This is a genomic window from Nonomuraea sp. bgisy101, assembly GCF_057708945.1.
Genome location: NZ_JBYITD010000013.1, coordinates 113,280 through 169,809, shown reverse-complemented (window position 1 = coordinate 169,809; position 56,530 = coordinate 113,280). Strand labels below are relative to the sequence as shown.

General features: G+C 71.6%; 52 protein-coding genes (2 of these 52 only partly in view). 30 read left to right on the top strand and 22 right to left on the bottom strand.

Annotation, left to right across the window (positions count from 1 at the left end):
• Positions 1 to 65, top strand: the final stretch of a protein-coding gene (locus AC3EO4_RS25120; RefSeq protein ID WP_379569019.1) for an enoyl-CoA hydratase/isomerase family protein. Its footprint begins 745 nt before the window's first position; only the last 65 of its 810 coding nucleotides appear in the window; its start codon lies off the left edge, out of view; its stop codon occupies positions 63 to 65.
• A gap of 41 nt (positions 66 to 106) precedes the next feature.
• A complete protein-coding gene (locus AC3EO4_RS25115) occupies positions 107 to 1,996 on the top strand; it encodes an ABC transporter ATP-binding protein (protein ID WP_379569017.1) in 1,890 nt (629 codons plus the stop codon).
• Positions 1,997 to 2,127: 131 nt separating this feature from the next.
• Here the strand turns inward: AC3EO4_RS25115 and AC3EO4_RS25110 are convergent, their stop codons facing one another.
• Positions 2,128 to 3,006 carry a sulfotransferase gene (locus AC3EO4_RS25110; RefSeq protein WP_379569015.1) on the bottom strand — a complete coding sequence of 293 codons (879 nt, stop codon included), beginning with the start codon at positions 3,004 to 3,006 and terminating at the stop codon, positions 2,128 to 2,130.
• Between the two features lie 30 nt (positions 3,007 to 3,036).
• Between AC3EO4_RS25110 and AC3EO4_RS25105 the strand changes: the two genes are divergently transcribed.
• Both AC3EO4_RS25105 and AC3EO4_RS25100 read left to right on the top strand, forming a co-directional pair.
• Positions 3,037 to 4,002 (top strand): S66 peptidase family protein, encoded by a 966-nt coding sequence (locus tag AC3EO4_RS25105; RefSeq protein WP_431898136.1) that lies wholly within the window; start codon positions 3,037 to 3,039, stop codon positions 4,000 to 4,002.
• 44 nt (positions 4,003 to 4,046) lie between these two features.
• On the top strand, positions 4,047 to 4,916 hold the full coding sequence (locus tag AC3EO4_RS25100; protein ID WP_379569011.1) for a hypothetical protein: 870 nt from the start codon (positions 4,047 to 4,049) through the stop codon (positions 4,914 to 4,916).
• A 6-nt stretch (positions 4,917 to 4,922) separates the two neighbouring features.
• On the opposite strand, the gene AC3EO4_RS25095 is transcribed toward AC3EO4_RS25100, so the two are convergent.
• From AC3EO4_RS25095 to AC3EO4_RS25075, 5 genes are read right to left on the bottom strand one after another with little or no spacing between them, the layout of a single operon-like run.
• A complete protein-coding gene (locus AC3EO4_RS25095) occupies positions 4,923 to 5,420 on the bottom strand; it encodes a hypothetical protein (protein WP_379569009.1) in 498 nt (165 codons plus the stop codon).
• The gene (locus AC3EO4_RS25090) at positions 5,417 to 6,421 is read right to left on the bottom strand and encodes a hypothetical protein (RefSeq protein ID WP_431898134.1); all 1,005 of its coding nucleotides are present in this window, start codon (positions 6,419 to 6,421) and stop codon (positions 5,417 to 5,419) included. Before AC3EO4_RS25090 ends, AC3EO4_RS25095 begins: the two co-directional genes overlap by 4 nt.
• On the bottom strand, positions 6,418 to 8,217 hold the full coding sequence (locus tag AC3EO4_RS25085) for a hypothetical protein (protein ID WP_379569005.1): 1,800 nt from the start codon (positions 8,215 to 8,217) through the stop codon (positions 6,418 to 6,420). Before AC3EO4_RS25085 ends, AC3EO4_RS25090 begins: the two co-directional genes overlap by 4 nt.
• A complete protein-coding gene (locus AC3EO4_RS25080; protein WP_379569003.1) occupies positions 8,207 to 9,280 on the bottom strand; it encodes a hypothetical protein in 1,074 nt (357 codons plus the stop codon). The genes AC3EO4_RS25085 and AC3EO4_RS25080 overlap by 11 nt, the downstream gene beginning before the upstream one ends.
• Positions 9,277 to 10,215 (bottom strand): serine/threonine-protein kinase, encoded by a 939-nt coding sequence (locus tag AC3EO4_RS25075; RefSeq protein ID WP_431898132.1) that lies wholly within the window; start codon positions 10,213 to 10,215, stop codon positions 9,277 to 9,279. Before AC3EO4_RS25075 ends, AC3EO4_RS25080 begins: the two co-directional genes overlap by 4 nt.
• Positions 10,216 to 10,527: 312 nt before the next feature.
• Between AC3EO4_RS25075 and AC3EO4_RS25070 the strand changes: the two genes are divergently transcribed.
• Genes AC3EO4_RS25070 through AC3EO4_RS25010 form a run of 13 tightly spaced genes read left to right on the top strand, consistent with a single transcriptional unit; the run spans position 10,528 to position 25,637 of the window.
• Positions 10,528 to 11,373, top strand: coding sequence for a CHAT domain-containing protein (locus tag AC3EO4_RS25070; RefSeq protein ID WP_431898130.1), 846 nt, complete (start codon positions 10,528 to 10,530; stop codon positions 11,371 to 11,373).
• Positions 11,370 to 11,933 (top strand): hypothetical protein, encoded by a 564-nt coding sequence (locus tag AC3EO4_RS25065; RefSeq protein ID WP_379568997.1) that lies wholly within the window; start codon positions 11,370 to 11,372, stop codon positions 11,931 to 11,933. The genes AC3EO4_RS25070 and AC3EO4_RS25065 overlap by 4 nt, the downstream gene beginning before the upstream one ends.
• A complete protein-coding gene (locus tag AC3EO4_RS25060; protein ID WP_431898129.1) occupies positions 11,930 to 12,940 on the top strand; it encodes a HesA/MoeB/ThiF family protein in 1,011 nt (336 codons plus the stop codon). The genes AC3EO4_RS25065 and AC3EO4_RS25060 overlap by 4 nt, the downstream gene beginning before the upstream one ends.
• Positions 12,937 to 14,427 (top strand): effector-associated domain EAD1-containing protein, encoded by a 1,491-nt coding sequence (locus AC3EO4_RS25055; protein WP_379568993.1) that lies wholly within the window; start codon positions 12,937 to 12,939, stop codon positions 14,425 to 14,427. The genes AC3EO4_RS25060 and AC3EO4_RS25055 overlap by 4 nt, the downstream gene beginning before the upstream one ends.
• Positions 14,417 to 15,457, top strand: coding sequence for a JAB N-terminal domain-containing protein (locus AC3EO4_RS25050; protein WP_379568991.1), 1,041 nt, complete (start codon positions 14,417 to 14,419; stop codon positions 15,455 to 15,457). The genes AC3EO4_RS25055 and AC3EO4_RS25050 overlap by 11 nt, the downstream gene beginning before the upstream one ends.
• On the top strand, positions 15,441 to 16,229 hold the full coding sequence (locus AC3EO4_RS25045; protein ID WP_431898126.1) for a hypothetical protein: 789 nt from the start codon (positions 15,441 to 15,443) through the stop codon (positions 16,227 to 16,229). Before AC3EO4_RS25050 ends, AC3EO4_RS25045 begins: the two co-directional genes overlap by 17 nt.
• On the top strand, positions 16,226 to 18,055 hold the full coding sequence (locus tag AC3EO4_RS25040) for an ATP-binding protein (protein ID WP_431898124.1): 1,830 nt from the start codon (positions 16,226 to 16,228) through the stop codon (positions 18,053 to 18,055). Before AC3EO4_RS25045 ends, AC3EO4_RS25040 begins: the two co-directional genes overlap by 4 nt.
• Entirely contained in the window at positions 18,055 to 19,233 is a 1,179-nt protein-coding gene (locus AC3EO4_RS25035) for an AAA family ATPase (RefSeq protein ID WP_379568985.1), read from the top strand. Before AC3EO4_RS25040 ends, AC3EO4_RS25035 begins: the two co-directional genes overlap by 1 nt.
• On the top strand, positions 19,226 to 20,020 hold the full coding sequence (locus tag AC3EO4_RS25030; protein WP_379568983.1) for a hypothetical protein: 795 nt from the start codon (positions 19,226 to 19,228) through the stop codon (positions 20,018 to 20,020). Before AC3EO4_RS25035 ends, AC3EO4_RS25030 begins: the two co-directional genes overlap by 8 nt.
• Positions 20,021 to 20,022: 2 nt before the next feature.
• On the top strand, positions 20,023 to 20,283 hold the full coding sequence (locus AC3EO4_RS25025; protein WP_431898123.1) for a hypothetical protein: 261 nt from the start codon (positions 20,023 to 20,025) through the stop codon (positions 20,281 to 20,283).
• Positions 20,280 to 20,960 carry a soluble NSF attachment family protein gene (locus AC3EO4_RS25020; RefSeq protein WP_431898122.1) on the top strand — a complete coding sequence of 227 codons (681 nt, stop codon included), beginning with the start codon at positions 20,280 to 20,282 and terminating at the stop codon, positions 20,958 to 20,960. Before AC3EO4_RS25025 ends, AC3EO4_RS25020 begins: the two co-directional genes overlap by 4 nt.
• Before the next feature lie 40 nt (positions 20,961 to 21,000).
• Positions 21,001 to 22,554, top strand: coding sequence for a hypothetical protein (locus AC3EO4_RS25015; RefSeq protein ID WP_431898121.1), 1,554 nt, complete (start codon positions 21,001 to 21,003; stop codon positions 22,552 to 22,554).
• Positions 22,551 to 25,637, top strand: a complete 3,087-nt coding sequence (locus AC3EO4_RS25010) for a WD40 repeat domain-containing protein (RefSeq protein WP_431898119.1) — start codon at positions 22,551 to 22,553, stop codon at positions 25,635 to 25,637. Before AC3EO4_RS25015 ends, AC3EO4_RS25010 begins: the two co-directional genes overlap by 4 nt.
• On the opposite strand, the gene AC3EO4_RS25005 is transcribed toward AC3EO4_RS25010, so the two are convergent.
• From AC3EO4_RS25005 to yczE, 4 genes are all read right to left on the bottom strand, one after another.
• Positions 25,619 to 25,825 carry a radical SAM-modified peptide, FtsH ternary system-associated gene (locus tag AC3EO4_RS25005; RefSeq protein WP_379568975.1) on the bottom strand — a complete coding sequence of 69 codons (207 nt, stop codon included), beginning with the start codon at positions 25,823 to 25,825 and terminating at the stop codon, positions 25,619 to 25,621. The two genes, AC3EO4_RS25010 and AC3EO4_RS25005, sit on opposite strands and share 19 nt — an antisense overlap.
• Positions 25,825 to 26,832, bottom strand: coding sequence for a radical SAM protein (locus tag AC3EO4_RS25000; protein WP_431898117.1), 1,008 nt, complete (start codon positions 26,830 to 26,832; stop codon positions 25,825 to 25,827). The genes AC3EO4_RS25005 and AC3EO4_RS25000 overlap by 1 nt, the downstream gene beginning before the upstream one ends.
• A gap of 15 nt (positions 26,833 to 26,847) precedes the next feature.
• Positions 26,848 to 28,602, bottom strand: coding sequence for a glycoside hydrolase family 15 protein (locus tag AC3EO4_RS24995; protein WP_379568971.1), 1,755 nt, complete (start codon positions 28,600 to 28,602; stop codon positions 26,848 to 26,850).
• A 79-nt stretch (positions 28,603 to 28,681) separates the two neighbouring features.
• Positions 28,682 to 29,287, bottom strand: a complete 606-nt coding sequence (yczE, locus tag AC3EO4_RS24990; RefSeq protein WP_379568970.1) for a membrane protein YczE — start codon at positions 29,285 to 29,287, stop codon at positions 28,682 to 28,684.
• Positions 29,288 to 29,350: 63 nt separating this feature from the next.
• Here yczE and yczR point away from each other — a divergent pair, with 63 nt between their 5' ends.
• Positions 29,351 to 30,784, top strand: coding sequence for a MocR-like transcription factor YczR (yczR, locus tag AC3EO4_RS24985; RefSeq protein WP_379568968.1), 1,434 nt, complete (start codon positions 29,351 to 29,353; stop codon positions 30,782 to 30,784).
• Here yczR and AC3EO4_RS24980 read toward each other — a convergent pair.
• Together AC3EO4_RS24980 and AC3EO4_RS24975 are read right to left on the bottom strand one after the other, a co-directional pair.
• Positions 30,768 to 31,382, bottom strand: a complete 615-nt coding sequence (locus tag AC3EO4_RS24980) for a trimeric intracellular cation channel family protein (protein ID WP_379568966.1) — start codon at positions 31,380 to 31,382, stop codon at positions 30,768 to 30,770. The two genes, yczR and AC3EO4_RS24980, sit on opposite strands and share 17 nt — an antisense overlap.
• Before the next feature lie 5 nt (positions 31,383 to 31,387).
• Entirely contained in the window at positions 31,388 to 32,884 is a 1,497-nt protein-coding gene (locus AC3EO4_RS24975; protein ID WP_431898113.1) for a peptide MFS transporter, read from the bottom strand.
• 151 nt (positions 32,885 to 33,035) lie between these two features.
• On the opposite strand from AC3EO4_RS24975, the gene AC3EO4_RS24970 reads away from it, so the two are divergent.
• The 3 genes from AC3EO4_RS24970 (at position 33,036) to AC3EO4_RS24960 (ending at position 36,557) form a co-directional block, all read left to right on the top strand.
• Positions 33,036 to 34,865: an AMP-dependent synthetase/ligase gene (locus AC3EO4_RS24970; protein WP_431898112.1), complete on the top strand. Its 1,830-nt coding sequence runs from the start codon at positions 33,036 to 33,038 to the stop codon at positions 34,863 to 34,865.
• Positions 34,866 to 34,932: 67 nt separating this feature from the next.
• The gene (locus tag AC3EO4_RS24965) at positions 34,933 to 35,967 is read left to right on the top strand and encodes a hypothetical protein (protein ID WP_379568960.1); all 1,035 of its coding nucleotides are present in this window, start codon (positions 34,933 to 34,935) and stop codon (positions 35,965 to 35,967) included.
• 101 nt (positions 35,968 to 36,068) lie between these two features.
• Entirely contained in the window at positions 36,069 to 36,557 is a 489-nt protein-coding gene (locus tag AC3EO4_RS24960; RefSeq protein ID WP_379568958.1) for a hypothetical protein, read from the top strand.
• Positions 36,558 to 36,647: 90 nt separating this feature from the next.
• Here the strand turns inward: AC3EO4_RS24960 and AC3EO4_RS24955 are convergent, their stop codons facing one another.
• On the bottom strand, positions 36,648 to 37,853 hold the full coding sequence (locus tag AC3EO4_RS24955) for a cysteine desulfurase-like protein (RefSeq protein WP_431898109.1): 1,206 nt from the start codon (positions 37,851 to 37,853) through the stop codon (positions 36,648 to 36,650).
• Positions 37,854 to 37,907: 54 nt separating this feature from the next.
• On the opposite strand from AC3EO4_RS24955, the gene AC3EO4_RS24950 reads away from it, so the two are divergent.
• Entirely contained in the window at positions 37,908 to 38,765 is an 858-nt protein-coding gene (locus AC3EO4_RS24950; RefSeq protein WP_431898107.1) for an aldo/keto reductase, read from the top strand.
• A 67-nt stretch (positions 38,766 to 38,832) separates the two neighbouring features.
• Complete coding sequence (locus AC3EO4_RS24945; RefSeq protein WP_431898105.1) at positions 38,833 to 39,726, top strand: hypothetical protein; 894 nt, start codon at positions 38,833 to 38,835, stop codon at positions 39,724 to 39,726.
• A 132-nt stretch (positions 39,727 to 39,858) separates the two neighbouring features.
• Here the strand turns inward: AC3EO4_RS24945 and AC3EO4_RS24940 are convergent, their stop codons facing one another.
• On the bottom strand, positions 39,859 to 41,013 hold the full coding sequence (locus AC3EO4_RS24940) for an RtcB family protein (RefSeq protein WP_379568950.1): 1,155 nt from the start codon (positions 41,011 to 41,013) through the stop codon (positions 39,859 to 39,861).
• Between the two features lie 522 nt (positions 41,014 to 41,535).
• Between AC3EO4_RS24940 and AC3EO4_RS24935 the strand changes: the two genes are divergently transcribed.
• A complete protein-coding gene (locus AC3EO4_RS24935) occupies positions 41,536 to 42,042 on the top strand; it encodes a calcium-binding protein (RefSeq protein WP_431898104.1) in 507 nt (168 codons plus the stop codon).
• A 259-nt stretch (positions 42,043 to 42,301) separates the two neighbouring features.
• Positions 42,302 to 43,291, top strand: coding sequence for a GTP 3',8-cyclase MoaA (moaA, locus tag AC3EO4_RS24930; RefSeq protein ID WP_379568946.1), 990 nt, complete (start codon positions 42,302 to 42,304; stop codon positions 43,289 to 43,291).
• Here moaA and AC3EO4_RS24925 read toward each other — a convergent pair.
• The 3 genes from AC3EO4_RS24925 to AC3EO4_RS24915 form a co-directional block, all read right to left on the bottom strand.
• A complete protein-coding gene (locus tag AC3EO4_RS24925) occupies positions 43,263 to 44,213 on the bottom strand; it encodes an LLM class flavin-dependent oxidoreductase (RefSeq protein WP_431898101.1) in 951 nt (316 codons plus the stop codon). The two genes, moaA and AC3EO4_RS24925, sit on opposite strands and share 29 nt — an antisense overlap.
• 149 nt (positions 44,214 to 44,362) lie before the next feature.
• A complete protein-coding gene (locus AC3EO4_RS24920) occupies positions 44,363 to 45,025 on the bottom strand; it encodes a GntR family transcriptional regulator (RefSeq protein WP_379568942.1) in 663 nt (220 codons plus the stop codon).
• The gene (locus AC3EO4_RS24915; protein WP_431898099.1) at positions 45,022 to 46,143 is read right to left on the bottom strand and encodes a CaiB/BaiF CoA transferase family protein; all 1,122 of its coding nucleotides are present in this window, start codon (positions 46,141 to 46,143) and stop codon (positions 45,022 to 45,024) included. The genes AC3EO4_RS24920 and AC3EO4_RS24915 overlap by 4 nt, the downstream gene beginning before the upstream one ends.
• Before the next feature lie 70 nt (positions 46,144 to 46,213).
• Between AC3EO4_RS24915 and AC3EO4_RS24910 the strand changes: the two genes are divergently transcribed.
• Positions 46,214 to 47,374, top strand: coding sequence for an acyl-CoA dehydrogenase family protein (locus AC3EO4_RS24910; protein WP_379568938.1), 1,161 nt, complete (start codon positions 46,214 to 46,216; stop codon positions 47,372 to 47,374).
• Positions 47,375 to 47,623: 249 nt separating this feature from the next.
• On the opposite strand, the gene helR is transcribed toward AC3EO4_RS24910, so the two are convergent.
• A complete protein-coding gene (helR, locus tag AC3EO4_RS24905) occupies positions 47,624 to 49,771 on the bottom strand; it encodes an RNA polymerase recycling motor ATPase HelR (RefSeq protein WP_431898096.1) in 2,148 nt (715 codons plus the stop codon).
• 178 nt (positions 49,772 to 49,949) lie between these two features.
• Positions 49,950 to 50,189, bottom strand: coding sequence for a glycosyltransferase (locus tag AC3EO4_RS24900; RefSeq protein WP_431898094.1), 240 nt, complete (start codon positions 50,187 to 50,189; stop codon positions 49,950 to 49,952).
• Positions 50,190 to 50,648: 459 nt separating this feature from the next.
• Between AC3EO4_RS24900 and AC3EO4_RS24895 the strand changes: the two genes are divergently transcribed.
• The gene (locus AC3EO4_RS24895) at positions 50,649 to 51,458 is read left to right on the top strand and encodes an NTP transferase domain-containing protein (protein ID WP_431898092.1); all 810 of its coding nucleotides are present in this window, start codon (positions 50,649 to 50,651) and stop codon (positions 51,456 to 51,458) included.
• A 258-nt stretch (positions 51,459 to 51,716) separates the two neighbouring features.
• On the opposite strand, the gene AC3EO4_RS24890 is transcribed toward AC3EO4_RS24895, so the two are convergent.
• On the bottom strand, positions 51,717 to 52,031 hold the full coding sequence (locus tag AC3EO4_RS24890) for a DUF3099 domain-containing protein (RefSeq protein ID WP_488186354.1): 315 nt from the start codon (positions 52,029 to 52,031) through the stop codon (positions 51,717 to 51,719).
• A gap of 99 nt (positions 52,032 to 52,130) precedes the next feature.
• Between AC3EO4_RS24890 and AC3EO4_RS24885 the strand changes: the two genes are divergently transcribed.
• Together AC3EO4_RS24885 and AC3EO4_RS24880 are read left to right on the top strand one after the other, a co-directional pair.
• Positions 52,131 to 52,343, top strand: a complete 213-nt coding sequence (locus AC3EO4_RS24885; protein ID WP_379568928.1) for a dodecin — start codon at positions 52,131 to 52,133, stop codon at positions 52,341 to 52,343.
• Between the two features lie 89 nt (positions 52,344 to 52,432).
• Positions 52,433 to 53,482: a linear amide C-N hydrolase gene (locus tag AC3EO4_RS24880; RefSeq protein WP_379568926.1), complete on the top strand. Its 1,050-nt coding sequence runs from the start codon at positions 52,433 to 52,435 to the stop codon at positions 53,480 to 53,482.
• Positions 53,483 to 53,515: 33 nt separating this feature from the next.
• Here AC3EO4_RS24880 and AC3EO4_RS24875 read toward each other — a convergent pair whose 3' ends face one another.
• Positions 53,516 to 54,871 (bottom strand): metallopeptidase TldD-related protein, encoded by a 1,356-nt coding sequence (locus AC3EO4_RS24875; protein ID WP_431898090.1) that lies wholly within the window; start codon positions 54,869 to 54,871, stop codon positions 53,516 to 53,518.
• A 14-nt stretch (positions 54,872 to 54,885) separates the two neighbouring features.
• Positions 54,886 to 56,379, bottom strand: a complete 1,494-nt coding sequence (locus AC3EO4_RS24870) for a TldD/PmbA family protein (RefSeq protein WP_431898088.1) — start codon at positions 56,377 to 56,379, stop codon at positions 54,886 to 54,888.
• Positions 56,380 to 56,456: 77 nt separating this feature from the next.
• Between AC3EO4_RS24870 and AC3EO4_RS24865 the strand changes: the two genes are divergently transcribed.
• Positions 56,457 to 56,530, top strand: partial view of a beta-ketoacyl-ACP reductase gene (locus AC3EO4_RS24865; RefSeq protein WP_379568920.1) — the start only. The gene runs 622 nt beyond the window's last position; 74 of the gene's 696 nt are visible here — the first part of the coding sequence; the start codon lies at positions 56,457 to 56,459; its stop codon lies beyond the right edge, outside the window.

Below are 56,530 nucleotides of genomic sequence, written 5' to 3'. Positions count from 1 at the left end.
AGCAGGCCGCGGCCGAGCGGATCGAGCAGAAGGCCAGGATCAAGGCGCTGTTCGCCGGAAGCTGATGAGGGAATCAGCGGCGGCCCACGAGGTGCTGTGATTGCCGATGGCGATGATGGGTGGGGGCTTCGGGCCCCAGACGATGCGGTCGCTGCGACGTGACGAGTCGGTCATGAAGCAGCGGCTCCGGCCTGGCACGGTCAGGCGCATAGCGGGTTACGCTCGGCCCTTCGGCGGCCTGATCACCGCCTTCCTGCTGCTGGTGGTGGCGGGCGCGGTCATCGTGGTCGCCAACCCGCTGCTGATGAAGGCGATCATCGACGACGGCATCCTGCCCAAGCGGTCCGACGTCGTCGTGGGCCTGGCCGTGGCCATCGCGGCCCTGGCCGCGCTCGACGCCGGGCTGACGCTGGCCCAGCGATGGTTCTCCGCCCGCATCGGCGAGGGCCTCATCTACAACCTGCGCACCGAGGTCTTCGACCACGTCCAGCGCATGCCGGTGGCCTTCTTCATGCGCGCGCAGACCGGCGCGCTGGTCTCCAGGCTCAACACCGACGTCATCGGCGCGCAGCGGGCGCTGACCAGCACGCTGTCCTCGGTCGTCGCCAACGTCATCAGCCTGGTCCTCGTACTGGGCGCGATGCTGGTGCTGTCGTGGCAGGTCACGCTGGTCGCCCTGGTCCTGCTGCCGATCTTCATCTTCCCCGCCAAGTGGGTGGGGCGGCGCATGTCCGCCCTCACACGCGAGCAGATGCAACTCGACGCCGAGATGAGCTCGGTGATGACCGAGCGCTTCAACGTGGCGGGCGCCATGGTCGCCAAGCTGTACGGCAGACCGGAGGAGGAGGCCGACACCTTCGGCAGGCGCGCGGCGCGGGTGCGCGACGTGGGTGTCACCGTGGGCATGTACGGCACCGTCTTCAGAGTCGCGCTCGGCCTGGTCGCCGCCCTGGCCACGGCCCTGGTCTACGGCATCGGCGGGGTCCTGGCCGTGGGCGACTTCTTCGAGCTCGGCACGCTGGTCGCGCTCGCCGCCCTTTTGATGCGCCTGTACGGCCCGCTGACCTCGCTGTCGAACGTCCACGTCGACGTCATGACGGCGCTGGTCAGCTTCGACCGCGTCTTCGAGGTGCTCGACCTCAAGCCGATGGTCGCCGAGAAGCAGGACGCGCGCCCCGTCCCCGCGGGCCCCGTGACGATCGAGTTCGACGACGTCCACTTCCGCTACCCGGCGGCGGAGGAGGTCTCGCTGGCCTCCCTCGAGTCGGTGGCCAGGCAGGACACAGGACCGTCGAACCCCGTGCTCAAGGGTGTGTCCTTCACCGCGGGTCCTGGCCGGCTCGTCGCGCTCGTCGGCCCCTCGGGCGCGGGCAAGACCACCATCACCTCACTCGTCTCGCGCCTGTACGACGTGGGGGAGGGCGCGGTGCGGCTGAACGGGCTGGACGTGCGCGACGCCACCCTCGCCTCCATCCGCGACACGGTCGGCGTCGTCATGCAGGACGCCCACCTCTTCCACGACACCATCGGCGCCAACCTGCGCTATGCCAGACCGGAGGCCGACGAGGAGGAGATCTGGGAGGCACTGCGCGCCGCGCAGATCGCCGACCTGATCGAGGGACTGCCCGACCGGCTCGACACCGTCGTCGGCGACCGCGGCTACCGCCTGTCGGGAGGGGAGAAGCAGCGGCTCGCGCTGGCCAGGCTGCTGCTCAAGGCGCCCAGCGTCGTCGTGCTCGACGAGGCCACCGCCCACCTCGACTCCGAGTCGGAGGCGGCGGTGCAGCAGGCGCTGAAGACGGCGCTGGCCGGACGCACCTCGCTGGTCATCGCGCACCGCCTGTCGACGATCCGCGAGGCCGACGAGATCCTGGTCGTCCAGGACGGCAGGATCGCCGAGCGCGGCAGGCACGAGGAGTTGCTGGCGCGCGGCGGCCTCTACGCCGAGCTCTACCGCACCCAGTTCGCCGCCGAGGCACGCGACGAGCAGGCCTGACGAGAGTCGGCTTGGACGGGCAGGCCAGACGAGTCAGGTTGGACGGGCAGGCCAGACGAGTCGGCTTGGACAGGCAGGCCAGACGCGAGTCAGCTTGGACGGGCAGGCCTGGCGAGGCACGCCCTCGCGCGTCACGCGTAGCCGAGCCTGCTGAGCTCCTCGCGTGCCACCTTCTCCACCAGCTCGCGGTCCTCGGGACGCAGGCGGGCGCGCCACGCGCCGACCTCGGGGATGCGCGTGCCGTACAGGGCGACCTTGGACACGCGCGTCTCCAGGAAACTCGACAGCGAGGCGACGCTCTCGCCGGTGGACTGGACCAGATCCTCGTAGCGGAGTGTGAGCAGCTGCTCGGCCGGCAGCTCCTTGCGGAGGGCGGCGCTGAGCCGTATCGCGCTGCGCCAGCGCAGCGCGCACTTCCCCGCCGTCGGCATGCTCTTCCACCGCTCGCGGTGCTCGTCGCGGTTGACCCCGAGGAAGGCGTTGGGGAACTCGGTGTCGTCGCTCAGCATCGACGGCCTGAACCAGGCCAGGCAGTCGGGGTCGGCGGCCATGTCGCACACCACGTCGCGGCCGTCGCGGATGAGCTGCACGAACCGCGCGTCAGGGAAGGCCTGCAGCAGCACCTCGGCGCTGTAGAGCAGGTCGGGGCTGGCGTCGCCGAAGCGGGTCACGGTGGCGGTGGCGACGCAGGGACCGACGCCCGTCACCCCGCCCGCCTCCCTGCACGGCGACGCGCACGTGCCACACGATCCCGGCAGCACCTGCCACGATTCGGCGAGCGAGTCGCGCAGCACCCTGACCGCGCCCGAACTGCGCCCGATGGAGGGGCGGCGGGCGAAGGCGTGCGCCACGTGCACCACCGACTGCCGGCCCATCGTCATGTGGAAGCCCGGTGAGCGTTTCAGGGCACGCGCGAGCAGGTCCGCGCCGGAATGCGGGGCTCCGAGCAGGAACACCGGCCTGCGGACCTTGATGCCGTTGACCACGAGAATGTGGGGCGGAGGTCGCATACGTCAGGTAAGTGTGACACCGTTTCTGAGGTGAACGAACCGGCCACGCCAACATCCGTCACAGAGGTCACGGGAGTGGCCGCCGGCCCCGAATCCTGGACGCCCCACCTGCGCGAGGGCGACACCGTCGCCGTCGTCTCGCCGTCCGGGCCGCCGAACGCGACGCTGCTGCAGCGGGGCGTGAAGCTCCTGGAAGGGCTGGGGCTGAAGGTCATGCTCGGCCGGCACGTCCTCGACAGGGAGGGCTATCTCGCGGGCTCCGACGCCGACCGCGCCGCCGACCTCCAGGCGGCCTGGTGCGACCCGGCCGTCTCGGCCGTCTTCTGCTCGCGCGGCGGCTACGGCGCGGCCAGGATCCTCGACCTGGTCGACTGGCACGCGATGCGCGCCGCGGGCCCCAAGATCCTGCTCGGCTCCAGCGACATCACCGCCCTGCACCACGTCTTCGGCGTCGAGCTCGGCCTGCCGACGTTGCACGGCCCGATGCCCGCCTGCCGCCCGCTCTCCTTCGAGGAGGAGCCCGAGCCGGTGACGTGGGACCACCTGCGGGCCGCGCTCTCCGGCCACGCGTCGCCCGTCACGGGCGACAGGGTGCTGCGCGAGGGGCGAGCCGAGGGCGTGCTCGCGGGCGGCAACCTGTCGCTGCTGGCCTCGCTGTGCGGGACGCGCTACCAGCCGTCCTTCGCCGGCAGGCTCGTGCTGCTGGAGGACGTCGGCGAGCAGCCGTACCGGATCGACAGGATGCTCACCCAGCTCCTGCAGTCGGGAGCCCTCGACGGCGTGCGCGGAATCGCCCTCGGATCGTGGGTGGAGTGCGGAGATCCCTACCCGGTTCTCGCCGAGCGGCTGCTGCCCCTCGGCGTCCCTGTGATAGCGGGGTTGACGGTGGGACACGGGACACCGCAGAGGTCCGTGTGGCTCGGAGCGCTTGGTGTTATCGATACCGAATCGTGCTCCCTTGCTGGTCTGCTTGGCCCCGCGGACCAGGCAGTGTAAGACGCATAGGGAGAAAACCGACGATTTCTGGAGGGCGGGGACGCGTGAAGTTCTTCAGGCGCGACCGGGAGCCCTCCCGGAGATCCGTCGAGGACATCGATCTCGACTCCCTGCTCGCGCTCGTCGCCGACTCCCTCGGCTACACCTGCGTCTTCTCCACCGACGGCGGCTCGCTGACGCTCGGCGGCGGCAGGGAGATCCTGGTACGGCTGGCGGGCCTGCGCCGCGAGGCGGGCCGCCGCTCCCGCGAGGACTGGCCCGTCCTGGTGTCCGAACATCTGGCCAACGCGGTGGCCGCCGCCGACGACCTGCTCGACGTGTGCGACCTCGACCAGGTCAAGCCGCTGCTGCGCACCAGGGTCGAGTCGGTCGACGCGGTCGAGGACCTCACCAGGGTCGTCGGCCGCTCGCTCAACGGCGACCTGGTCGAGCTGCTGACCGTCGGGGCGCGTTTCGTCCGCCCTGAGGAAGCCGGTTGCTGGCCCATTCCCTCAGGACAGGCGCTTGACCTGGCGCTGGACAACGTCAGGCAGGACGAGCGGCTGACCGTCTCGCACCTGGACCTGTCGGGGCTGACGACCTGGCGGCTGTCGGGCCGTACCGTGGCGGCGGCCGCGCACCTGCGCTGGCTCCAGCAGTACGTCACCGTGCCGGAGGACGGCGTGCTCGTCATCCTGCCCGACCCGGCCACGTTGGTGCTCTACCCGGTCGACGGTATCGGGGTCGTGCGCGCCATCGAGCGGCTGCGCGTGCACGCCGAACGCGCGGGTGGTCTCAGCCCGCAGGTCTACTGGTGGCACGCGGGCAGGCTCACGCTGATCCGCGCCGACATCGTCCTGCAGGACGGACAGACCAGGCTCGTCGTCGCGCCGCCTCCCGAGTTCGCCAGGGTCCTGGCCCGCCTGGCCGCCTGATCCGCCTCATTCGTAGAAGAAGACCTTGAACTCCAGGTGGTCGCTGTTGGCCCCGGCCCAGTAGCCCACGCCGCTGCTGTCCTTGAAGACCTTGTGCCTCCTGCGCAGGCTCTGGTAGATCCGTTCGGCGGTGTCCTGGGCGACGCCGGTGGCCTCCTGCGGGCCCGAGGCGAAGACCAGGACGAACCCCGCCCGGCTGCGGCTCAGGCGTCGCTCGGCCAGCTCGGTGTCGATCCTGGAGAGCAGGTCCCGCATGGCCGCGGCCTGGCTGCCGCTGTCGCGGAACCTGGCGGGCGGGATCTCGATGTCGAAGTCGACGGGCCGCTTGCGCAGCCTGTCGCGTTCGGGCGGCTCGGCCGTGACGCTCGGCTTGGGCGAGGAGGTCGGGGTGCCTTCCTTCGTCGTGACCGGCAGCGAGGCCAGGCCGACGAGCACGAGCACCAGGAACAGGTCGGCGAACAGCCAGCCCGCGAGCAGCGTGGTGCGCATGCGGTCACGCCTCACCAGCCGCTCCCCGAGGCCCGGTGGCCGTTCTCCGGCACGCCGGCCTCCAGCCGGGTGACCACGTCGGAGATCCTGCTGACGATCTCGTGGAAGAGGTGGGTCCGCTCGTTGAGCGCCTGCAGGGAGTCGCCGAGCACGGCCGTGGAGCGCGCGACGCCGTCGGCGACCTTGTTCTGGACGTGCGCCTGGTCCCTCGCCATGGTCCGCTCGTCCCTGAGCGTGGCCAGGAAGTCGGTGGCCTCCGTGGTGAACCTGCCCACCTCCACCGACAGCGCCCTGTGCAGGCTCGCCAGCTCGTCGGCGGTCTCCTTCGAGCTCTTCAGCGAGGAGGTGAGCTCGCCGAGCCTGTCGGCGGCCTGCAGCCACGAGGTGAAGACCTCGTGCAGCTGGGTGCCCGGGCCCGCCGACACCGCCTCGCCGATGGCCTTCGTGGCCTTCCTGAGCTCCTCCGACAGCGCGTTCGAGCCGACGCTGATCTGCGTCGCGACGTCCTTCAGCTCCGCCATCGAGACCGGCCGCCCCGCCTCCACGGGCACCTCGGCGACCAGCAACGTGGCCTGGGCCAGCGCCTCGCCGAGCCTGCGGCGCCGGTTGTCGCGCACCTCGTCGGCCACCCTGATGACCACGGTGAGCACGACCACCGCGCCGACCATGGTCGCGATGGTCGTCGCCGAGTCCGACAGCGGGCTGACTCCCGGCAGGCCGCGCTGCCACGCCAGCAGGAAGGGAACGCGGCCGTCGGTTCTGCCGTAGGCGCTCAGCGCGAGCGCCACCTGCCACCAGGTGAAGGCGACGGGCACGAACACCAGACCGTCCCTGACGATCTCCAGGAGCCTGACGAACCAGCCGGAGCCCTTGACGATCTTCTCGGGGTCGTAGGCGCTCAGCAGGTCGATGCCGCGCAGCCGCCGTCCCTCCCGCTGCGACAGCTCCTCGGCCACCCTGGCCAGCGGCTGTCCGCCGTACGTGCGCAGGTCCCTCGCCACCTGCTCCAGACTCATAGAGGTCCCCCTGTGGTGGCGACGACGGCGACGACGGCCAGCAGGGCGATGACGCCCATGAACAGCAGGACGAGCAGGATGCGCTCGGCCTTCGGCGCAGGCAGCTCGTCCGACGGTCCTGCTCCGGCCGGCTCCCTGGATCTGCTCTGAGCTCGCGTCTGCGTGGCGACGGGCCGGGCTCCGAGCGGCGCGGGCAGGCCGGCCTGCACGAAGAACTGGGTCCACGCGGTCCTGTCGACCAGGGCGAGCGACCTGGAGTCACGTGCCAGCTGCCGCAGGGCGTACAGCAGTTGCGCCGGCGGGCGCGGATGGGCCAGGAAGGCGGACATGACCCCCTCGTCGATCTTCTCGCCCGCGACGACGCTCAGCACGCTCTGCAGGTAGGCGGTCGCCTCCCTCGGCGATTCGGTGAGACGCGCCGCCGCCTCGGCCAGGCCGCCACGGGCGATCAGCGCGTCCAGGGCGCGCCTGCGCTGCTCGGGGGAGCGTTCGCGGCCGTCGCAGATCACGTTCAGCGCCACGCGGGCCGCCTCGGGCTGCGCGGCGGCGTGCTCGTGCACCCATCCGATCAGCTCGGCCTTGGACATCGTCCTGGCGACCGAGTCGATCAGGGCGCGGCGGGCGCGCGGCTCGTGGATCACCCTGCCGGCCAGGGCGGCGACCCGGCCCAGCCCCGGGCCCTGCTTGAGCGTCTCGCGCAGCAGCTCGGCCGAGGGCGGGCGGACGGCCAGCCCCTCCAGCACCCTCTCGCCCGCCTGCCCCGTCAGGTAGGAGCGCAGGGCGACCCCCTGGACCAGCTCCGTCACCTCCACGGGTAGCGCCGTGGCCCGCAGCAGCGCGGCGACCTCGCCGTCGTCCAGGGTGGGCACGATCCTGCGCGCCTCGCTGAGCCCGTGCTTCGAGCGCAGCGCCACCAGTTCGGCCGGCGACAGGGCCTGCGCCCTGCGCAGCAGTCCGGCCACGTCGTCGAGCACGCCGGGCGACAGCTGGGCCTTCTGCGCCCACGCCCTGGACTCGTCAGGGCCGGCGACCGGCCTGGCCGGCCTGATCCTGTCGATGGCCGCCCGACCCTCGGCGCGGTAGGAGACGGCCAGCGCCGTGGCGAAGGGATCGCCGCCGCCACCGCCGAACCTGAGCCTGCGGCGAGCCACACCCATGCGGCTGTCGTGGTGCTCGGGGAGGAAGACGATGTGCGGGCAGCCCCTGTCGTCGTCGCGCGCCTCCATGGTCGAGAACGTCGTCGTCGCGCCCATGATCTCCACCAGCGCGCACAGCAGCTCGGCCGGGGCCTCGGGCGGCGCGACCACCGACACGTCGGCCTCGGGATCGGCCAGCACGAACGCGACCAGCTCGGCGAGCGTCGCCTGCGGCAGCGCCCGCGCCCGCCTGACCAGGTCGAGGCGCCCCTTGTCGGCCTGGGGGCGCAGGTCCTCCCACGACAGCGGGGTCAGCTCCTCGGTGCCGTCCCACGCGGTCAGCCAGCCGTCCCACTCGTGCAGCGACAGCGCCTGCAGCGCGGAGATCTCCTGGCCGACCAGGACATGGGCCAGCGAGGCCTGGCGGCCCTCCGCCTCGGTCACCGGCCGCTTGCAGATGACGGCGTGGCCGCCAGGGCCGCGCAGGTAGCCGAGCCCGAACCGGTCGTGCTCCTGCCAGCCCGCCCACACCCGCTCCCGCAGCAGCGGATCCCAGCCGGACAGCGCGTCGATCGGCAGGGACGAGGCGACAGGCCCCATTCCCTTGCCGCCCAGCAGGGACCGCTCGGACCAGGTGTAGAAGATCTGATCAAGTCGCATCCTCGCCGCCCTCCACCGGCCGCATCAGCTCGTCGTTCAGCACGCCCGCCATGGCGAACAGGGCCAGCAGCGGCTTGAGCACTCTGCGCTGGCCGAAGCCGTCGCCGTAGGTCGACTCGGTGGCGCTGACGTTGGTGGCGGAGGCGAAGTGCAGGGTGCTGCGGTAGCACTTCTCCGCCGGCCTGAGCCACGGCTCCGCCCTGCGCTCGACCAGGAAGGCGTAGACGTCCTCGCTCTCCTGCTCGGCCGTGGACAGGTCGGTCTCCTCCGCCGGGCCCGAGCGCGACATCCACTCGCCCACCAGGTCGAAGGAGTAGCGCAGCAGGTCGGCCTTGGCGACCACCAGCGCCGCGGGCAGGTGCAGGAACTCCCTGCCGGGGGCGGGCCGGCCGCCGAGCCGCTTGAGCGCCTCCTCGAAGGTGCTGTCGCCGATCGCGGTGGCCGCCGGCTGGGTGAGCCCCGGTATGGAGTCGGGGTCGATGACGAACAGCAGCGCGTTGACCGAGCCGAAGAAGCGCACCTCGGGGTCGGAGCGTTCGAGCTGCTCGCCGGCGACGTCGAAGAAGGACACGGCGAAGGCGTCGCCGTCCCTGTTGGTGACCTTGAGCGCGTCGGTGAAGACCACCGGCAGCGGCTGGGTCGGGTCGAGCCTGCGCCTGCCCCTGATGAAGGGCTCGACGGTCCTGCTCATGTACTGCTGGTGGGTGCGCAGGTCGAGCGGCTCGACGGTCAGGCCGAGCCGCCGCAGCGCGGCGTCGTTGGCGCACAGCCTGGAGATCATGGCGGCGACCAGGTGCGATTTTCCCGAACGGCTCTCGCCGAAAACCCCGATGATCACCGCCTTGTAGTCGGCGTAGTCGTAGGGGAGGTAGTGGGAGTCGGGGGAGCCGACGCCCGAGCAGGGGCGGTAGGCGGTCTGCAGCCTGGTCCGCCACGCCACGTCGTCCTCTCGCGGGTCCTTGCGCAGGACCTCGGGCCTGTCGTCGGGGCCGAAGACCACGGGGGGCGTGCCGTCCCAGTCGATCCAGCGCAGGCAGATCGGGCACTCCAGGACGGCGCTCACAGCAGGCTCCGGAGCGCGGCCACGACCACGAGCACGCCGACCACGAGCACGCCGACCACGGTCACGGCGGCCGCCGCGCGGACGAGCGGCGGCCTGCGCAGCGGCGCGACGAGCGTCCAGTCGGACAGGCGGCGGGGACGCGCCCGCCCCGCCCTGGCCGCCTGCGGCTTGGGCACGATCCACGGCCTGCGCCGCGGAGGCGGCGTCCAGCCGCGGTGGCGCTGGCCGTAGGCGTGCTGCCTGGCGCGCAGCTCATGGAAGTTACGCCGTCCCTCCCTCTCGCGGTCGCGGTAGGCGCGGGCCAGGCCCGTGGTCGCCCGCCCGCCGGGGGTCCACCTGTCGAGCAGCTCGCGCGCGTCGGGCCGGTCCTCGGCCCGGTCGGCGAAGACCGTGCGCTCGCCGAAGACCGCGCGCTCGGCGCCGGTGGACTCGCCCGCCAGCAGGCGGCGCAGCAGCACGTCCTGGCCGCGCAGGCGCTGCTCCATCCGCGCGGGGTCGTCCTCGGGCAGCTCTCCCGTGTAGAGGTGGAAGATGACCAGGCCCGCCGCGTAGACGTCCTCGCCGTGCGAGACGGTGTCGCCCGCGCCGTCGTACTGCGCGTGGGTGAAGTCGGTGATCTGCAGCGAGCCGCCGTCCCATCGCAGGGTGTCGAGGTTGAGCCGCCGGTGCACGACCCCGCAGGACCTGAGCACCTCCAGGCCGTGCAGCAGCCCGGCCACCAGCATGCGCAGCGTCTCGCGGTCGACGGGGACGCTCAGCCGCGACAGCGGCTCGCCGCGCAACGTCATCACGGTGAACGGCGGGACGGCGTCGGGATTGTGGCCCAGCATGGTGCTCACGTAGTCCCTGCCCTGGTCGCCGAGCCATTTGCCGATGCGCCATTCGTGGTCGAGGAGTTCGCGGGCACGTGTCCCTGCGTGGGCCATTTTCTGCATGACTGGCTCATTTACCGCATTACGGCCGATCCGAAAACGGAAGTGCTCGTCGGTCCACTGGTCGTGCGCGAAGTCTATGGTGTATGGGACGTATTGTCCGTCCTTGGAGTCACGCGGGATGAGCTGGAGCTGTTCGGCCGCCATCGTCACCTCGTCGGCGTTATGTCTGGTTGAGGGGATGTCCACGCGTCAAAGAAAGATTATCTTGACTGCCATTTGTCGGCACGCGAAGAGTCAAGCCTCCATAAGATGTTTCTCGACTAATTGAAGGCTTTTCCGGCGGTGTATGTGTCCCCTCTGACCCTTCAACGCATGCTGCGCGAGTCAGCCTTCGACACGCTCGGCGAGCTCTATCCCGACGACGACAGCTCCACCCTGCTGCTGGCCGCGCTCGGCGCCACCCGGGCCCGCCTGCCGGTGCGCGGCGCGCGCAGGGCGAGGGACTACTGGCTGGCGGTCTGCCAGGAGGTGGAGAAGGGGGCCTTCGCCTTCACGCTCGACGACCTGGTGGCCAGGGCGGCGGCCGACTACCCGGGCAACGCGGCCCTGCGCGCGCTGGCGGGCGAGCCGCTCCCCGAGCGCGCGTGGGCAGCGGCATCCGGCGGCCGGCCGCTGCGGGTGCTGTGCCTGATGGCCTCGCCGAACGACCAGGATCCGCTCGACCTGGCCGAGGAGCAGCGCCGTATCCAGCGGGCCGCCGAGCGCTCGGGGCGGGTCGAGGTCAGCACGCGCACGGCGGCCAGGACGGGCGACATCCTGCCCGCCCTGCTGACGGTCAGGCCGCACGTCGTCCACTTCGCCGGCCACGGCGACCACGAAGGACTGGTCTTCGCCGACACCGTCCACGAGTCGGCCACGGTGACCGCCGAAGGGCTCGCGGCCGCCTTCGCCGCGACGGGGCCGCTGCGCTGCGTCGTGCTCAACGCCTGCTACACCGGCGAGCAGGCGGAGATCTTCCGCACCGCCGCGGACGCGGTGACGGGCTCCACCCAGGAGTTGCCGGACGCCGCGGCCATCCTGTTCAGCGAGGGCTTCTACCTGGGCCTGGCCGAGGGCGCGGGCACCAGGAAGGCCTTCGAGCTCGGCCGCGCCCGCATGGCGCTCGACGGGCACGACACCTCCTGCCTGCGCTATCTCGACGGAGAGGGGGAGGTGTGAGCGAGGAGGCCGACGCCTTCTGGCAAGGCTGGAGGCACGGCTGGGACCCGGCCAACTCGGGGGCCGACGGACCCGCCACGACCACCAACAACTCCTTCTGGCTCGCCGACTGGTGCCAGGTCTGCGGCCACACCTTCAGGGAGGCCGACGGCGTGTACGTCGCCCATGGACCGCCCGCCGTCGTCAGGCACCACAGTCCCACGCTGCCCTGCAGCGGCCTCGTCACCGACTACGACCAACCCGACGACGGCATGTCCCGCGCCTTCCACGCCGCCGTCGAGGCGGCCAACCCGCCGCCGCCCGGCACCGACGCCGTCCTCCTGCTGCCTGGACACCCCTTGCTGCTGCCCGTCACACCGCGCAGGCAGTGCGCCTTCTGCAGCGACTCCTTCCGCCCCTTCGAGTCGGCGGTGATCTGCCCGTGCAGCCCGGGGGAGCCGCGCTGCGGGCTCGGCGTGCACCGCGACCCCGGCGGCGGCAACACCTGCTACGACGAGTGGATCAGCAACGGCCCCCTGCTCACCTGCCCCACCACCTTCACGAAGGTGGAGGAGCGGTGATCGAGCGCTACGCCAGGCAACTGCTCATCCCACACTGGGACCAGGACGTGCTCGGCGAGGCGACGGCCGTGGTCGTCGGCGTGGGCGCGCTCGGCACCGAGTCGGCCAGGCTGCTGGCGCAGGCGGGCGTCGGCGCGCTCGTCCTGTGCGATCCCGACGTGGTCAGCGAGTCCAACCTGAGCAGGGGCTCGCTGTTCACCGGCGCGGACGTCGGCAGGCCCAAGGTGTCGGCGGCGGCCGCGGCGCTGCGCGCGCTGGCGCCCTCCACGGCCGTGGCCGAACGCGCGAGCGAGCACGCGCGCGGCGTCGGCCTGGCCGAGCTGCGCGAGGCCGACCTGGTCATCAGCTGCCTGGACAGCATCGCCGACCGCGTCCAGCTGGCCGCCAGGTGCGGCCTGGTCGGCGCGGCCATGCTGGACGGCGGCACCCATCCGTGGGGTGGCGAGGTGCGCTGGTACCCGCCCGGCGGACCCTGCTACGGGTGCGGGCGCACCAGCGGCGAGCGGGCCCTGCCCCCCACCTCGATGGCGTGCGGCATTCCCGACGAGATGGGCGCCTCCGCGCCGATCTCCGCCATGGTGGCCTCCTGGCTGGTGACCCACGCCATCAGGGTGCTGTTCGGGCTGCCCGTCGCCCAGGGCATGGTCAGGCTCGATCCGGTGACGGGAGAGAGCCGCAGGATGACACTCGCCTTCGACCCCACCTGCCCCCTCCACGAGCCGATCCCCTTCGGGTGCGTCACGCGCACCGGCCTCACCACCGCCTCCCCGGTCGGCGAGCTGCTGGCCATGATCCGCCCGGACGAGCGCCTGCAGGCGTGGAACTCGGTCGACCCCGCCGACCCCCACGGCCCGCTCGAGATCGACGCCTCCCTCGCCGGATCGGCCGTCGGCGAGCTCGGGATCGCCCCGGGCGAACTGCTGCCGGTGATCAGGACCTCGCCCCACGAGCACGTGCGGTACATCGAGCTGGCCACGTCACGGCCGGAAGGGAAGGACCCCAGGTGAGGAACGAGCTGGTCAGCCTGCTCGCGGGGCTGTTCGACGACGAGGCGCGGGCGCGGGACCTGCTGACGGTCATCCAGTATCCCCGGGCGCACACACCGCAGTTCACCACCCCCATGGCCTTCTGGCAGCAGGTCATCAGCCGCATCGAGCAGGGAGTGATGACGGGGGATGACGGCATCACGGCCCTTCTCGGCGCCGCTGGTGACGAGTTTCCCAGCAACAAGGGGCTGCAGGCGCTCAGGGAGAAGGACGAGGCGGTCCGCGAACCTCCCGCCCAGAAGAGCCCGAAGCCGCTCCAAGCCGACGGGCCGTGCTCGACACTCCTGCTGATCGGGATCGACAAGCCGGAGGAGCCTGACGACTTCGTGGAGCTTGTGCGCCGGGAGGTCGACCCCGACGCCGAACTGCTCTACGTCGCCCGCGAGCGGTGCGCGGTCGGCGTCTCCGATCCCGGCACGGGCCGTGCGGAGGTCGTCAACCGGCTGCAGCAGCTCGTCACGGCGTCGCAGCCCGGCCGCGAGGTGGTCTACGAGCACTACAGCTTCAAGCCCTACTTGTACCGGTTCCTGCTCGTCGTCGGACCTGACGGCACGCCGTACCAGATGACCGGGGTGCCGGCCACCACGCTGCCCGAGGACATCGCCCAGGCGGTGATCCAGCAGTCACCCGCGATGACCGACCGGCGGGGCGGCGTCGTGCGGACGGTGATCGACCACGAGAGCGCCCAGGGCGGCGGCAGGCAGCGGCTGGTCGACCCCCAGTTGAGCCTGCACGAGGTGGGGGTCAAGGACGAGGACACCCTGCACGTCGGCGCGGAGGCCACCGCGGGCGCCGTCAACCCCGTCATGCGGATGCGGGCGCAGATGCGGGCCCGCGCCCAGATCAGGAGGTTCGAGCAGACCGGCCACGACTTCAGGATCACCAGGTACGACAACGAGGACCTGCCCAACCGCTTCCACATCTCCTTCGACGCCCCCGGCTTCGCCCCGCCCGACGACATCGACTCCTTCTTCCACCCCGACCTGCCACTGCCCGAATGGCCGTTCGACGATCTCGACCCCGTGCCCGTCACCCGGCACGAGCTGGCCATCTTCCTGCCGCCGATGTTCCCTGTGAGCGCGCCGCTGGTCATCTGGGAGACCGACGTCTTCCACCCCAACATCTGGCGCAAGCCCGCGCCCTCCCAGAACGCCCGCCACAACCAGGTCTGCCTCGGCGCGCTGATGAACGGCTACCGCCCCGACCTCGACTTCGGCTCGCTCTGCCAGCTCCTCGTCGACATCGGCAGCTACCAGAACTACGACGTCGTCGACGCCGACACCTGGCCCGATCCCGTCGCCGCCTTCTGGGCCAAGTCCCCCAACGGGCAGGCGGCGATCACCGCGATCGGCGGCAGGCTGATCGAGGAGCGCGACCCCGCCCCGCGCGGCGAGGGCAGGGCGCCGCTGCTGTGGATCAGCCCGCTGGAGGATCCCGATGGCCGTTGAGATCGAGCTCTACAAGGGCGAGCAGGAGACCTACCACGCCAGGCTCGCGCTCGCGCCCGTCCTGCGCGAGGCGCTGAAGGAACTGGTCGGGCTCGCCACCGAGGAGACCCGGCTGTTCATGGAGATGCACCGCGAGCGCGACCCCAACCCGATCATGGGCCCGCCGCGCCTGGTCAACCTGGGCGAGGAGGTCGGCTTCCTGACCCTCACCGCGGTACGGCGCGGCGAGACGGTCTACGAGGGCAAGCACTCGGTCAACGAGCTGGTCGGCCCGGTCCTGACCGGGGTCGTCACCAGGCTCGATCCGGGGGAGACCCACTGGTCGTTCAGGATCAGGGCCGGGCTGTTCGACCTGGACGCGGGCCGGCCGACGCCGCAGGTGGAGGGCGCGGTGCAGGTGGACCTGCAGCGCCGAAAACGGCTCCCGTTCACCGTCACCAAGGTCGAGGGCGCCGAGGCCGAGCTCGTCGACGCCGCCGCGCTCGGCCTGGACCCCCGCTCACTCGGCCCGGTCAACGTGCTGATGTCCGGCGAGGTCCACGGCCGGCTCATGGGCGGGATGAAGCTGTCGGAACGGCTGGAGGAGGGCGGCTTCCTGATCGGCAGGGTCAGCAGGGCCGCCGCCGACGCCCACCTGGTGGAGATCACGCACGTCACCCCCGCCCACCGCTCGGGGGCGGGCGCGATCCACTTCACCTTCACCGGCGACTCCTTCCTCGCGGTCAACCAGATGATCGCCGACAGGGGCAAGGGCGAGGAACTGGTCGGCTGGTACCACACGCACCTGCGCGGCGTGGACGTCGGCATGGGGTTGTCGGCCACGGACGTGGACCTGCACAGGGCCACGTTCCTGCGGCCGTGGCAGGTGGCGGCGCTGCTCAACCTGTCGAGGAACGGGCGCACGCTGCGCTTCTACGGTCGCGCGGCCGACGGCGAGAGGTTGGAGCAGTGTTCGCAGTGGGTGGCCGATGAGCGCGGTCAGTACCGCAGGACGAGTTCTGGTGTGGGCCCTGATGCGGGCTCCCGATAGAGCGGGCCCGCCTCCCGAGGGCGACCTCGGCACCGCGCGCGGCCTGCTCGACCCCGGCGACGAAGTCATGGCGAGCATCGCGCGCCTGGCGGGGGCCACCACGGCCAGGCTGCGGCTGTCGGGGCCGCCGCTCGGCGACCGCCGCCCGCCGGGGCTCGGCGTGGTGCTGCTCGCGGCGGCCGTCGGCGCCCGGGGCGAGCGGCGCTCGTTCGAGCTGGCGCACGCGGTGCCCAAGCCCCGCACCGCCTACGACCTGCTGACCTATCACGCCGTGGCGGGCGCGGCCGTGCCGTACGCGCCGGGGCTCGCCGACGTGCTGAGGGACAGCTCGCCGCTCACCGGCTGCCTGGACAGGCCTGGGCCGGCCGGCGCGCAGGACTGCGACGACCTGGTCGACAGGCTGCGGCAGGACAGGCAGGCCAGGCGGCTGCTGACGCTGGGCTTCGCCAGGCCCGTCACCGACCCCGCGCAGTACGGCTGGCGCGGCGACACGCTGGCCTGGCTCCGCCACGAGGACGTCGACCTCGTCCTCGACGTCTACGAGAGCGCGCTCGTCCACTTCCGCGCCGAGCACGAACGCATGGCCAGGGCCGCGTGGCGTGCGGCCATGGCAGGCGACCTCGCCGCGGCGGTCCCCGTCGCGACCTGGTGGCGCGCGCTGGCCGAGCTGGAGGCCGCCGCGCCCGCGCTGCTGCGGGGCCGCCACGAGCTCATCGACTACCACCAATGGACCAACCTCTTCCGCCGGGTGCGGACGCTGGAGGCCACGTGACCGACTACATCCCGCTCGAGGTGGTGGTCGCGGGCGAGGGCGCGTCGCTGACCGCCGTGCCCGGCGACACCCCGCTCGGCCAGGCCCTCGCCTCGGGTCCCTTCCTGCTGCTGGCGCCGCTGGAGGAGGGGTGGGCGCAGCTGCGGCTGAGCACGTTCAGGCTGAGGGAGATCCCGCTCGACCAGGTCGACGGCAGACCGCTGTACCGGGCCTCGCACGCCGCCCCGTCCGCGGACGAGCGCGCGGGCGACGATCACGCCGACGGCCCCGCCAGGCCGGCGGAGCTGAGCGAGGCCCAGGCCACCAGGCTCGCCTACGACGAGTACGTGCGCGATGCGGCCTCCTTCCTGCGGGCGGGACTGTCGGTTCTGATCGTCTGCGACAAGATCGTCGTGCCGCACCTGGCCGACCACATCGTGCGGCAGACCGAGGCCATGCCGCGCCTGCTGGAGGTGCCTGCGCCGGTGGGCGAGGACAGCGAGCCGCCCGTCGACATGCGGCCGCAGCCGGTCCTTGCCAGCCTGCGCCAGCGGCTGCTGGCCAGGCTCCGCGACATGCTGCGCGAGCTCGGCCCGCAGGACGTCCTGGTCATCACCCACCTCGACCTGCTCGGCGGCGGCACCGACAACGCGCTGGCCAACGAGACGAGAGACCTGATCGAGCTGCTGTACGGCGCCGACCGGCAGGTGATCCTCGCCTTCGCCGACCCGTCGCTGAGCGTGCCCGAGGTGCTCGCCGCGCGCTTCGCGGTCAGGATGACCATCGAGGGCAGCCCCAGGTACGTGCGCCACCCGGTCGACTCGAGCATGGCCTCCATCGAGCAGGCCCTGGTCACCCAGGCCGAGGCCGACAGGTTCGCGGGGCTCGACGGCGCCGACTTCTACAAGTACGTCGTCGGGCTCAACCCGGTACGGCTGCGCCAGACCATGCGCTACGCCCTGCAGGAGACCGAGGCCCTCGACGGCGTCACGGTCAAGGACCTGCCGACGATGATCAGGAAGTTCAAGGCGCAGATGTCGGCCAGCTTCGAGATCCCCGACGTGAGCTTCGACGACATCGGCGGCTACGCCGAGGTGAAGCACCAGATCCTGCGCTCGCTGCGGATCATGACGGCTGCCAGGAGCCTGACGGGGCCCGAACAGCGGCTGCGCGGCGAGCTCATCCCGCGCGGCTTCATCTTCCACGGCGAGCCCGGCACAGGGAAGACGCTGTTCGCCAAGGCCATCGCCAACGAGCTCGAGGCCACGATCCAGGTCGTCTCGGGGCCCGAGGTGACCAACAAGTACGTCGGCGAGAGCGAACGGCGCATCAGGGAGCTGTTCGCCGAGGCACGCAGGAACGCGCCGTCGGTCATCGTCTTCGACGAGTTCGACTCGATCGCGGCCAGCCGTACGAGCTCGGAGGACGGCGGCAGCCGTGCGGGCAACGCGATGGTGGCGCAGATCCTCACCGAGATGGACGGCTTCAGACCGGACGTGCAGATGATCGTCATCGGCACCACCAACCGGCTGGAGATCATCGACAGGGCGCTGCTGCGTCCGAGCAGGTTCCAGAGCTTCCACATCGGCCTGCCCGACGAGGACGCCAGGCGCGGCATCATCAAGGTCCACGCCCGCCGCTACGGGGTGAGGGTCAGCGGCATCGTCGAGCCGCTCATCCACACCACCAAGGGCTGGAACGGCGACGAGATCAGGGCGCTGTTCCGAGACGCCTTCGTCGGCGAGCGGTGGGAGGGCGTGCCCGCCAGCGCCGAGCGCATCGGCGAGCTGGTCGGCAGGCAGCAGCAGGCCCGCCGCGAGCAGCAGACCAGCAGGGCGGGCAGGTAATGGCACTCGACCAGAGGCACGTCGCCACGATCCAGCAGCTCGGCACCATCGTCAGGGAGCTGGACGGCCGCTACGTGGGCAGGAGGGACGCCGCCAGGCTGCTGGTGGTGGCCGCCGTGTGCAGGGAGCACATGCTGCTGCTCGGCCCGCCGGGCACCGCCAAGACCGACCTGGTGGGGCACTTCGCGGGGCTCATCCAGGCCAGGTCGTTCACCTATCTGCTGACCAGGTTCACCGAGCCGTCGGAGCTGTTCGGCCCGCTCGACTTCGAGCGCTTCCAGAAGGGCGTCTACCGGGTCAAGACCGACGACATGCTGCCCGCCGCCGAGATCGCCTTCCTCGACGAGGTCTTCCAGGGCAGCAGCGCCATCCTCAACACGCTGCTCAGCGTGGTGAACGAGCGCTACTTCTTCAACGGCGCCAGCAGGGAGCGGGTGCCGCTGGTGAGCCTGTTCGGCGCCTCGAGCGAGCTGCCCGAGGATCCCGCGCTGCGCGCCTTCGGCGACAGGTTCCTGCTGCGCATGGAGGTCGAGCAGGTGGCCCGCACCATGATGCCCGAGCTGCTGAAACGGGGCTGGCAGCAGGAGCGCGAGCGGGTCGCCCGTGACGGGGCCGCCGAGCCGGCCATCCCGCCGATCAGGCTGCAGGACCTGCTCGCGCTGTCCGGCAAGCTCGCCGAGGTCGACCTCGGCCCCGTGCGCGACGCGTACGCCGAGGTGATCACCGACGTGCTCGCCCAGGGCGTCACGCTGTCCGACCGCCGGATCGTGCGCGGACAGAAGCTGGTGGCCGCGGCCGCACTGCTCCGCCAGTCGCTCGTGGCGAGGCCGGTCGACCTGTGGCCCGTCGCCCACATCTGGACCGAGCCCGGCGATGCGGGCGCGCTGCGCGAGGCCGTGGGCGACAGGGTGGTGGCCGACGGCGGGCAGAGCACCGCGGGCGGGCGCACGGTCGCCGAGCTCGAGGCGCTGGCCAGGCATCACGCCATGGCCGTGCTCGGCAAGGCGGGGGCGCCCACGCAGGCGGGCGTCATCGTGGCGATGCGCGGCATCAACGAGGTCCACCGGCAGCTGCGCGCCGACCATCGGGGCGAGCCGGCCGCCCAGCAACGCGTGCACGCCCTCCTCGCCGAGGTGGCCGCACTACTCGACGACCCCCAGGGAGACGGACATGTGTAACCCGAGACGCGTCAAGGTCAGAGCCACCCGCAGGATCGCCGAGGCGTGGCGGGCCGAGATCGAGCGCACGGTGACCGCCTCGGGCGAGGCGACCGGCGAGTCCAGGCTGACCCAGCCGCTCAGGTCGATGCTGGGCGAGGGCGCGCTGCGCGCCTTCGAACAGGCGCTCGGCGGCGACCCGCGGTGGGAGTGGGTCGACGGCGAATACCGCATGCGGGTGCCGGGAGGCCACGTCGCCTACCAACCGGGCGTGGGTGACCTGGAGATCGTCATCTCGCTGACCGAGGCGGTGGAGGCCGTCGGCATCGCGGGCAAGGTGGTCGAGGGCGAGGTCACCGACGAGGTCGAGGGCGTGGGTCAGGGCAGCTGGGAGAACGACGGCTGGCGCGGGCGCACCAAGGAGCGCGCCGAACGCGAGGCCAGGGAACAGGCCGAGGCCAGCGCGGACCGGCTGGCGGCCGAGCGGGCCGAGCGGCTCAGGCTGGCCGCGCAGGAGGCCGCCCGTTACAGCATGAGCGCCGAGGCGGAGGCGGTGGAGGACGAGGCCCGCAGAAGGGCGGAGTCGGCCCTGGCCGAACGGCGCCTGGTCGTCGGCCAGGACCTCGGCCAGCGCGCGGACGCCCGCCTCGCCGAGGTGCACAGGCAGACGCTCAAGGACGTCATGGGGCTAATCGCGGCCAGCTACGCCCAGGCCATCAGGGACTTCGCCCAGCAGAACAACGCCGAGAACTACTCCGTCGTCGACGGCGAGGGTTTCATCGAGATCCAGTTCGAGATGGAGGCCTGAGCGTGCGGTTCAAGGTGGTGTTCAGGGTCAACAAGGAGACGGGTCAGGTCGAGGAGTTCGTCATCGACGATCTGGGCCGCGAGCGCGAGGGCGAGGACCACGACGCCACCCACGACGGCGTGGCCAGGCTCGTCGGCGCCGTGATCGAACGGCGGGCGGCGCCCGAGGAGATCGACCCCAGGCTCGTCCCCGAGCTCGAGGCTCCCGAGATCGCCCCGGAGGAGCTGCCGGCGGCGCGCGAGAAGGAGAAGCGGAGCGAATGACCGGCAGGCGACGGCACTGGCTCGGGCAGGCCGCGCTCGCCTACGAGGCGGCGGGGCGCCTGCACGACGCCGCCCGCTGCCGGCAGGAGGCGGGCGAGCCGCTGCCCGCGGCCGAGCTGTACGAGCGGGCAGGGGAGCTGGAACTGGCGGCCGCCTGCTACCTGCGGGCAGGCAGCGTGGCCGAGGCGGCCCGCTGCCACCTGGCCATGGGCAGGCCCGAGGCCGCCGCCGACTGCTGGGAGCGGGTTGGACGGCCGCTGGAGGCCGCCTGGATCCTCATCGTCGCGGCCAGGAAGCCCGAGCGGGGCGGGTGGGTGCTGCGCGCGCACGTGCCGGGCACCCTCGGGCAGCGGCTGCGCCACGACGTGGCGCTGGCCATGTGCGCGGCCCTGCCGGGTGAAGGGGGCGGCGACACGGGGCCGCTGGCCGCGGCCCTCGCCGCCGTCGAGCGGGACCTGGATCAGGTACGGCCCGCCGCCGAACGGCTGCTGGTGGAGCGATGGGCGGTCGAGGCCGCCACGGAGGTGGCCAGGTACGACCTGGCCGCCCTGGTGTTCGCCGCCGCCCACCGCAGCGGCCTGCGCGGCGCGGCGGGCCGCTGGCGCGCGTGGGCCGAACGGGCGCTCGGCGGCTCCAGCGGCATCCCCGTCGAGACCGAGGAGAGGAGAGCGGGGTGAGCGGCATCCTCGCCACGGTGACGCGAGAAGGGGACGCAGGGTGAGCGCGTGGCGGCGCAGGCGCGAGCAGCAGCCGACGCCGGCGCGGCCGCAGCCGTTCGTGCTGACCAGGCGCGACCAGCAGCCGCCGCCCGGCGAACGGCCCGCGCCCGCCCCCCGGGCCTTTCCCGACGACCTGCTCGCGGGGCGCTTCCCCGCGGCGCGCGAGGCGCTGGCGTTCGTGGCGGCGGCCAACGACGCCGCGCTGCCCCCGCGCTGCCTGCGCTCGCCGGAGGGCGCGCTGTGGGTGCTGCGCGAGCACGCGCCCTCGCACTACGCCGAGCTGGTGTGGGTCGCGGGCGGGCTGCCGTACACCCCGGTGGGCGGCGCGCTCAGGGGCCCGTCGGGGCACCGGGTCGACCTCGGCCAGGTGGAGCGATGGCCGGAGGTCGGCTGGGTGGAGCTGGCCGCGCACGCCCCGCTGGCCGCCGAAGGGGGAGCCCAGCGCGAGGTCGTGGTCGTCACGACCGCCGCCATCGCGCGCTGGGCGCTCAACAGGTACCACGACGGGGCGCTGGCGATGCGGGTCTCCTCGGTACGGCTGGAGCCGGCCTTCTCGGCGGAGCAGGGCAGGCCGGCGGTGCTGTTGCGCGTCACGGGCGGCAAGGGCGCGCTGCCGAGGGCGATGCTGAACGCCCTGGCCCGCATGCCGTACACGATCGTGTGCAGGGCGGGGGAGCGGCGGCTGCTGGTCGACCACCGGGCCGCGCTGCCGCTGACCGACGCCGATCTCGCCGCCCGGGTCCCCGAGGGAGAGAGCTGGATCATGGGAGGGCCCGAGCAGGGCGTCTGGAGGATCGCCGACCGCAGCGCGGAGATGGAGCCGCCGCTGGGCCTGTCGCCCGCGATCCAGCCACCCGCGCGGCCCGCTCCCGAGCGGCGCCCGGCCGACCTGGCCGTGAGAGTGCGGCTGGTCAGGACGCCGGGCGGCGGCGACGCCGAGGACGCCAAGCTGCTCACCGACGCCGACCTGCGGGTGCTGCGCTCCTACCTGTCGGGCAACCCCGCGGCCGAGCGCGCCTTCCTGCTTCTCGGCGACGGCCACCACCTGCTCACCGAGCCCGGCGGCGGCGCCGGAGCGCTTCCCTTCGGCGTGCCGCTGCGCGTGGCAGGGCCCGCGGGGCTCTACGTCGAGTCGGGCCACGCGCTGTGGCCGGCCCTGCCCCCCGCCGCCAGGGCCAGGGCCTTCGGGCTCGACGGCAGGAGCGTGGTCGTCGTCTGCGCCGACGGCAGTCACCGCCTCGCGCTGCGCAACGCCGTGCCGGTGTGGGCGCTGTGGCTGCAGGAGCTCCCCGCGGTCGACGCCGCCAGCCCGGCGGGCGCGCTGGCCGCGCTGCTCGACAGGTTCGACGCGATGGAACTGCCGCGCCCCGATCCCGTGGCCCAGGCGCCCGCCGGGCCCGCCGTGGTGGCCGCCGTCGAGTTGCGCGCCGAGGCTCTCGCGCTGGAGCTGGCGGGCAGGTACGCCGAGGCCGCGCACAAGTACAGGGAGGCGGGCGACCCGCACATGGCAGGACGCTTGTACGAGCGCGCCGCCGCCCAGGAGAGCGAGTGAGCGCGGCCGAGCCCCTGGCCAGGATCGCGGTCGACGACTGCCGCTGCGTCAGCCTGTCCGCCGACGGCTCGGCGCTGTTCACCGTCGCGCAGGGGCGGGCCGAGGTCCGCGAGCACGAGGGCCCTCCGGTCTGGTCGGCGCCCGTCCACGCGCCAGGCGAGCTGCCCGTGGAGGCGGCGTGGACACCCGACTCCGACCAGGTGTTCCTGGTGTGCGGGGCGCGCCTGCTCGCCTTCGCCGCCGACTCGGGCGAGCCCTTCGCGCTGCCGGCCGAGGTGGCCGAACGCGCCGACGTGACGGCGCTGGCGCTCAGCGGCGACGGCATGACCGCCGCCATCGGCACGAGAGAGGGAACGATCCTCCTGCTCGACAGGGGCACCTCGGCCGTCGTCCGCTGGCCTGGCCGCTCCGATCCGGTCAGGGCGCTGGCCTTCGACCCCTCGGGCGCCGAACTGTGCGTGGCCAGGTCGCGGGCGATCCAGTTCTGGCGCAGGGCCGACCGCACGATGGTCGCCTCGGTCGGCGTCGGCGACCTGTTCCCCTCACGCCTGGCCTGGTCGAGGGAGGGAGCGCTGGTCGCCGTCGTGGGCACGCGCGACGTCCGCACGGTCGACGTGCGCACGAGGAAGGAGGCGGCCACCCCGTGGCGGCCGGAGGGCGGTCCCGTCACGCTCGGCTTCAGCAGGGACGGCACCCGCATCCTCGTCGGCACCGGACAGGGCGCCGTCCACCTGCTCGACAGGCAGCTCGCCGAGGACGAACCACCGGCCCCCGCCGTTCCCGCGCAGCTGACCGAGCCCGCCACCATGCACCTCGGCGCGTACGGCCTGCTCGCGGCGCGCACCGACGCCTCGACCGTCACCCTGTGGCGGCTGGCCGACACCCGCCTGCCCACCGACGCCCAGCGCGCCGACGGCTCCCTGCTGCGCTGGGCCGCCAAGAACGCCCGCACCGTCGGCAGGTCGCCGAGGACCACCGCCCGCACCGCGGCCCGGATGACGGTGCTGGCCCCCCGCGACGCCGCCCGCCCCGACCCCGGCTTCTGCTGGACCCCCGACGGCTCAGGCTGGTACGCCGAGACCTCGCCAGGCGTCCTCACCCGGTCGGGCGCCCCCCTCGCGGGGGCCCTGCCCCACGCGCCCGCGCACGAGATCGACACGGCGGGCCCGCTGGTGGCGGTCGGCGGCACGAACCCCGACCGGGTCACCGTGCTCGACGCGGGCTCCGGCGAGCAGGTCGCCGACCTCGCGGGCGGCACCCCCGCCTGGTCGCCTGCCGCGCCGAGGACGCTCGCCGTCGCCCGCCCCTCCCTGCTGCACGTCCACCGCGACCTCGACGCCCGGCCCCTGACGATCCCGGTCAGAGTCGGCACCGGCAGGCCCGCGTGGTCACCCGACGGGCGGCTGCTGGCCGCCCCCGCGGGAGAGGAGGTCGGCGTCTGGTCACTCGAGGGGACCACCCCCCTCGGCCTGGTACGGCTGGCCGACCCCGCCTTCGGCGGGCTGCGCGTCGGCCCCCTCGCCTGGTCTCCCGACGGCAGGTACCTGGCAGCCACCACGACGGGCGGCAGGGCCCCCGTCACCGTGTGGTCCACCGAGGACTGGCGGCGGCGCTGGCGACTCGGCCGATCGGACGGGGCGGGACGGGGACCCTGCCTCACCTGGTCACCCGACTCGCGCGTGCTGGCCTTCCCCTCGCCCGCCACTCCGGGAGCGGTGGAGCTGTGGGAGCCGGGCGCCGGCCTGGCGCACACCCTCCAGCCCCCCGACCCGTCGGTACGGCACGCGTGGGCCGTCCGCTGGTCGCCCGACGGCCACCGCCTCGCCGTGACCTACGACGCCGGCCAGATCGTGCTGTGGGACCTGCCGGGGGAGGTCCTGCCGAGGCGGGAGCAGGGGCGGCTGCCGTACGAGGCCGAGACCATGGCCAGGCTCGGCGCCGCGGCGGCCGCGGCGGGCGCGCAGGTGCCGCTGTCGACGCTGGCCGACCTGCTCACCCTGGTCGTGAGCAGGGCACCAGAGGCGCTGGAGGCGGTCGACGCCCACCGCGCCGTCGTGGCGCTGCGCGCCCTGCACTGGCCCGTGGCCGCGGCGCTCGGCCTGGCCGTCCTGCTGGCCGCCGATCTGCCGCCCGATCCGGGTCACGCGGCGCCCGCGGCCGTGCCGCCGGAACGGCTGGAGGCCGCGCTTACCCGCGCGCTGACCGGCGTGCCCGTGCCCGCCGCGCGCGCCGCCGTGCCGATGACCGAGCTGGTCGAGGCGCTCAACCGCGTCGACGACGGCGTGCTCACCCTGCTGACCCTGCTCAGCCCCGAAGCCGTGGCGGCCGAGCCCGAACTGCCCGTCAGGCTGCGCAGGCAGGGCATGACGCTGTGGCCGCTGTCCGAGCGGCAGCGCAGGCTGCTCGGCGTGCGGGCCTCGGTGTGGAACGAGGGCGCCACCCAGGGGCGCGGGCTCGGAGAGGCGCGCGCGGGCGTCACCAGGCACGGCGAGCCGAGCGCGCTGCTGCCCTCGCAGTTCGCGCTGCCGCCGCAGGTGCTGACCGCCAGGCACGTCCGCGACGAACTGCTCTACCGCACCAGGCAGGGCGCGGTGCCCGCCGTGAGCGAGTCGATGATCGTGGTCCTGGACGACACCCCCGCCGCGCACGGCGCGGTGGGCGCGACCCTGCGCGTCGTGGCCCACCTGCTGTGCGCCAACGTCCTGGCCAGGCACAGGCGCTGCGCGCTGATCCTGCTCGCGGCACCGGCGAGGACGCGGCTGCTGTCCACCATGAACGACCTCGTGCACCTGTGGGGGGAGGCGTCGCTCACCCCGCCCGCCGTGGGCGAGGCCGCCCGCATGGTCAGGTCGGCCGCCGCGCAGCTCGGGCAGGGCGCGGCCGAGCCCCGCACGGTCGTGCTCACCCACCCGCACCTGGCCTTCCCCGGCGGCAGGGAGGTCACCATGGTGCGCGCGCACTATCCGGGACACCCGGTCGAGCAGCGCGCCCCCAGGACGTTCTCGCTGTCACCGGGCGCGGGCCCCGACGAGGTCTACGAGGTGATCGCGGGAATCCTCGCGGGTCAGCCGCAGAGCATCTGATCGATCGGGTCCTGGCCGAGAGAGCGGAGCACGCGCTCGATCACCTCGGGCCGCATCGCGTCGCCGAGCACCTCCACGCCATCGTCGGTGACCCTGATGCGGACGCGGACCAGGCGGCCCTCCGGATGGTCCTGGTACTCCTCCGGCTGGATCAGGTCGGGAAGGTTCTCCACGAAGCGGTGAGCCATCACCATCTCCCTCCGATGTTCGTCCCGCAGGCGGGGCAGCCGCCCGCGACGAGACGGCTGGCCTCCAGCGACCATATGCCGCGTTCGATCACGATGTCCCCGCATCCAGGACATCTGGTCGCGCGGCCCTGCGGGCCCAGGGCGCGTTCCACGTACACGTGACGCAGGCCCGCGGCCCGGCCGATCGCCACGGCGGCGGCCAGCGCCTCAGGTCCTGTGGGGTCGGTATCGCCCATGCGGAAGGCGGGGGTGAAGCGCAGCAGGTGCCAGGGGATGCCGGGGTCGATGCCGGCGATCGCCGCGGCGATCTCGCGCAGGTCTTCCTCCGAGCTGCTCACGCCGGGGACGAGCGGTGTGGAGACCTCCACCCACACGCCCGCCTCGTGGAAGGCCCTGATGGCCGCGAGCACGGGCGCGACGGGGGCACCGGTCAGTCTCCTGTGCCGCGCGTCGTCCATGCCCTTGAGGTCGATGTTGACGGCGGCCAGCGCGGGCGCGGCGACCTCGATCGCCTCGGCGGTGAGGAATCCGTTGCTCTTCCACACCACCTCGACCTCCTGCTCCCGGCCCCGTTCGGCCAACGCCAGCGTCAGCTCGACGGCGAGCGAGGGTTCGGAGTACGACAGCGCCACGCAGCCGCCGACGGCCGCCGCCCGTGCCACGACGTCGTCCACGTCGACGGGCGTCGCCTCCCACGGCAGGTCAGGCTCGCGGCCGTACTGCGACAGCAGATGGTTGACGCAGTAGTCGCAGCGGAACGAGCAGCCGGGGGCGGCCAGCGTGAGGGCGGGCGTGCCGGGGCGGTAGTGGAAGAACGGCTTGCGCTCGACCGCGTCGGTGTGAGCCACGGACGTGGCGAACGTCGCCGTCTCCAGGCCGCCTTCGGCGCCGCGCCGTACCTTGCAGGCGCCCAGCTGGCCCGGGACGAGCGCGCACCTGTGCGGGCACAGGTCGCATCTGACCCGCTCGCCCGCCGGGGAGTGGAGTATCGCGGGGGTCCACTGCATGCCGAGACAGTAGCCCTAGGACAGGGCGCGGGCGGCGTGGATGAGGGGAACGTGGGAGAAGGCCTGGGGGAAGTTGCCGACCAGGCGGCCGTAGCGGGGGTCGTACTCCTCGGCCAGCAGGCCCACGTCGTTGCGCAGCGTCAGCAGCCGGTCGAACAGCTCGCGAGCCTCCTCGGTCCTGCCCTGCATGGCCATCACCTCCACCAGCCAGAAGCTGCAGGCCAGGAACGCGCCCTCACCGCCCGGCAGGCCGTCGACGTCGTTGTCCTCGGCGACCGGGTAGCGCAGCACGAACCCGTCCGACAGCAACTCCCGCTCGATGGCGGTCACCGTGCCCGTCACCCTGGGGTCGTCGATCGGCAGGAAACCGACGATCGGCAGCAGCAGCAGCGCCGCGTCGACCTCGGAGGAGCCGTAGGACTGGGTGAAGGTGTTGCGGGTCTCGTCGTAGCCCTTCGAACAGATCTCGGCGTGGATCCTGTCGCGCACCTCGGCCCATCTCTCGACGGGCCCCGTACGGCCGAAGTTCTCGACCTGCTTGATGGCGCGGTCCATGGCCACCCAGCACATCACCTTGGAGTGCGTGAAGTGCCTGCGGGGGCCGCGTACCTCCCACAGTCCCTCGTCGGGCTCGTCCCAGTGCTCCTCCACGTAGTCGAGCAGCTCCCGCTGGATCGACCACGCCCTGTCGTCGGGGGCCAGGCCGGAGGTGCGCGACAGGTAGAGGCAGTTGAGCACCTCGCCGTAGACGTCGAGCTGCAGCTGGTTGACCGCGCCGTTGCCGATGCGCACGGGCCGGGAGTCCTCGTAGCCGTCGAGCCAGCCGAGCTCCATCTCGGGCAGGCGGCGCTCGCCTGCCACGCCGTACATGATCTGCAGGTCCTGCGGCCTGCCCGCGATGGCCCGCAGCAGCCACGCGCGCCATGAGGCGGCCTCGTCGAGATATCCGGAGCCGATGAGGGCGTCGAGCGTCATCGTGGCGTCGCGCAGCCAGCAGAAGCGGTAGTCCCAGTTGCGCACGCCGCCCAGGTCCTCGGGCAGCGACGTGGTGGGCGCGGCCACGATGCCGCCGGTGGGGGCGTAGGTGAGCGCCTTCAGCGTGATCAGCGAGCGGACCACCGCATCCCGCCACGGGCCCTTGTAGGTGCACTGGCCCACCCACTCGGCCCACAGTTCCTCGGTCTGCACGAGGTGGTCCTCGGCGGAGACCAGCCGCGGCATCGGCTCGTGGGAGGGATGCCAGGTGAAGACGAAGGACAGGCGCTCGCCCTCCTTGACGTGGAAGGTGGCGCGGTGGGCGTAGTCACCGCCCTTGAGCGGCACGGGGGAGTGCAACCAGATCGAGTCGGGGCCGCCGACCGCCTGCAGGTTGCCGTCGCTGCGGCGCACCCACGGGACGATCCTCCCGTAGTCGAAGCGGATCCTGATCTGGGTGGACATCTCCACCGTGCCCGACACGCCCTCGACGATGCGCACCACGTCGGGGTTGCGGTCACGGGGCGGCATGAAGTCGATCACCCTGACGGTGCCCGTCGGCGTGTCGTACTCGGTCTCCAGGATCAGCGTCTCGTCCCTGTAGCGGCGCCGGTCGGCGACCGGCCGGCCGGCGGGGCCGAGCCACCAGTGTCCGTTGCTCTCCTTGCCGAGCAGCGCCGCGAAACATGAAGGCGAGTCGAACCGCGGCAGGCAGAGCCAGTCGATCGAACCGTCGCGGGCCACCAGCGCCGCCGACTGCATGTCCCCGATGAGGGCGTAGTCCTCGATCCGCATGGACCTGACGGTACAGGGACCTTGGACGGCAGGCAGGAGGTGTCGTGTGGATTTCGTCGTGTTGGCCGGGCTTGCGCACTCAGGAAGGGAGCGGGAAGCGACGGGCGAACAGCTGCGTGATCGGTCCGATCGCCACGGCGAACAGCAGGGTGCCGATGCCGACGGTCCCGCCGAGCAGCCAGCCGACGGCCACGACGGTGATCTCGATGAGGAAGCGGGCCAGCCGCACCGACAACCCGAGCCTGATCAGGCCCGTCATGATGCCGTCCCGCGGCCCTGGGCCCATCCCCGCGCCGATGTACAGCACGGTCGCCAGGGCCACGGCCACGATCGCGGTCAGCAGGTAGACCCAGGCCAGCGCCCAGTGCCCCGGGGTCGGCAGCACGAACATCGCCGCGTCGGCGAACAGGCCGAGGAACACGATGTTGCTGATCGTGCCGATGCCGGGCTTCTGCCGCAGCGGGATCCACAGCACCATGACCAGCGCGCCGACCAGGATGATCCAGGTGCCGATCGACAGGCCGGTCCTGACGGCCAGGCCCTGGTGGAAGGCGTCCCACGGGTCGTTGCCGAGATTCGACTCGACCTGGAGGCCGATGCCGGTGCCGTACAGGGCCAGGCCGCCGTAGAGGCGGACCAGCCGGGAAGGGAGGGAACCAACGGACGGAACAGAAACTTCGCTCATAATGGCCTTAATCATCCAGGCCAATGCCTTGCACCAAAAGGGCCAATCAGCGAAAGTGGCCTTATGCCGGAACGTCACCTGTCCGCTCAGCAGCTCGGCCGCCTCCTCGACGCCGACCGATCGGCCCGGCCGTTCTACCGGGCGCTGGCGCAGGCGGTGCGCGGGCTCGTACGCGACGGCAGGGTGCCCGTGCGCATGCGCATGCCGGCCGAGCGGCATCTGGCCGAGGAGCTCGGCGTCAGCCGTACGACGGTGACGGCCGCCTACGACCTGCTGCGCGAGCAGGGCTACCTGGACAGCCGCCAGGGCGCCGGCAGCTGGACGGCGCTGCCCGACCCCTCGTTGTCCGCCGACAACCCGTGGCTGTCGGTGGACGACGACGGGCTGCTGCAGATGCAGTGCGCCGCGCCTCCGGCCACCGCGATGCTGACCGAGGCGGTCAACGAGGCCACCGGGGATCTGCCCAGGTACGGCATGGGCTCAGGCTACGACCCGATGGGCCTGCCCGAGCTGCGCGAGCGCATCGCCGCCCACTACACCGCCAGGGGCCTGGCCACCCGCCCCGAGCAGATCCTGGTGACCACGGGCTCCCAGCACGCCCTTCAGCTCGTCATGGGCCTGATCGTCAGCCCGGGTGACCCCGTCATCGTCGAGTCGCCCACCTACCCGCACGCCATCGACGCCGCGCGCAACAGGACGGCCCGCATCGTGCCCGTCGGCGTCACGGCCGAGGGCTGGCAGGTGGACCTGCTGGCCAGCGCGATGCGCCAGTCCGCCGCGCGCCTGGCCTACCTGATGCCGGACTTCCACAACCCGACGGGCGCCCTCATGGACGACGCGGACCGGGCCGCCGTCGTCGGCCACGCCAGGCGGCTGGACACCACACTGCTGATCGACGAGACGTGGTCGGAGCTGGCGATCGACGAGGTGCCCAGAGCCGCGCCGATGGCCGCCTTCGACACCGACAGCAGGGTGATCACCATCGGCTCGGCCTCCAAGCTGTGGTGGGGCGGGCTGCGCATCGGCTGGATCCGCACCACCGCGGCGATGGCCCGCGCCCTGGCCGTGCACCGCGCGGCCGTCGACATCGCGAGCCCCGTGCTCGACCAGCTCGTCGTCGCAAGGCTGTTCGACCGCATCGAGGAGACCCGCGCCGAGCGCCGCCGCACCATGTCCGCCTCCCGCTCGGCGCTGGTGACAGCGCTGCGCGAGCGCCTGCCCGAGTGGAGCTTCACCGTGCCGCGCGGCGGCGGCACCCTGTGGGTACGGCTGGCAGGCGAGGGCGCGACCCCGCTCGCGGAGAGCGCCGCCTGCCACGGTGTGCGGCTCGCCCCCGGTCCCTGGTTCGGCGTGAGCGGCACCCTCGAGGGCTACCTGCGCCTGCCCTTCACCCAGCCGCCGCAGGTCATCACCGAGGCGATCGCCAGGCTGGCCATGGCCAGGGACAGGGGGCCCGTCGGCTCCCGTCCAGCCGACCCGCTCATTCGGATGGTTTGACGCCGCTGGCCAGCGGGGCTCGCCAGCCGTACTTCATGGCCAGGATGCGCAGTCCGAAGGCCAGCACGGCGGCGGCGAGCACGGCGGGCCAGCCGTGCAGGTCCAGCTCGAACAGCGCGGCCATCGCGCCCGAGCCGAGCATCGCGGGCACGGCGTAGAGCTGGCGGTCGTAGAGCAGGGTGGGGATCTCCCCCGCCAGCATGTCGCGCAGCACGCCGCCGCCGACCGCGGTGGTGACGCCGAGCAGGGCCGCGTGCAGCGGGGACAGGTCGTAGAGAAGAGCCTTCTCCGTGCCGACAGCGCAGAACAGGCCCAGTCCTGCCGCGTCCAGCACCAGCAGGAGCGGCATGATGCGGGCGACCTGCGGATGCCAGAAGAAGACGATCACGGTCGCGGCGATGGGTACCAGCACGTACCCGAGGCTCTGGAAGGCGGCGGGAGGCACGTTGAGAATCAGGTCGCGCATGATCCCGCCGCCCAGCGCCGTCATCGACGCCAGCACCGCCATGCCGACGACGTCGAGACGCTTGCGAACACCCATGAGGGCGCCGGACAGGGCGAACACGAGGATTCCGGCGAGGTCGAGCAGTTCAGACACGACGATTAGTGTGTCAGGGCCTGACCGGGCGCCACGTCCTCGTCTCCCATGAGCGCCTTGAGCCTGCGCACGAACATCAGCAGGAACAGGCCCGCGACGAGCGCGATCCCCGCCAGCACCAGGTAGTACTGGGTCAGCGAGAGGAAGTGCGTCAGCCGGAAGGTCTGGCCGCCGACGGCGTCGCCGAGCGCCGCGGCTAGGAACCACACGCCCAGGATCTGGCCCTTGAAGGCCGCGGGGGCGAGCTTGGTGGAGACCGACAGGCCCACGGGGCTGAGCGTCAGCTCGCCGATCGTCTGCAGGAGGTACATCACGACCAGCCACAGGATGGACACCTTGACCCCTGCGGAGGCCACGTCGGCGGCCATGGCCAGCACGACGAAGCTCAGGGCCGCCATGAACAGGGCGAAGGTGAACTTCATGGGGCTGCTCACCCTGCTGCCCCACCTGGTCAGCCACAGCGCCGCGAAGATCGGCGAGAAGACGATGACGAACAGCGAGTTGAGGTTCTGGGTCCAGCCCGGCGGGATCGTGAGACCGAAGAAGGTCAGGTCCACGCTCTTGGTGGCGAAGTCCGTCACAGGACCAGGGGCCAGGTCGAAGATCATCCAGAAGATGACGGCGGCGAAGAACAGCCAGATGTAGGCGCCGAACCTGCGTCGCTCCACCGGCGTGATGCCGTGGCCGCCGTGCATGATGTACGACAGGTAGAAGATCGTGATCAGCGCGATGATCGCGGTCACCGTCCAGGTCACGCCGTCCTCGGTGAACAGGCCCGTCACGGCCAGGAGCACGGTGAGGGCGGCGAGCGCGGCCAGACCGGCGAGCACCCATCTGACGGCCACCCGCCGCTCGTGCGGGGTCAGCGGCTGCGGCACCCGCTCGCCCGCGCCGTGCAGGCTCCGCCTGCCCATGACGTACCAGATGAGGCCGAGCGCCATGCCCACCGCCGCCGCGCCGAAGGCCAGGTGCCAGTGGGAGTCGCGGGCGAGCACGGGGGTCACGCTGATGCCGGCGAGGGCGCCGATGTTGATGCCCATGTAGAACAGCGAGAAGCCGGAGTCGCGCCTGGCGTCCTCGTCGTCCCTGTAGAGGTAGCCGACCATGCCGGAGACGTTGGGCTTGAGCAGGCCGGTGCCGCAGACGATGAGCAGCAGGCCGAGATAGACGAACAGGGGCCCCCGCACCGGGACGGCCATGCTGATGTGTCCGCACATGATGATGAAGCCGCCCAGCAGGACGGCTCTGCGCGCGCCGAGCAGCCGGTCGGCCACCCAGCCGCCCGGCAGCGCCGTCAGGTAGACCATGCCCTGGTAGACGCCCACGATCGCGAAGGCCGTGGTTCCCGGCAGACCGAGACCGCTGCGGACGGCGGGGGCCATGAGGAAGGCGGCCAGGATCGCACGCATGCCGTAGAAGCTGAAGCGCTCCCACATCTCGGTGCCGAACAGCGTGGCCAAGCCCCACGGATGTCCGAAAAAGGTCTTGTCTGTCGTCCTCATACGGCCCCCCGACGACACTCTTCGCATATGGTCGACAACTGTACGTCATGGCGCGTTCTTGTCCCCTGCCCAGGTCTTGTCCGGGCTTAACGCCTTGTGGTGCGATGCATGCCACTCGTGCAAGTGAGCACTGACCAGGAGGGCGCGCGTCGTGGCCGATGTCCTTGGAGTACAGGCCGAGATCCTGCGGGAGATCGCCGGCCGTACGGTATGTGAGCAGCTCAAGCAGATCGCGGAGCGGTACCCGGACTCGCCCGCCTACTCCGACCCCGTCGACGGCGGCTGGAGCACCCTGACCTACGGCCAGGCGAGGCGGCGCGTGCTGGAGATCGCGGCCGGGTTCCTCGCCCTCGGCATGGAACCGGGCGACGCGGTGGCGCTGATGATGATCAACCGCAGCGAGCACGTGCTGGCCGACCTCGGCGCCGTCCACGCCGGCGGCATGCCCTGCTCGATCTACTCCACCTTCGCCCCCGACCAGATCGCCTTCGTCGCGGGCGACGTGGGCGCCAAGTACGCCGTCCTGGGCGGCCCGGCGGACGTGGCCCGCTGGGACCCGGTGCTCGACCGGCTGCCCGACCTCCGCAGGATCATCCTGCTCGACGGCGCGCCGGCCTCCGACCGCTTCATGAGCTGGGCCGACTTCCTCGAACTCGGCAGGGCCAGGCTCGCCGAGGATCCCGCAGCCGTCGAGGCCCGCTGGCAGGCGGTCACCGCCGACGACGTCCTCACCGTCCTGTACACCTCGGGAACCACCGGCATGCCCAAGGGGGTGCCGCTCACCCACGTCAACGTCTTCTACGAGTGCGCCGCCACCGACCGCATGACCGCCCTGCCCACCCAGGGCACCCAGATCTCCTACCTCACCTACGCCCACATCGCCGAGCGCGTCCTCAGCCTCTACCTGCCGCTGACCAAGGTCTCCCATGTGCACTTCTGCACCGACCTGGCCAACCTCGGCGCCACGCTCGGCCAGGTGCGTCCGATGATGTTCTTCGGCGTCCCGCGCGTGTGGGAGAAGATGATGGCCAAACTCCAGGCGTTACTGGCCGGTCAGCCCGAGGAGCAGCAGGAGAAGGTGCGGCAGGCCATGGCCGCAGGCCGCGCCTACATCGAGGCGGGCCAGTACGGCCACGGCGTGACGCCCGAGATCCAGGCCGCCTACGAGGCGGCCGACGCCGCGCTGCTGTCGGTCGTGCGCGGCATGATCGGCTTCGACCGTGCCGAATGGACCGCCACGGGCGCGGCTCCGCTCCCCGACGAGGTCCAAGGCTTCTTCGCCGGCCTCGGCCTGCGTGTCATCGACGTCTACGGCATGACCGAGACGACCGGCGCCTTCACCGCCAACAGTCCCGCCTGCTACAAGCTCGGCTCGGTCGGCAGGCCCGAGCCCGGCGTCGAGGTGCGCATCGCCGAGGACGGCGAGATCCTCACCCGCAGCCCGCTCAACACCCGCGGCTACCTCGGCAGGGCGGCGGAGGAGCTCATCGACGAGGACGGCTGGCTGCACACCGGCGACATCGGCACCGTCGACGACGACGGCTTCTTCAGGGTCGTCGACCGCAAGAAGGAGCTCATCATCACCGCGGGAGGGGAGAACATCTCACCCGCGGCGATCGAGAACCATCTCAAGGAGCACCCGCTCATCGGCCAGGCGCTCGCCTACGGCGACAACAGGCCCTTCCCCGTGGCCATCCTCACCCTCGACGGCGAGGTCGCCCCCGGCTGGGCGAAGGCGCAGGGCATCACGTTCACCTCGATGGCCGAACTGGTCGAGCATCCCGACGTCGTCAAGGCCGTCGAGGCGGCCGTCGAGGCGGCCAACGCGAAGCTGGCCAGGGTGCAGCAGGTCAAGAAATGGGCGCTGCTGCCGGTGGAGTGGACGGCCGAGACCACCGAGCTCACTCCGAGCCTGAAGCTCAAGCGCCGGGTCATCCACGCGAAGTACGCCGAAGTGATCGAGGGCCTCTACACCGGGTAACACCTTTGCCAACAGGGGCGTGTGTCGCGACCCTGGTCATTGCCGGATGGTTCCTACCGTCCAAGTCATGACCAAAGCAGTCCTGCTCACATCGCTGGTGGCGGGGGCACTGACCGGTCCCGCGCTGGTCCAGGCACCCGCCACACTCGCGATCAAGGAAATCACGATCCGTCCCGGCGCCCCCGTGGTGGGGGCCCACGGCTCGGTGAAGCTGGTGATCGACGTCGTGGCCAGTGGCGCCGAGGAGAACGGCGTGACCATCAAGGTCGAGCCCGGCTCCCCTCCAGGTCCGGTACTCGGCCGCAAGCCGATCGGGAGCGGCAAGATCCTCGGTCCCGTTCCCGAGGCGCCGCCCGCGAGGGTGGCGCTGGTGCCCGTGGAGGCCGTGCCGCCGCCGGAGGACCTGCCTCCCGCGTTCGCTGCGCCCAGGCCCGCCATACCCGCCCCTCCAGACGGCTGGGGTCAGCCCTCCGCGGCGGGCGGCGACGCGATGGTCGAGGACTGGCCCGCGCCCGTCGAACCGTCGTTCCCCGCCGCGCAGCCCCCGCCTCCTGGCTGGCCCGAGGAGACGACCACCCCGGCGCCCGAGCCGACGCCCAGCGCCACGCCCTCGGGCCCGGACGGGCAGCCCATCGGGCGCGACGGCGTGTGGGAGACCTGGCGCTTCCTTCCCGCCCAGGGCCTGAACCGCTTCTATCCAGCCGGCCCCTGGACCATCACGGCCACCGCCAGAGCGGAGGACGGCACCAGCGTCACCGCCTACGCCTCCTTCAACCTGCGCCGCGACACCAAGCTGAGCCCGGTGCTGATCAAGGGGATGCGCGGAGGCAGGGGTGTGCGGCTGTCCGGGTCGCTGCACAGGATCGACCCGAGCGGGACCACCGACTACGCCCCCTTCGCCAAGCAGCGCCTCGAGATCTTCTACCGGCGTGGCACGAACGGCTCGTGGCAGCGGGTGGGGACGGTGACGACCGGCGACAGAGGGCAGTTCGAGCGGCGCCTGGCGGGGAGGACGCAGGGCACGTGGCGGGTCCGCTTCCCCGGAACCGACTCGTACGCCGCCGAGCAGGCCTCAACCCTGCGCCGGGTCGTCCGTAACTAGATCGTTATCTTCTTTACTGCAACTTTTCTTTACCCTTACGCGTCATTGGCGTTGACGCACTCTGTCCCGAGCGCGTCTTCAACGGGGAGAGGAAGTTCCAGATGATGCGACGACTCGCCGCCGGCGCAGTGGCCGCCGCACTCGGCGCCTCGGTGCTCGCCATCGCAGGCCCGGCACTCGCCGATCCCGGCTACGACCGGGACCCCGACTGGGACGGCGGCCACACCAGGCTGTCGCTCGACGTCGGTCCCGAACCCGCGTGGAAGGGCCGTGGCATCTCGATCGAGGGCAAGCTCTCGGTCGAGTGCGAGGAGGACTATATCGACGGCTTCGTCTCGGTCCACCACGCGGACTACTGCAGGACCGAAGGCGGCTGGAAGCGGCTGGGCGGCAAGGGCATCGTGATCCTGTTCAGGCCGGACGGGTCCGGCCGCTGGGAGCACGTCGACACGGTCAGGACCGGCCGTGACGGCTACTTCTCCACGCGTGAGCGCGCCTGGACCTCGGGCACGTGGCGCGCGGTGTTCGAGGGCGCCTGGTACCTCCAGCCGGCCGAGGCCACCGACTGGGTGAAGGTCGTCGGCCACTAACCCGTCATCGATGGAGCCCCGGTCCCCGCACGGGCCGGGGCTCCGTCCTTTTCATCCGGCTCGCCCGGCCGCGCGGTCCCCGCGGGGCCGTCAGGCGGTCAACTCGTCCAGGGCCTCCAGCAGACGCTCGACCTCCGCGCGGTCGTTGTAGTGGACCAGGCCCGCCCGCACCGCCGACCCCGTGTCCCTGATGCCCAGCGCCTTCGTGGGCTCCCAGGCGTAGCAGTGCCCGTCCCACACGTTGATCCTCCGCGTGGCCAGGTGCTCGGCGACCCGCCGGGGCGTGTGGCCCTCCACGGTGAAGTAGGCGGTGGCCGTGCGCCGCAGGGGCGAGCCGACCAGCCGTACCGGACCGAGCGCGGCCAGCCCCTTGAGCAGGTGGGCCAGCTCCGCCTGCTCGTATGCGGCGACGGCGGACATCGAGGCCAGGATCCGCGCCCTGCGCGAGCCGGTCGACTCCGGGTCGAGGGCGGCCAGGTGCTCCACGGCCGCGGCCACGCCCGCGAGGTCGGCGAAGGGCAGTGTGCCGGTCTCGAACCTGTCGGGCACCTCGTCGGGGGAGGAGGCCAGCTTGTCGGGGCGCAGCGAGGCGAGCAGGTCCGGCGCGGCGATCACCGCGCCGATGTGCGGGCCGCTCCACTTGTAGGCGCTGGTGGCGTAGAAGTCGGCGCCGAGCGCTGCCATGTCGACGGGGCCGTGCGGGGTGGCGTGGACGCCGTCCACGTACACGAGCGCGCCCGCCTCGTGGGCGGTCGCGGCGATGCCGGCGACGTCCGGGATGGTGCCGAGCACGTTGCTGGCCGCCGTCACCGCCACCAGCCTGGTCCGTTCGGTGACCAGCCGCCGGTACTGCTCGGCGGGCAGCTCGCCCGACGGCACCACGATGTCCGCATATTTCACGACAGCGCCGGCGTGTTCGGCGGCCTGGACCCACGGACGGACATTGGCGTCGTGATCCAGCCTGGACACGACGACCTCGTCACCCTCCGCCCAGGTCCCGGCCAGCGTGGCGGCGAAGCGGTACGTCAGCGTGGTCATGTTCGGGCCGAACACCACGCCCGCCGCCTCGCCGCCCACCAGGTCGGCCACCGCGGCCCGGGCCTCGGCCACGATCGCGTCGGATCGGGCGCTGGCGGCGAACGCGCCGTGCGTGTTGCCGATGCCGTAGCGGTAGGCGCCGGCGATGGCGTCGATCACGGTCTGCGGCACCTGGGTGCCCGCCGCCGCGTCCAGCCAGGCGTGTCCATCGGAGAGAGCGGGGTACAGCGCGCGTACGCGAGTGACATCGAAGCCCATGAACCACCATCTTGCAGTTGCCCTGGAGCGAACTCCAGCCAGGAGGATGTGCCCATGAAGAACCGATCCATCGCCAACGTCACCGTCAGCGCCATCGGCCTCGGCGCCATGCCGATGTCCGTGGCCGAGCACATGCCCGACGAGGCGCAGTCCATCAGGACGATCCACGCCGCCCTCGACGCGGGGATCACCCTGATCGACACCGCCGACGCCTACACGCCCACCAGCGACGAGGTCGGCCACAACGAGCGCCTGGTCGCCAGGGCGCTGGCGCTGTGGGGCGGCGACCGCGACGCCGTCCTCGTGGCCACCAAGGGCGGTCACACCAGGACGCCCGGCGACGGCTGGGGCCTGGACGGCAGCCCCGCCTACCTGCGCGGGGCATGCGAGCGGTCGTTGAAGGCGCTGGGCGTGGAGGCCATCGGGCTCTACCAGCACCACAGGCCCGACCCGGCCGTGCCGTACGAGGAGAGCATCGGGGCGCTGCGCGACCTGCTCGACGAGGGCAAGATCCTGCTGGCGGGCATCTCCAACGCCGACCCCGCGCAGATCAGGCAGGCCCACGACATCCTCGGCGGGCGGCTGGCCGGCGTGCAGAACGAGTACTCGCCCCGTTTCCGCAGCAGCGAGCCCGAGATCGACGTGTGCGCCGAGCTTGGCGTCGCGTTCCTGCCCTGGTCGCCCCTCGGCGGCATCAAGTCGGCCGCCGGGCTCGGTGACGCCCACGCGGCCTTCAACGAGGTCGCCGCCGAACGCGGGGTCTCGCCGCAACGGGTGTGCCTGGCGTGGGAACTGGCCCGCAGCCCCGTCGTCATCCCCATCCCCGGCTCCAGCCGTCCGGAGAGCATCCTCGACTCGGCCGCCGCAGTCGACCTCACCCTCACCGACGCCGAACTCGCCCGCCTGGGCTAGCTCGTCGCTAGGGTTACGTGGTGTGATTCACAGGCGACCCTTAGTGCGGGTGGTCCACGCGGACGTCATGACCTTCCCCACTGACCTGCTGGTCTTGAAGCACGCCCAGGCACTTCACGGCCTCGACAGGCACGTCGTCGAGGCCATGGCGGCCGACCACGTCCGGCTGCCGAAGGAGGGCGCGCACCTGCTGGTGGAGCCGGCGAACGGGCTGCCCGCGCGGGCCGTTCTCCTGCTCGGCGTCGTGCCGTTGTTCGAATTCGAGTACCGAGAGATCCGCCAGTTCGCCCGCAGGGCGCTCGCCGTCGCCGCGCACGTCCGGCCGGAGACCAGCGACCTCGCCCTCACGCTGCACGGGCCCGGCTACGGGCTCGACGAGATCGAGGCGTTCCAGTCGGAACTGCGCGGCCTCGCGGACTCCTTCGCCGAAGGCGGCTTCCCGCCAGGGCTGCGGACCGTGACCTTCGTCGAGCGTGACGGCCGCAGAGCGGACCGCATGAAGGCGCAGCTCGCCACGCCCCGCTCGGAGGACGCCGACAAGGCACGGGTCTTCGTCGCGATGCCTTTCGCGGCTGCTTTCGAAGACCTCTTCCACTACGGCATCTCGCGGGCCATCAGGAAGGCCGGCTTCGTCTGCGAGCGCATGGACACGTTGGCCTTCACCGGTGACGTGGTCGCCAAGATGAAGGAGCGGATCGGCCGCGCCAGGCTCGTCGTCGCCGACCTCACCGACGCCAATCCGAATGTGTACCTCGAGGTGGGGTACGCGTGGGGCCAGGGCGTCCCCACCGTGCTGATCTGCCGCGAGGACACCAAACCGGCCTTCGACCTGCAGGGCCACCGCTATCTGGCCTACAACAGCATCCAGCACCTGGAGGAGAGCCTCACCGCGGAGCTGCGGGCACTGGGTGGTGAACTGCACGCTCCTCAGGCTCACGCGACATGGGCGGGAACCGGCTGACGGTGACCTCAACCAGGTCGGCGGGAATCCTCACCACGGACAGGCGGGACGATGGAGCGACCCGACGTGGGAGGACCGCCCTCGCCGCGCCATGGGGGCGAGGGCGCCGCCGAATGATCCCGTTCGGGAACGTCAGCCCTTGTAGTTGAAGATCTGGCGCAGCGTGTGCTGCACCTCCACCAGGTCCTTCTGGTCCGCCATCACCTGGTCGATGGACTTGTACGCCTCAGGGTGCTCGTCCACCAGGGCGGCGGCTCGGTCGGCGTTCCAGGTGCGGCCGCTCATCGCCTGGGTCAGGGAGGCCGCGGACAGCTCCCGCTTCGCCCTGGTGCGCGACATACGGCGGCCCGCCCCATGGGAGCAGGAGTTGTACGACTCGGGGTTCCCACGGCCGCGCACGATGTACGAGCGCGTCCCCATCGAGCCAGGGATCACCCCTTCGTCGCCCGTGTCGGCCTTGATGGCGCCCTTGCGGGTGATCCAGAGCGACTTGCCGTAGTGGGTCTCCTGCTGGGTGAAGTTGTGGTGGCAGTTGATCGTGCGGACCCGCTGTCCCTTGCCGACGACCCGGAACAGGGCGTTGATCAGCACCTTGTCCATCCGGGCGCGCGAGGCCATGGCGTAGCGCTGGGCCCACAGCATGTCCTCGATGTACGCGGTGAACTCCGGGGTGTTCTGGACCAGGTAGGCGAGGTCCGGGTCCTCGAGGCTGACGGCCTGCTTCTTCATCAGATTCTTGGCGTCGACGATGTGCATCGTCGCGAGCTGGTTGCCGACGCCGCGCGAACCGGAGTGCAGCACCGTCCAGACCCGGTCACGCTCGTCGAGGCAGACCTCCACGAAGTGGTTGCCGGAGCCGAGGGTGCCGAACTGGTCGGAGACCTTCTTCGTCAGCCTGGGGTTCAGGTCGGTGTGCGGAAGCCCGAGCTCGCCCAGGGCGCGGTCCATCGACGGGTCGGCGTGGCCCTTGCCGACGCCGGCCGGGATGCGGTGCTCCACCATGGGCATCAACGCGGCCAGGGTGTCGGGCAGGTCGGCGGCGGTGAGGCTGGTCTCGGTCGCGACCATGCCGCAGCCGATGTCGACGCCCACGGCGGCAGGGATGATCGCGCCTTCGGTCGGGATGACGGAGCCCACCGTTGCGCCGATGCCGACATGCGCGTCGGGCATGAGGGCGACGTGGCCGGAGACGAACGGCAGGCGGGCGGCACGGGCGGCCTGCATGATCGCGCCATCGTCGATCTCGCTGGCCCACGACAGCAGGTTCGGTGCGGGCTGGTTCGGCATCAGGTGAATCTCCTCACTGGTTCTTGATCAGTCTGGCGTGACCAGAAAGGAAATCCCACTCATTTTACCGCTCAGGGGGATTGACAGGGCGATTCCCAATTGCCGCGCATTCGCGTCGAGGCCCGTTTCCGCGTCCCCCGCACCGCCTGCGCGCGTGTCATCCGGCCGGGGTGATCCCGTCCGCAGGCCGCCCGGAAGAGTGAAGATCAATCGACCTTCCGAACCAGCATCGTCCCAGCTCACAGCCCTCGCAAAGAAGCCTTCAGCTTCCCCCATGCTCACCGGTCCCACCACTTACGCTGGTCACCGTAATCCCCCGAATCGCGTCCGTGATCTCGGGTCACAGTCTTGTGGACCACCCCCTGCACAGGTTCTGCGGAACCGGCACACGGATGCGCGAAACGAAGCACACAAGGGGAGGCCATGAACACTCAGACAGTTTCCGGGACGGTGACCTGCATGGGGCGGACGGCGGACGCAGAGAATTCGCGAGGCGTCGCCAGGAGGATCGCCGGCCGGGCCATGACGGCCGTGGGGACGGCGGTGGCCGCGGCCGCGGTGCTGACGGTCATGGGCGTGCCCACGCTGCCGGCCGGAGCTGTGGTCCCCGGCGCCCTCACCCACGACCGCGAGCCCGGCGGCGAAGCCGCCCCACCCATCGCCTGCACGATCACCGGAACCGCGGGCAACGACCTGCTGGTCGGCACTCCCGGCAACGATGTGATCTGTGGCCTGGAGGGCGACGACGTCCTGAACGGCGGCAGCGGCGGCGACGTTCTCATCGGTGGTCCAGGCAACGACATCCTGAACGGCGGCAACGGCGACGACACGCTCGACGGCGGCCCGGGATCGGACTCCCTGGTCGGCGGCAACGGAAACGACCGTCTCAGCGGTGGTCTCGGCGACGACATCCTGAACGGCGGCAACGGCGACGACACGCTCGACGGCGGCCCTGGCACCAACATCAACAACGGCGGGATGGGGGTCGACTCCTGCACCGGCCCCACCACCGGCGTCGGTTGCTCCTGACGCCACCGATCGAGGGGCCGCGTGCGCGGACGCCTCGACCTCGTGCCACCGGCATCCGTCTGGGGCACGAGGTCGAGGCGCAACGCCGGGCGAAGGGCGTGATGGGGGGCGATCTCCAGCCCTGCCGTGCAATCCCCTTCGAGGTGGAGGCGCCGGTGTGCAGGCCTGATGGGGGGATTATGGTGGGCTCCATCCATCCCGGGGAGATGGAATAGGCTGAACACGTGTTCCCCTCGATGAGCTAGGAGGTGACCGCCCTGTGCTGAAGGACGCGTTCGGCCGGGTGGCGACCGACCTTCGGGTGTCCCTCACGGACAAGTGCAACCTGCGGTGTACCTACTGCATGCCGCCCGAAGGCCTCGACTGGCTGCCCAACGCCCAGTTGCTGACCGCCGACGAGATCGTCCGCCTGGTCACCATCGGCGTCGAACGCCTGGGCATCACCGAGGTGCGCTACACGGGAGGCGAGCCGCTGCTGCGCCGCGAGCTGGTCGACATCGTCGCCCGCACCGCGGAGTTGCGCCCCAGGCCACAGGTCTCCCTCACCACGAACGGCATCGGCCTGGCCAAGCTCGCCACGTCGCTGGCGGGGGCGGGGCTCGACAGGGTCAACGTCTCCCTCGACACCCTCGACCGCGAGACGTTCAAGCGTCTGGCCCACCGCGACAGGTTCGAGGACGTCATCGCGGGCCTGGAGGCCGCCGACCAGGCGGGCCTGCGGCCGGTCAAGGTCAACACCGTGCTCATGCGCGGCGTCAACGAGCACGAGGCGGTGCCGTTGCTGCGCTTCTGCCTGGACCGCGGATACGAGCTGCGCTTCATCGAGCAGATGCCGCTCGACGCCCAGCACGGGTGGAGCCGCGCCGACATGGTGACGGCCGACGAGATCCTCGCCCTGCTCACCGGGGCCTTCGAGCTGTGCCCCGACGACCTGGAGGAGCGCGGCAGCGCCCCCGCCGAGCGTTTCCTCGTCGACGGCGGGCCGTCCAGGGTCGGTGTGATCGGCTCGGTGACGCGCCCGTTCTGCGGGGCCTGCGACAGGGTGCGGCTGACCGCCGACGGGCAGATCCGCAACTGCCTGTTCGCCAGGGAGGAGTCCGACCTCAAGGTCGCGCTGCGCGACGGCGCCACCGACGAGGAACTGGCCGAGCGCTGGATCGCCGCCGTGCGCGGCAAGCGTCCCGGCCACGGCATCGACGACCCGTCGTTCCTGCAGCCCGTCAGGCCGATGTCGGCCATCGGAGGCTGATCAGCCTCCGGTAGGAGTCGAGGCGCCGGTCGAGATCGTAGGTGTTCATCGTCACCAGCACCTCGTCGGCTCCGGTCCTGTGGACGAGGTCGCGCAGCCGGTGGGCGACCTGCTCCTCGGTGCCGTGGATCTGGCCTTTCAGCGCGTCGTCGAGGTGGCCGCGCTCGCGTTCGGTGAGCGTCATCGCCTGGATCTCCGCCACCGGGCGCAGCGGGGGGAAGACGCCGCGCGTGCGGGAGTAGGCGGTCGCCCACGCCTCGGGCAGCTGCAGCAGGTGCGCGTCGTCGCCGACGGCGATGTTGGCCGCCACGATCACGTACGGTGTGCCCTTCACGTTCTCCCTGTAGCGCCTGACACCCTCCTCCACGCGCCCGCCGCCGATCACCAGCGGCAGCCCGAGCTCGGCGGCGACGTCGGCCCCTGACCCGATCGCCAGCACGAACGCGGGCACCTTCCTGCCCTCGGACGGCATGGCGTGCACCCCGTGCCTGCCGGTGGTGAAGTAGTCCAGCAGTTCCTCGATCTGGGCGCGGAAGTCGTCGGCGTCCTCCTTGCCGTGGCCGAGAGCCCGCCTGATCCCGCCGGTGAACCCGACCGACCTGCCCAGGCCCATGTCGATCCGCCCGGGGTACAGCGCGTCCAGCACGCCGAACTGCTCGGCGACCACGAGCGGCTGATGGTTGGGCAGCATCACCCCGCCGGTGCCGACCCTGATGCGCGAGGTGGCCGCGGCGACGGCGGAGGCCAGCACGGTCGGCGCCGAGCCCGCGACACCGGGCACCGCGTGGTGTTCCGAGACCCAGAACCGGTGGTAGCCGAGCTCTTCGGCCTGCCGGGCGAAGGCGACGGTGTCGCGGAGCGCCTGCGCGGGGTCCTGGCCGTGCCGGACGAGGGACCGGTCGAGAATCGACAACTTTGTCACCTTCGGTGAAACACCTCCGGGCCGGGAGGATTCCCGTCTGTACGGCGTACCCGGTTGTGGAGGCCATCCATGCGGACCCGAACGGCCGGTCGAGGCGCCCGAGCAGCCCGCGCAGGGGGACCGGCTTGGATCGCCGCTCCGGCGGAGGGTCAGCCGTCGAGGACCGTGGACAGGGCCGTCACCGCGTGCGCACGGTGCTCGTCGAGTCTGAGCACCGCCGCGTCGGCGTCCCCTGCCCGCAGCGCGTCGAGCACCCCGCGATGCTCGGTCACGACCCGCTCCCTGTTGCCGCCGTCGCCGTAGTACATCGACCGGTAGGCGTCGGTCGCGTCCCACAGCGTCCTGATCAGCCTGACCAGCCGCGGCATCCCCGAGCACTCGAAGAGCGTCAGGTGGAACACCCTGTTGGCGGCCGCCATCTCCTGCACCTCGCCCGCCGTGGCCGCCCGCTCCACCTCCTCCTGCGCCCGCTCGAGCCGCGCCAGGTCCTCCGCCTCCAGGCGCGGTACGGCCTGCCGTACCGCCTCCTCCTCCAGCAGTTCCCTGATCCGGTAGACCTCGCGCAGATCGTCGAGCGACAGGGTCTCCACGAAGTAGCCGCGATGCGCCTGGTAGGTGACCAGGCCCTCGCCGTGGAGCGTCTTCAGCGCCTCCCGCAGCGGCACCCTGCTGACGTCGAACTCCTCGGCCAGCGCGTCCTGCCTGATCGGGCTGCCGGGGCGCAGCCGGCCCGTGGTGATGGCCCTGCGGAGCTCGCCGAGCACGAACTGCTGGGCTGTGGGCGGCCTGCGCCGTTCCTCAAGCGGGCTCATCGCCCCAATATCTCACGGACCCACGCCGAGTCCCGCCCGAGCTCGGGAGGGGCGAGCCGGTAGGAGGCGGGCGTCGAGCCGAGAGCGACGGGGTTGGCCACCTGACCGTCCACGACCGGCTCGAACCCGAGCGAGGAGGCCAGCGCGAAGGCTCCGGCCACGTCGTTGATCGGCCCGCACGGCACGCCCGCCGCGGTGAGCGCCTCGAACCACTCGTCGGCGGTCCGCGCGGCCAGCGCCGACGACAGCTCGGGCACCAGCACCTCCCGCGCGTCCACTCTGGCCGCGTTGGAGGCGTAGCGGGCGTCGGAGGCCAGGTCGTCGCGTCCGAGCACCGCGCACAGCGCGCGGAACTGCCTGTCGTTGCCCGCGGCGATGACGATCGGCCGGTCGGCCGCCTCGAACACCTCGTACGGGACGATGCTGGGGTGCCGGTTGCCCATCGCGCGCGGCACCACCCCCGCCGCGGCGTAGGCGGAGGCGTGGTTGGCCAGCGCCGACAGCAGCGAGGTCAGCAGCGAGACCTCCACGCGCTGTCCTTGCCCCGTCGTGTCCCTGTGGCGCAGCGCGGCCAGCACCCCGAACGCCGCGTGCAGCCCGGTGATCACGTCGACCAGCGCCACGCCCGTCTTGGTGCCCGGACCCTCGGGCTCGCCCGTCACGCTCATCAGCCCGCCGACCGCCTGCACGACCAGGTCGTAGCCTGGCAGGTCCGCTCCCTTGCCGGCGCCGAACCCGGTCACCGAGCAGTAGACGAGGCCGGGGTTGAGCTCGCGGACCGCCTCGTAGCCCAGTCCGAGGCGTTCCATCGTGCCGGGCTTGAAGTTCTCCACCAGCACGTCCGCCCTGGCCACCAGCGCCCGCGCCACCTCCAGGTCGGCGGGGTCGCGCAGGTCGAGGGCGATCGACCGTTTGTTGCGGTTGACGCCGAGGAAGTAGGTCGCCTGCCCGTCGGCGTACGGCGGGCCCCATGCCCGCGTGTCGTCGCCGCCTTCGGGCCGTTCCACCTTCACCACGTCGGCGCCCAGGTCACCCAGCAGCATCGTGGCGTAGGGGCCGGCCAGCACCCTGCTGAAGTCGGCCACCAGCAGTCCCGACAGCGCTCCTGAAGTCTCCATAGGCAAAGCACCCTATGCTGTGCCATGTTGGATATTCAATATTGGATCCAATTCTTCGGAAGGCTGAACCATGCACCCCACCGCCCTGTTCGCCGTCGACGGCCTGCTGACCGAGGAGGAGCGCGAGATCAGGAGCACCGTCAGGCGCCTGTGCGACCGCGAGCTGCGCCCCAACCTGACCCAGTGGTTCGAGGAGGGCAGGATCCCCGCGCGGGAGCTGGCCCGCACGTTCGGCGAACTCGGCGTCCTCGGCATGCACCTGGAGGGCTACGGCTGCCCCGGCCTCGGCGCGGTCTCCTACGGGCTGGCCTGCCTGGAGCTCGAGGCCGCCGACTCGGGGCTGCGCAGCCTCGTCTCCGTCCAGGGCTCCCTCGCCATGTACGCCATCTGGCGCTACGGCAGCGAGGAGCAGAAGAACGAGTGGCTGCCGGCCATGGCCGCCGGCGAGCGCATCGGCTGCTTCGGCCTCACCGAGCCCGACTTCGGCTCCGACCCCGCCAGGATGCGCGCCAACGCCAAGCGCGACGGCGGCGACTGGGTGCTGAACGGCACCAAGATGTGGATCACCAACGGGTCGGTCTCCGACGTGGCCGTCGTGTGGGCGCAGACCGAGGACGGCATCCGCGGCTTCCTCGTCCCCGCGGGTACGCCCGGCTTCACCACCAGGGACCTCAAGCACAAGATCTCCCTGCGCGCGAGCGTCACCAGCGAGCTGGTCCTCGACGGCGTACGGCTGCCGCAGGAGGCCATGCTGCCCGGCGCCAGAGGACTGTCGGGGCCGCTGCGCTGCCTGAACGAGGCCAGGTTCGGCATCGTGTTCGGCGCGATGGGCGCGGCCCTCGACTGCCTGGAGACGGCGATCGCCTACGCGGGCGAGCGCGAGGTGTTCGCCAGGCCGCTGGCCTCCTTCCAGCTCACCCAGGGCAAACTCGCCGACATGGCGCTCGAGCTGGGCAAGGGGCTGCTGCTGGCCGTCCACCTCGGGCGGCTGAAGGAGGCGGGCACGCTCACGCCCGAGCAGGTGAGCGCGGGCAAGCTCAACAACGTGCGCGAGGCGCTGGAGATCGCCAGGACGTGCAGGACCATCCTGGGCGCCAGCGGGATCACCCTGGAGTATCCGGTGATCAGGCACGCGGTGAACCTGGAGTCGGTGCTCACCTACGAGGGCACCTCCGAGATCCACGCCCTGGTGCTCGGCAAGGCGCTGACCGGCCACGCGGCCTTCGCCTGACCGGCGGTCGGTGCCGGGCGGTCCGGACGGCCTTCGCCTGACGGGCGGTCCGTGCCCGAAGGCGCGGGCGGCCGTCGTCGTGCCCGCGCAGCCGTGGTGCACGACGGCGGCCACCTGCGCCGGCGTCGTGCACCACGACGGCGGCCACCCGGCCGGGCAGCTGCCGCCTGCCGAAGCCCGCCCGCACCGGCGGTGCGCCGGCGTCCGGGGACGCCACCGACTCGGCCCGGTGCGGGCGTTCGGCCGACGTCAGGAGCTCGTGAGGATGACGAGTTGCTGGGTCGCTCGGGTCATCGCGACATAGCGGTCGACCGCTCCTTCGATGCCCTCGCCGAACGCCTCCGGATCGATGAGGACGACCAGGTCGAACTCGAGCCCCTTCGACAGCTCCGGGGTCAGCGACCGGACGCGGGACGTCCCAGGGAACGTGGGATCGCCGATGACGCAGGCGATCCCGTCGGCGTGCGCGGCGAGCCAGGTGTCGAGGATCGAGTCGAGCTCCGAGGCGGATCCGTGGACGACGGGCACGTCGCCGGCGCGGATGGAGGTCGGCACGTTGGCGTCCGGGAGCACGGCCCTGATGACCGGCTCGGCTTCCGCCATGATCGCTTCCGGCGTGCGGTAGTTGACGCTCAGGGAGGCCAGGTTGATCCGGTCGAGCCCGACCCGCTCCAGCCGTTCCTGCCACGACTCCGTGAACCCGTGCCTGGCCTGGGCACGATCCCCCACGATGGTGAAGCTCCGTGACGGGCACCGCAGCAGCAACATCTGCCACTCCGCGTCGGTCAGCTCCTGGGCCTCGTCCACGACGATGTGCGCGAACGGGCCGGCGAGCAGGTCCGAGTCGATGGTGGGCAGCTCGGACTCGTCGACCAGATTTCGCTGGAAGTCTGCTCGGCGCAGCTGCGTCACGAGGCCTTCGCCGTCGTCGTCGGCCTCGATCAGGTTGTCGACGACCTCGGCCATGCGCTCGCGCTGGGCGGCGAGAGCGGCTTCCTGCCGGCGCTTGCGTCGTGACGCCTCGGGATCGCCGAGCCGCTGCCGCGCCGCGTCCAGCAGCGGCAGGTCGGAGACCGTCCAGGCCTGGGCGTCCTCGCGCTGCAGCTTGCGAATCTCGTCGGGGCTGAGCCAGGGAGCGCACATCTGCAGGTAGGCGGGCACCGACCACAGGTCGCCGACGAGGTCGGCCGCCTCGATCAGCGGCCACGCGCGGTTGAACGTCGTCAGCAGCTCCCTGTTCTGCAGCAGCGACTTGCGCAGCAGGTTCTCCGGCGCGTCGCCGTCGTGCTTGTCCACCAGGATCGTGAGCAGCTCCTCCCAGATCTGGTCGCGTGCCTCGTTGTGCGGAGTACCGGGTTCCGCTGCTTCGAACGCCTCGGCCCAGTCGTCGGCGCTCAGCCAGATGTCGGACCAGTGGGTCGTGACCGTCATCCCCTTGGTGGGCGGGTTCTCGTAGAACCTGACGGCCGGCTCGATCGCCTTCACCAGGTTCGCGGACGACTTCAGGCGGGCCACGTCCGGGTCGGTCTCGATCGCTGCCGCGGCTCCCTCGGCGACGAGGTCCCGCAGGGTGCAGGTCTGCACCCCCTCCTCCCCGAGGCTGGGCAGGACGTCGGCGACGTAGGCCAGGTACGGCTGGTGCGGGCCGACGAACAGCACGCCGCCCCGGCGGTGACCGAGGCGAGGGTCGGAGTAGAGGAGGTAGGCGGAGCGGTGCAGGGCGACGACGGTCTTGCCCGTTCCAGGACCGCCGTCGACGACGAGAGCGCCGCGGGATCCCGCGCGGATGATGGCGTCCTGGTCGGCCTGGATGGTGCCCAGCACGTCTCGCATCCGGGGTGACCGGTGGCTGCCCAGGCTGGCGATGAAGGCGGACTGGTCGTCGAGCGCGGCGTGCCCTTCGAACCCGTCCGAGGTGAACACCTCGTCCCAGTAGTCGCTGATCCGGCCGCGGGTCCAGCGATACCTGCGGCGGCTTGCCAGGCCCATCGGGTTGGCGTGGGTGGCTCCGAAGAACGGCTCGGCAGCGGGGGAGCGCCAGTCGAGCAGCAGCCGACGACCCGTGCTGTCGGTGAGGCCGAGTCGTCCGATGTACACGGGCTCGGGGTCGTCCGCGCTGACGATGTGCCCGAGGCACAGGTCCAAACCGAAGCGACGCAGGGCGCGCAGGCGACCGGTCAGCCGGTGGACCTCCAGGTCCCGGTCCATCGCCTGCCTGCCTTTGCCGCCCGGGGCCCTGCGCTCGGCGTCGAGGCGGTCGGACAGCTCGGCGATCGACTGCTCGAGGCTCGCCGCGATGGCCGCGAAGTGCTGCTCGTCGCCGGCGATCAGCGCCGGGTCGGCCTTGGGCGCGAGGTTGTCGGGAAGGTCGAACGCGCTGGTGGTCAAGGGGTTCACGTCATTGGCTCCGATCTGCGGTCGCTTGCGACCATGACGCGCGCGGCAAGGCGCCTGGACCGGCGTGACGAACCTGGGAGCCATGACGAGACATGGACCCCGTGGCCGTCGCCGGTTCAGGTCGCCAGAGCTTGCACGTACTCGTGTTCTGGGTCCTGGCTCGACTGTCCCGCGTGGGTCACGCGGACACAGGCGGCCTTTCTCGGCTGATCGCGTCGACCAGCAGCGTCGCGGCCACCGTGGCTCCGTCGACGCGGATCGTGCCGGCCACGGCGGCCGCTCGTGCGCGGGTCTCGGGGGCGAAGTCAGGCGGCGCGCACATCCGCACCTCCGCGCCCAGCGCCCGCAACCGCATCGCGAGACCCACCATGGGTTCGACGTCCCCGCGCGACCCGTACGACACCAACAACACGCGCACTTCGCATCCCCGTTTCCGCAGCTTCTGGCCTTCGGCCGACGATTCTGCGGCATGACCCGGGTCTTGCCGCAAGCCCCCCGGTGCGCTATACGTTGAGAGTGGAAAGGAGCGGGCACTCCCCTTTCCCTCATCGTCGGCTGTGGACGGCCGGCCCTTCACGAGGCGGCGGCGCGCCACACGCGCCGGTCCCGTCGGCGCAACCGCGAAACGAGAAGCTCTCCACCCTCCCCAGCGAGGCCGGCTCGAACGTCGTCGAGAGCGCCGCCACGCCGACGGAGTTCGTCGCCGCGCCGCACGCGCGCTGGGCGGAGCCCGCCGAACGCGTGCACGCTACCGTGCGATCACCAGTCGCCGCCGGCCGGGAGGGTCGGCTCGACCCGCCCCGCCGGGACCCGCCGCCAGGGACGGGCCGCCGTGGACCCGTGTGATCATCCCGGTGAACACCGTACGGTGTGACACATGGGGCATGACGCGATCATTCTCGCGGGCGGCGCGGCCAGCAGGATGGGTGGCAGGGACAAGCCGGGGCTTCGCCTCGGCGGCAGGACTCTCCTGGAGCGGGTCGCCGCCGCCGTGCCGGACGCCGGCCGCCTGGTCGTGGTGGGCCCCTCGCGTGATCTTCCCCGCGCGGTCTTCACCCGTGAGGAGCCGGTGGGCGGCGGACCCGTCCCCGCGCTGCGGGCGGGCCTGGCGCTGGTGCGGGCCCCGTGGGTGGCGCTGCTCGCGGGCGACCTGCCGCTCATGGCGCCCGAACACGTGAAGGCCCTGCTGGAGGCCGCCGCCCGGGAGGAACGCGGGCAGCGGGCCGGCGCGGTGCTGCTCGACGACGGCGGCCGTGAGCAGTGGCTGGCCGGGGTCTGGCGCGCCGCCCCGCTGCGCGCGGCGCTCGACGGGTACGAGGGCCGTTCCCTGCACGGCCTGCTCGCCCCCCTCGACCCTGTACGGCTGCGCCTGCCGGGCACTCCCTGGCTCGACTGCGACACTATGGACGATCTCAGAAAGGTGGCACAGATGAACGTGTTGGCCGAGTGGACCGCGCTGGCCTGCAAGGAACTGGGTGTCGACCCCGCCAGGGTCGACAGGGACCTCATCCTGGAGTTGACGAAGGAGGTCGCCCACGGCGTCGCCCGGCCCGCCGCCCCCCTCACCGCCTATCTGCTCGGCCTCGCACAGGGCGCGGGAACGGCGCCCGGCGACGCCGTCGAACGCCTCACAAGACTGGCCCGTAACTGGGAACGTGCCACGACAGAGACCTTGACCGACGACTGAAGATCAGGGTCAAGCTGAAGATTTCCTGTGAACCCGCCGGCAAACGATTTTGGGAAAGCACGCCTATCCGACCGGCGGGCCGGAACGAAATTAAGGGAGAAAAGGGCGATGCCGGGTGGTTACGGGGGCAAACCACCCGGCATCGCTTCATCGGCGTTCCGACGGGGGCCCGGAACGCCGGCACCAGCACTCCGACGGGGGACCGGAGCGCTTGGCTAAAGCGTACACCTACAACCCGTGGGATGCGTCAAGACTTAGTCACGACCCGATCTCGCGTCGGTGATGCGGTATCTCGTCTTGGTCAGGAGCAGGGGTGGAAAAGGTCGGAGGCGGGGCATCTCTTCCTCGCTCATTGGCGCCGATAACGGCTATGTATGGCAAAAAGATCGCGCCCGCGATGAACAGCAGCCGGTACGGCCACGGCACCGGCACCACGACCGCCAGGATCAGGCAGATCGTGCGGATGCCCATCTGGATGAGATAGATCTTCTCCCGGCGGTTGATGTCCGCGCTGAGGGACGGCCGGGCGTCGGTCACCCGGTGCACGTCCTTCTTGCGCCGCCAACCCCTCACGTCTTCCACCGTAGACCTCGGACGGCGCGGGCGCGATGAGCCCCATGGACGGTACGGCCGGTCATGCGATCATGGCTTTCAGGTAAGGGAGGAGCAGCTATGTCGGATCGAACGTACCGGGTGACCGAGATAGTCGGCACTTCGGGGGAGAGCCTCGACCACGCCATCCGCAACGGCATCCGCAGGGCCTCGGAGACGCTGCGTCACCTCGACTGGTTCGAGGTCACGGAGATCCGCGGGCACATCGACCAAGGGGAGATCGCCCACTACCAGGTGGGCATGAAGGTCGGCTTCAGGCTGGAGGACGCCTGATCTCTGTCGCCGTTCCGTGCGGGACGTGACTTCGCCGGGCCCTCGGGGCATACTCCGGTACCAACGGGGCTCGGCGAAGGGATCATGTGATGACACCGCTCCTCGGCGCCCGGCCGCGGGCGTTACGCAGAGCGCTGGCCGCTCTGGCGCTGGCCGTACCGCTGGTGGCCGCGTGTTCGGGCGGGCAGGAGCCGGCCGCGCAGGACCCGGCCGCCAGGGCGGACACCGAGACCGCGCCGGCCGAGCCCGTGCAGGCCGCTTCCAGGCCCGTCCTGCGGCAGACGGCCGACGAGGTCGCCCGCACCAGCGCCGGCATCAGGCAGCTCGACGACCTGCCGATGTACGAGATGACCTTCTACGGCGGCTACGACGCCGAGGCGCCGCTCACCGAGGACGAGCTCGCCCGCAAGGCCGAGGGCTGGGCGTGCTCGCTGTACCACCGCGGCACGGAGTTCGGCCGCAACTTCGACTGGGACCCCGACCCGGCGATCGTCGTGCGCGCCGACCCGCCGGACGGCTACGCGTCGCTGTCGGTCGTCGACGCCGTCTACCTGCTCGGCAAGACGGGTCCCGCGAACCTGAGCGATCCCGGCCAGCGGCGCAGGCTCGGCCACGCCGTGCTCGCCCCCTTCGACGGCATGAACGAGAAGGGGCTGGCGGTCGGCATGGCGTCGACGCCCAACGCCGACCTGCCGGCCCCCATGAAGGGCAAACCCACGCTCTCCAGCGTGCGCATCATGCGGGTGCTGCTCGACAGGGCGGCCACCGTGGACGAGGCGGTGGCGCTGATGCGCGGCTACAACATCGACTTCAGCGGCGGGCCCCAGGTGCACTACCTGATCGCCGACAGGAGCGGCGCCTCCGCCGTGGTCGAGTTCGGCAAGGGCAGGATGAACGTCAGCAAGGACCGCGTGCTGACCAACTGGAGCGTCGTCAGCGGCACGCCCGACGACCGGTACAAGATCCTCTCCAGGACCATCGACTCCCCGGCCGACGGCCTCGACCTGCTGAAGAGCGTCGCCCAGAGCCACACCCGCTGGTCGGTGGTCTACGACCTGAAGGCCGGCACGGCCAGGCTGGTCACGGCCAAGCGCTGGGGGAAGGTGCACACGCTGTCGATCGCCCGCCCGCAGGGCTGAGCCCCGCGGGCGGACCGAAGGCCGGGCGAACGGTCAGTTCGCCTGGCTGACCGTCGACATGTTGAAGTCCGGCACCCTGACCGGCGGCATGATCGTGCGGCTGAAGTAGTCGTTCCACTCACGCGGCAGCGTCTGCCGGCTCTCGCCGACCTCGGTCAGCCGGCCGAGCAGGTCGACGGGGCTCTCGTTGAACCTGAAGTTGTTCACCTCGCCGACCACTTCGCCGTGCTCGACCAGGTAGACGCCGTCACGGGTCAGGCCGGTCAGCAGCAGTGTCTGCGGGTCGACCTCGCGGATGTACCACAGGCAGGTCACCAGCAGCCCACGCTCGGTCGAGGCGATCATCTCCTCCAGCGACCTGCCACCCTCGCCACCCCGCATGATCAGGTTGTCGATCGCGGGGGTCACGGGCAGGCCGCTCAGCTCCGCCGAGTACCGGGTCTGCAGCAGAGCCGACAGCGTGCCGTCCCTCACCCAGTCGGTCACCGCGAGCGGCAGCCCGTTGTCGAAGACCGAACTGCGGCGGCTGGCCGCGTGCGCGGTCACGAACGGCGCGCACTGCACGCCGGGGGCGGCGGGGTCGCTGCTCAGCGTGATGGGCAGCTGGGACAGCCGCTCGCCGACGCGGGTGCCGCCGCCGGCCTTGGAGAAGACCGTGCGGCCGTCGAGCGCGTCGCGGGCGCCCGCCGACCAGAACATGTAGATCATCAGGTCGGCGACCGCGCTCGGCGGCAGCAACGTCTCGTACCGGCCCGCGGGCAGGTCGATCCGGTTCTTCGCCCACTCGAGGCGCTGGGCGAGCGTGGAGTCGAGCGCGGCCACGTCGACGTCGGAGAAGTCGCGGGTGGCCACGCCCGTCCAGGCCGAGCGCTTGAGGTCGGCCGACTTGGCGTTCAGCTCCAGGCGGCCCGTCGGCTGGTCGTGGCGCAGCCGCAGGCCCTTCGACGAGCCGACGAACGACGTCGTCAGCGTGTGCTCGGCGAAGCCGTACAGCTTCCTGCCGCCCGCCTCGGCCGCGGCGAACGTCTCGCCGAGCGCCGGCGCGAAGTCGCCGAACACGCCGATCGAGGTGGGCAGCACGGGCTCGGCCCAGGCGGCGCTCGACCCCGCGCCCTCGAGCAGCGGCCTGGCGTCCTCGGCCGGCTGGGCCTCGCGCGCCGCCTCGTCGGCCGCGGCGACCACCTCGGCGAGCTGCTCGGGCCGTACCGCGGCGCGGGAGACCACGCCGACGCCCGCGCCCACGATCGAGATCACGGTCAGCTGCGACGACCTGGCGACGCCGTTGGTGGTCAGCGTGTTGCCCGCGAAGCGCAGGTTGGCCGTCGAGCCCTCGTCCGCGATCACGACGCAGTCGTCGGCCTGTGAGAGCTCCAGCGCCCTCTCGACCATTTCCTGAGGAGACGTCACTTTCCACCCTCCTGGACGGTGTTGAGGATCCTGACGCCGCGGAACAGCGCCGAGGGGCAGCCGTGGCTGACCGGGGCGACCTGGCCGGGCTGGCCCTTGCCGCAGTTGAAGGCGCCGCCGAGCACGTAGGTCTGCGGCCCGCCCACGGCCTCCATCGAGCCCCAGAAGTCCGTCGTGGTCGCCTGGTAGGCGAAGTCGCGCACCTGGCCCGCGAGGGCGCCGTTCTCGATGCGGAAGGCCCGCTGCCCGGTGAACTGGAAGTTGTAGCGCTGCATGTCGATCGACCAGCTCTTGTCGCCGACGATGTACAGGCCGCGCTCGACGCGGCCGATCAGCTCCTCGGTCGAGGGGCCCGCGGGATCCGGCTTGAGCGAGACGTTGGCCATGCGCTGGATCGGCATGTGGCCGGGCGCGTCGGCGAAGGCGCAGCCGTTGCTCGCGCCCAGGCCCTTCATCAGCGCCATCCTGCGGTCGAGCTGGTAGCCGACCAGGATGCCGTCCTTGACGATGTCGAACTCTCGCGTGGCCACGCCCTCGTCGTCGTAGCCGATCGTCGACAGGCCGTGCTCGACCGTGCGGTCGCCGGTGACGTTCATGACCGGCGAGCCGTAGACGAGCGAGCCGAGCTGGTCGAAGGTGGCGAAGCTGGTGCCGGCGTAGGCCGCCTCGTAGCCGAGGGCGCGGTCGAGCTCGGTGGCGTGGCCGATCGACTCGTGGATCGTCAGCCACAGGTTGGACGGGTGGATCACCAGATCGTGGTCGCCCGCCTCGACCGAGGGCGCGGCCAGCTTCTCGGCCAGCAGCTCGGGAAGCGCGGCCAGCTCGGACTGCCAGTCGTAGGAGCCGTCGGTGAGGTACTCGTAGCCGCGGCCGACGGGCGGCGCGATCGTCGACATGTCGTCGAACCCGCCCGCGGAGGCCTTCATCGCGTTGAGCTCGGGATGCAGCCGCACGCGCTGCTGGGTGGTGACCGTGCCGGCGGTGTCGGCGTAGAACTTCTGCTCCTTCACCTGCAGGAGCCTGGCGCTGACGTGGTCGGCGCCCTTCAGCAGTCCCGCCGACCAGTCGGCCAGCAGCGCCACCTTCTCCTTCTGCGGCACCGCGAACGGGTCGATCTCGTAGGCGGAGACCCAGGTGACCTCGCCGTGGACCGGCTCGGGCGCCAGCTCGATGGGCTCCCTGTTGATCGGGGCGCTCACCTCCGCGACCTTGACGGCCTGCGCCGCGACGTCCGCGGCCGCCTCGGGGGTGAGAATCAGGCCCGCGGCGAAGCCCCACGTGCCGTTCTTGACCACCCGTACGGCGTAGCCGAGATCGTCGGCGTCCACGGCCCCCTCGAGCCGCGCGTCGTAGAGGGAGAGGGACTCGGCTCGCACGCGCTCCAGCCTGAAGTCGGCGTGGGAGGCGCCGAGGTCGCGGGCGCGCTGAAGTGCGGCGTCCGCGAGCTGCCTGAGCGGCAGGGCGAGGAAATCGGCATCGATCTGGCGCATGTCAACGATCCTAGCCCTGTGATCTTGTGCCTCCCGGACAACGGGATACCGGCCGGTAAGAGATAGCGTCAGGTCTCATGGCACGCTCTGTACTCGTCACCGGAGGCAATCGCGGCATCGGCCTCGCGATCGCCCGCGAACTGGCCGCGGC

Bases quoted from the DNA above. Each gene is read 5' to 3' on its own strand.
- AC3EO4_RS25115 (WP_379569017.1), top strand. From the start codon at position 107: ATGGCGATGATGGGTGGGGGCTTCGGGCCCCAGACGATGCGGTCGCTG.
- AC3EO4_RS25110 (WP_379569015.1), bottom strand. From the start codon at position 3,006: ATGCGACCTCCGCCCCACATTCTCGTGGTCAACGGCATCAAGGTCCGC.
- AC3EO4_RS25090 (WP_431898134.1), bottom strand. From the start codon at position 6,421: ATGAGTCTGGAGCAGGTGGCGAGGGACCTGCGCACGTACGGCGGACAG.
- AC3EO4_RS25085 (WP_379569005.1), bottom strand. From the start codon at position 8,217: ATGCGACTTGATCAGATCTTCTACACCTGGTCCGAGCGGTCCCTGCTG.
- AC3EO4_RS25075 (WP_431898132.1), bottom strand. From the start codon at position 10,215: ATGCAGAAAATGGCCCACGCAGGGACACGTGCCCGCGAACTCCTCGAC.
- AC3EO4_RS25070 (WP_431898130.1), top strand. From the start codon at position 10,528: ATGCTGCGCGAGTCAGCCTTCGACACGCTCGGCGAGCTCTATCCCGAC.
- AC3EO4_RS25050 (WP_379568991.1), top strand. From the start codon at position 14,417: ATGGCCGTTGAGATCGAGCTCTACAAGGGCGAGCAGGAGACCTACCAC.
- AC3EO4_RS25045 (WP_431898126.1), top strand. From the start codon at position 15,441: ATGCGGGCTCCCGATAGAGCGGGCCCGCCTCCCGAGGGCGACCTCGGC.
- AC3EO4_RS25035 (WP_379568985.1), top strand. From the start codon at position 18,055: ATGGCACTCGACCAGAGGCACGTCGCCACGATCCAGCAGCTCGGCACC.
- AC3EO4_RS25030 (WP_379568983.1), top strand. From the start codon at position 19,226: ATGTGTAACCCGAGACGCGTCAAGGTCAGAGCCACCCGCAGGATCGCC.
- AC3EO4_RS25020 (WP_431898122.1), top strand. From the start codon at position 20,280: ATGACCGGCAGGCGACGGCACTGGCTCGGGCAGGCCGCGCTCGCCTAC.
- AC3EO4_RS25005 (WP_379568975.1), bottom strand. From the start codon at position 25,825: ATGGCTCACCGCTTCGTGGAGAACCTTCCCGACCTGATCCAGCCGGAG.
- AC3EO4_RS25000 (WP_431898117.1), bottom strand. From the start codon at position 26,832: ATGCAGTGGACCCCCGCGATACTCCACTCCCCGGCGGGCGAGCGGGTC.
- AC3EO4_RS24995 (WP_379568971.1), bottom strand. From the start codon at position 28,602: ATGCGGATCGAGGACTACGCCCTCATCGGGGACATGCAGTCGGCGGCG.
- yczE (WP_379568970.1), bottom strand. From the start codon at position 29,287: ATGAGCGAAGTTTCTGTTCCGTCCGTTGGTTCCCTCCCTTCCCGGCTG.
- yczR (WP_379568968.1), top strand. From the start codon at position 29,351: ATGCCGGAACGTCACCTGTCCGCTCAGCAGCTCGGCCGCCTCCTCGAC.
- AC3EO4_RS24975 (WP_431898113.1), bottom strand. From the start codon at position 32,884: ATGAGGACGACAGACAAGACCTTTTTCGGACATCCGTGGGGCTTGGCC.
- AC3EO4_RS24965 (WP_379568960.1), top strand. From the start codon at position 34,933: ATGACCAAAGCAGTCCTGCTCACATCGCTGGTGGCGGGGGCACTGACC.
- AC3EO4_RS24960 (WP_379568958.1), top strand. From the start codon at position 36,069: ATGATGCGACGACTCGCCGCCGGCGCAGTGGCCGCCGCACTCGGCGCC.
- AC3EO4_RS24955 (WP_431898109.1), bottom strand. From the start codon at position 37,853: ATGGGCTTCGATGTCACTCGCGTACGCGCGCTGTACCCCGCTCTCTCC.
- AC3EO4_RS24950 (WP_431898107.1), top strand. From the start codon at position 37,908: ATGAAGAACCGATCCATCGCCAACGTCACCGTCAGCGCCATCGGCCTC.
- AC3EO4_RS24945 (WP_431898105.1), top strand. From the start codon at position 38,833: ATGACCTTCCCCACTGACCTGCTGGTCTTGAAGCACGCCCAGGCACTT.
- AC3EO4_RS24940 (WP_379568950.1), bottom strand. From the start codon at position 41,013: ATGCCGAACCAGCCCGCACCGAACCTGCTGTCGTGGGCCAGCGAGATC.
- AC3EO4_RS24935 (WP_431898104.1), top strand. From the start codon at position 41,536: ATGACGGCCGTGGGGACGGCGGTGGCCGCGGCCGCGGTGCTGACGGTC.
- AC3EO4_RS24920 (WP_379568942.1), bottom strand. From the start codon at position 45,025: ATGAGCCCGCTTGAGGAACGGCGCAGGCCGCCCACAGCCCAGCAGTTC.
- AC3EO4_RS24915 (WP_431898099.1), bottom strand. From the start codon at position 46,143: ATGGAGACTTCAGGAGCGCTGTCGGGACTGCTGGTGGCCGACTTCAGC.
- AC3EO4_RS24910 (WP_379568938.1), top strand. From the start codon at position 46,214: ATGCACCCCACCGCCCTGTTCGCCGTCGACGGCCTGCTGACCGAGGAG.
- AC3EO4_RS24895 (WP_431898092.1), top strand. From the start codon at position 50,649: ATGGGGCATGACGCGATCATTCTCGCGGGCGGCGCGGCCAGCAGGATG.
- AC3EO4_RS24885 (WP_379568928.1), top strand. From the start codon at position 52,131: ATGTCGGATCGAACGTACCGGGTGACCGAGATAGTCGGCACTTCGGGG.
- AC3EO4_RS24880 (WP_379568926.1), top strand. From the start codon at position 52,433: ATGACACCGCTCCTCGGCGCCCGGCCGCGGGCGTTACGCAGAGCGCTG.
- AC3EO4_RS24875 (WP_431898090.1), bottom strand. From the start codon at position 54,871: ATGGTCGAGAGGGCGCTGGAGCTCTCACAGGCCGACGACTGCGTCGTG.
- AC3EO4_RS24870 (WP_431898088.1), bottom strand. From the start codon at position 56,379: ATGCGCCAGATCGATGCCGATTTCCTCGCCCTGCCGCTCAGGCAGCTC.